The 53,677-nt window shown below is 54.2% G+C and carries 30 protein-coding genes and 4 pseudogenes; 12 read left to right on the top strand and 22 right to left on the bottom strand.

Translation table 11 applies throughout. The annotated features are described in order from the left end of the window. Positions 1–66: 66 nt before the first annotated feature. Positions 67–516: pseudogene (locus tag AC2FH6_RS21140) on the top strand (IS6 family transposase); the annotation flags it as partial. 104 nt (positions 517–620) lie between these two features. Here AC2FH6_RS21140 and AC2FH6_RS21135 read toward each other — a convergent pair. Then, positions 621–1,979: pseudogene (locus AC2FH6_RS21135) on the bottom strand (ISKra4 family transposase). A 247-nt stretch (positions 1,980–2,226) separates the two neighbouring features. On the opposite strand from AC2FH6_RS21135, the gene AC2FH6_RS21130 reads away from it, so the two are divergent. Next, positions 2,227–3,291, top strand: coding sequence for a tyrosine-type recombinase/integrase (locus AC2FH6_RS21130; protein WP_496704140.1), 1,065 nt, complete (start codon positions 2,227–2,229; stop codon positions 3,289–3,291). A 56-nt stretch (positions 3,292–3,347) separates the two neighbouring features. On the opposite strand, the gene AC2FH6_RS21125 is transcribed toward AC2FH6_RS21130, so the two are convergent. Genes AC2FH6_RS21125 through AC2FH6_RS21115 form a run of 3 tightly spaced genes read right to left on the bottom strand, consistent with a single transcriptional unit; the run spans position 3,348 to position 4,201 of the window. Beyond that, positions 3,348–3,692, bottom strand: coding sequence for a type II toxin-antitoxin system RelE/ParE family toxin (locus AC2FH6_RS21125; RefSeq protein ID WP_496704139.1), 345 nt, complete (start codon positions 3,690–3,692; stop codon positions 3,348–3,350). Beyond that, positions 3,689–3,946 (bottom strand): type II toxin-antitoxin system ParD family antitoxin, encoded by a 258-nt coding sequence (locus AC2FH6_RS21120; RefSeq protein ID WP_108862330.1) that lies wholly within the window; start codon positions 3,944–3,946, stop codon positions 3,689–3,691. Before AC2FH6_RS21120 ends, AC2FH6_RS21125 begins: the two co-directional genes overlap by 4 nt. 3 nt (positions 3,947–3,949) lie before the next feature. Continuing rightward, positions 3,950–4,201, bottom strand: a complete 252-nt coding sequence (locus tag AC2FH6_RS21115) for a hypothetical protein (RefSeq protein ID WP_496704137.1) — start codon at positions 4,199–4,201, stop codon at positions 3,950–3,952. A gap of 846 nt (positions 4,202–5,047) precedes the next feature. On the opposite strand from AC2FH6_RS21115, the gene repA reads away from it, so the two are divergent. From repA to AC2FH6_RS21085, 6 genes and pseudogenes are all read left to right on the top strand, one after another. Next, positions 5,048–6,229, top strand: coding sequence for a plasmid partitioning protein RepA (repA, locus tag AC2FH6_RS21110; RefSeq protein WP_496704136.1), 1,182 nt, complete (start codon positions 5,048–5,050; stop codon positions 6,227–6,229). Position 6,230: 1 nt separating this feature from the next. After that, positions 6,231–7,214, top strand: a complete 984-nt coding sequence (repB, locus tag AC2FH6_RS21105; RefSeq protein ID WP_496704135.1) for a plasmid partitioning protein RepB — start codon at positions 6,231–6,233, stop codon at positions 7,212–7,214. Between the two features lie 194 nt (positions 7,215–7,408). Next, positions 7,409–8,503 carry a helix-turn-helix domain-containing protein gene (locus tag AC2FH6_RS21100; protein WP_496704134.1) on the top strand — a complete coding sequence of 365 codons (1,095 nt, stop codon included), beginning with the start codon at positions 7,409–7,411 and terminating at the stop codon, positions 8,501–8,503. A gap of 23 nt (positions 8,504–8,526) precedes the next feature. Beyond that, entirely contained in the window at positions 8,527–8,883 is a 357-nt protein-coding gene (locus AC2FH6_RS21095) for a CopG family ribbon-helix-helix protein (protein ID WP_496704133.1), read from the top strand. Beyond that, positions 8,880–9,161 carry a type II toxin-antitoxin system RelE/ParE family toxin gene (locus AC2FH6_RS21090; protein WP_496704132.1) on the top strand — a complete coding sequence of 94 codons (282 nt, stop codon included), beginning with the start codon at positions 8,880–8,882 and terminating at the stop codon, positions 9,159–9,161. Before AC2FH6_RS21095 ends, AC2FH6_RS21090 begins: the two co-directional genes overlap by 4 nt. Before the next feature lie 313 nt (positions 9,162–9,474). Then, positions 9,475–9,639, top strand: a pseudogene (locus AC2FH6_RS21085) (ISKra4 family transposase); the annotation flags it as partial. A gap of 252 nt (positions 9,640–9,891) precedes the next feature. Here the strand turns inward: AC2FH6_RS21085 and AC2FH6_RS21080 are convergent. Next, positions 9,892–10,449: a hypothetical protein gene (locus AC2FH6_RS21080; protein WP_496704131.1), complete on the bottom strand. Its 558-nt coding sequence runs from the start codon at positions 10,447–10,449 to the stop codon at positions 9,892–9,894. Positions 10,450–10,518: 69 nt separating this feature from the next. After that, positions 10,519–11,205 carry a hypothetical protein gene (locus tag AC2FH6_RS21075; protein ID WP_496704130.1) on the bottom strand — a complete coding sequence of 229 codons (687 nt, stop codon included), beginning with the start codon at positions 11,203–11,205 and terminating at the stop codon, positions 10,519–10,521. Positions 11,206–11,458: 253 nt separating this feature from the next. Between AC2FH6_RS21075 and AC2FH6_RS21070 the strand changes: the two are divergent. Further along, positions 11,459–12,484: pseudogene (locus AC2FH6_RS21070) on the top strand (IS110 family RNA-guided transposase). Between the two features lie 261 nt (positions 12,485–12,745). On the opposite strand, the gene AC2FH6_RS21065 reads toward AC2FH6_RS21070, so the two are convergent. The 15 genes from AC2FH6_RS21065 to AC2FH6_RS20995 form a co-directional block, all read right to left on the bottom strand. After that, entirely contained in the window at positions 12,746–13,411 is a 666-nt protein-coding gene (locus AC2FH6_RS21065) for a L,D-transpeptidase (protein WP_496704129.1), read from the bottom strand. A gap of 250 nt (positions 13,412–13,661) precedes the next feature. Further along, positions 13,662–13,970 carry a hypothetical protein gene (locus AC2FH6_RS21060; RefSeq protein ID WP_496704128.1) on the bottom strand — a complete coding sequence of 103 codons (309 nt, stop codon included), beginning with the start codon at positions 13,968–13,970 and terminating at the stop codon, positions 13,662–13,664. A gap of 11 nt (positions 13,971–13,981) precedes the next feature. Next, positions 13,982–19,948 carry a hypothetical protein gene (locus AC2FH6_RS21055; protein ID WP_496704127.1) on the bottom strand — a complete coding sequence of 1,989 codons (5,967 nt, stop codon included), beginning with the start codon at positions 19,946–19,948 and terminating at the stop codon, positions 13,982–13,984. After that, positions 19,948–29,817 (bottom strand): hypothetical protein, encoded by a 9,870-nt coding sequence (locus tag AC2FH6_RS21050; protein ID WP_496704126.1) that lies wholly within the window; start codon positions 29,815–29,817, stop codon positions 19,948–19,950. The genes AC2FH6_RS21055 and AC2FH6_RS21050 overlap by 1 nt, the downstream gene beginning before the upstream one ends. Before the next feature lie 157 nt (positions 29,818–29,974). Continuing rightward, positions 29,975–31,768: an ABC transporter substrate-binding protein gene (locus tag AC2FH6_RS21045; protein WP_496704125.1), complete on the bottom strand. Its 1,794-nt coding sequence runs from the start codon at positions 31,766–31,768 to the stop codon at positions 29,975–29,977. Positions 31,769–32,085: 317 nt separating this feature from the next. Further along, positions 32,086–32,765, bottom strand: a protein-coding gene (locus AC2FH6_RS21040) for an IS6 family transposase (RefSeq protein WP_496704141.1) whose coding sequence is annotated in 2 segments (ribosomal slippage) — positions 32,086–32,381 and positions 32,381–32,765 — 681 coding nt in all. Because the reading frame shifts where the segments join, the coding sequence is not laid out codon by codon here. Positions 32,766–32,799: 34 nt separating this feature from the next. After that, entirely contained in the window at positions 32,800–33,417 is a 618-nt protein-coding gene (locus tag AC2FH6_RS21035; protein ID WP_496704124.1) for a nucleotidyl transferase AbiEii/AbiGii toxin family protein, read from the bottom strand. A 2-nt stretch (positions 33,418–33,419) separates the two neighbouring features. Further along, positions 33,420–34,016, bottom strand: a complete 597-nt coding sequence (locus AC2FH6_RS21030; protein ID WP_496704123.1) for a DUF6088 family protein — start codon at positions 34,014–34,016, stop codon at positions 33,420–33,422. A 193-nt stretch (positions 34,017–34,209) separates the two neighbouring features. Next, positions 34,210–38,535 (bottom strand): NACHT domain-containing protein, encoded by a 4,326-nt coding sequence (locus AC2FH6_RS21025; RefSeq protein ID WP_496704122.1) that lies wholly within the window; start codon positions 38,533–38,535, stop codon positions 34,210–34,212. Further along, positions 38,532–38,987: a hypothetical protein gene (locus tag AC2FH6_RS21020; RefSeq protein ID WP_496704121.1), complete on the bottom strand. Its 456-nt coding sequence runs from the start codon at positions 38,985–38,987 to the stop codon at positions 38,532–38,534. Before AC2FH6_RS21020 ends, AC2FH6_RS21025 begins: the two co-directional genes overlap by 4 nt. A 239-nt stretch (positions 38,988–39,226) precedes the next feature. Beyond that, the gene (locus AC2FH6_RS21015; protein WP_496704120.1) at positions 39,227–40,171 is read right to left on the bottom strand and encodes a toll/interleukin-1 receptor domain-containing protein; all 945 of its coding nucleotides are present in this window, start codon (positions 40,169–40,171) and stop codon (positions 39,227–39,229) included. Between the two features lie 590 nt (positions 40,172–40,761). After that, a complete protein-coding gene (locus tag AC2FH6_RS21010) occupies positions 40,762–43,215 on the bottom strand; it encodes an SIR2 family protein (RefSeq protein WP_496704119.1) in 2,454 nt (817 codons plus the stop codon). 714 nt (positions 43,216–43,929) lie between these two features. After that, a complete protein-coding gene (locus AC2FH6_RS21005) occupies positions 43,930–45,345 on the bottom strand; it encodes an FAD-binding oxidoreductase (RefSeq protein WP_496694405.1) in 1,416 nt (471 codons plus the stop codon). A 119-nt stretch (positions 45,346–45,464) separates the two neighbouring features. Further along, entirely contained in the window at positions 45,465–45,722 is a 258-nt protein-coding gene (locus AC2FH6_RS21000; RefSeq protein ID WP_058274660.1) for a DUF4242 domain-containing protein, read from the bottom strand. Positions 45,723–45,749: 27 nt separating this feature from the next. After that, positions 45,750–49,349, bottom strand: coding sequence for an adenylate/guanylate cyclase domain-containing protein (locus tag AC2FH6_RS20995; protein WP_496704118.1), 3,600 nt, complete (start codon positions 49,347–49,349; stop codon positions 45,750–45,752). A 443-nt stretch (positions 49,350–49,792) separates the two neighbouring features. Here AC2FH6_RS20995 and AC2FH6_RS20990 point away from each other — a divergent pair, with 443 nt between their 5' ends. Beyond that, positions 49,793–50,410 (top strand): GNAT family N-acetyltransferase, encoded by a 618-nt coding sequence (locus AC2FH6_RS20990; protein ID WP_480596544.1) that lies wholly within the window; start codon positions 49,793–49,795, stop codon positions 50,408–50,410. A gap of 338 nt (positions 50,411–50,748) precedes the next feature. Here the strand turns inward: AC2FH6_RS20990 and AC2FH6_RS20985 are convergent, their stop codons facing one another. Further along, positions 50,749–51,759, bottom strand: a complete 1,011-nt coding sequence (locus AC2FH6_RS20985; protein ID WP_496704117.1) for a helix-turn-helix transcriptional regulator — start codon at positions 51,757–51,759, stop codon at positions 50,749–50,751. Positions 51,760–51,947: 188 nt separating this feature from the next. Between AC2FH6_RS20985 and AC2FH6_RS20980 the strand changes: the two genes are divergently transcribed. Together AC2FH6_RS20980 and AC2FH6_RS20975 are read left to right on the top strand one after the other, a co-directional pair. After that, complete coding sequence (locus AC2FH6_RS20980) at positions 51,948–52,772, top strand: sterol desaturase family protein (RefSeq protein WP_496704116.1); 825 nt, start codon at positions 51,948–51,950, stop codon at positions 52,770–52,772. Positions 52,773–52,795: 23 nt separating this feature from the next. Next, the gene (locus AC2FH6_RS20975; protein ID WP_496704115.1) at positions 52,796–53,446 is read left to right on the top strand and encodes a class I SAM-dependent methyltransferase; all 651 of its coding nucleotides are present in this window, start codon (positions 52,796–52,798) and stop codon (positions 53,444–53,446) included. Positions 53,447–53,677 lie beyond the last annotated feature (231 nt).

Genomic DNA, 53,677 nt, shown 5'->3' with positions numbered 1-53,677 from the left:
CGGAAAGAACCTTGCAGGTGGTCGATACCGGACTAATCTCACCGAGAGCTGCTGCTCAATTAAAGAACGTATATCAAAGTCCGTGGCGAATGGGTGTATCTGTATCGTGCGGTAGATCGCGACGGGCAAACCCTTGATTTCATGCTTTCTGAGAAGCGAGACACGAAGGCTGCAAAGAAATTCTTCGCCAATGCTCTGTACAACAATGGCATCCCGAAACGGATCACCATTGACAAAAGCAGAAGCAATGCAGCAGGGATCAAAGAGGTCAACAAGATCTTCAAGCGGCTGCAGATACCTGTGAAGATCGACACCGTCAGATCAAAGTATCTCAACAACATGATAGAACAGGATCACCGCTTCATCAAAAGGCTTACGAGACCGATGTTGGGGTTCAAAAGTTTCGCCTCCGCTGCAGCGACACTTGCCGGGATCGAGGCCGCCAACATGATCCGCAAGGGGCAGCTTGGCCAGCTGAAGTGTGGCTTTCGTCAGTTTGCTGAGCTCGTGGGATAAATCCGTCCAGACAGATCGGGCGCTGTCACTGTACCCTAATAAATCAGAATTTGCGGATTCACGGCGTTCTGGATCGTTTTTGGGGAGTGGAAAAGCTTTGGGGATTATGCCGCCCTAAGTAGCCCTAGTGAAAGCCTTCCATCCAAGACGGCAGCCCTGACAACCGCAACACGGTGCGCGCCTCTTGGGGACCATCTCATGCGTTGTTTCTTTCCCATGCGCACATTGGCGATCTCATTTACGAGGCCTTCTGCCCTTGACGTTGAGACTGCTTTCCCTTGCCGACGTCGACGCCCGTAGTTCGCGATGGCTGACAGGTTGTGGCTCAAGTATGTTCTCAGATCCATTGCGCGTGAGGCGACCGAGAGCGCCGCATCGTTTGACTGACCATGGGTGTGTTCGCGCACGCGCATCGCGAAGCGGAACAAGACATCAAGCGTATCGCGTGCTCGGTCTGTCTGGCCATGCCACATACGCCAGCGAAGTGTCTCAACAAGGGCAGCAATCTCTGCGCTACTTTCGGTTCCGATGTGTGATGCCAGCGTTTGAAATGTTGTCTCCACATGTCGGATGCGCGCCGATATATGCCACCAATCTAGTATGTGACGAACATCGGCACCTGTTGCGTTTCTGACCAAGCGAGGCAGCGCGGGATCCCCATCAGAAAGAACAGTGACTGCAACGCCATCCTCCCAACCAGCTGCTTTCAGGCTGGAGCGCAGGTGTTCAATCGGGTGATCGGCACCCATCTGGCTCAATCCAAACCGCCGTTTTTTAGCTGTTTCGCTTTCAATCGACCCCACAATGACTTCGAAATTTCGCCTTTGATATTCGAGACGTGAACGAACATATGCGCTGTCCAGAAAGACCGTCACCTCGGTAGGTTTTGCTTGAATGGCCGTATCCGTCGGTTCCTCGCAACAGCGATCTTCCAGGGCCTTGGCAACCGACGCAAGCCTGTTCCGGATCGTTGCGTGGTTCTGGGTGGCGCAAGGTGTGAGCTCGTTCAACAGACGCGCGGCTTCCCGAAAACTATGCCGGGCACCCAGTTCGGCTTGAAGTCTCCTAAATTCGGGTGTGGCATTGTCTTTCAAAATCCGCGTGAGCGGAGAATACGCTGCCTTGAACGCAGGAAAGCCCGGAAAGCCGCACATACACATCCGGACCCGAAGCGCTTCGACAGTCACACGACCGAAATGAGTATCGACACGTCACTTACGACGATCATGCACAGGCAAATACGAATGGCAGTGACGGCATACCCGCGCGACTTCGCTGATTTCTTCCACTTGATCCTGGAGAACAGCACGCTGGACTGCTTTCAAAATCGATTTGCCCTCAGCGAGGCTGATACCAAGGCCGTCTTCCGACGGATCGATAGAACACCGCTCAATGACGCCAATCTCATGGGTCCGGCACTCGCCCCACCCAAACTCTGTTTCAATCCTGATCCGAACTTTCACACCAAATCCTCCTGCAACAAAGCCAACAGGATAGACCGAGATCAATTTACGTCCCCAAGGTTTTTCCACTCCCCAGTGACATTTGGAGCGGACCCTCCTGTTTTCATTGTGGCGTAACCCCCTACCCCCTTTACACGCAAAAAAGGCGACTTTTGCTCGTTACATTTGAGGCATGTCCAAACTACCATCACATACGATAAGTATCGCTTATCATGGCTGATTGATTTTTCCCAGAAATGGGCTCAGAATGGACCGTATGAAGCAACCTGCCCCATATCTCCCCGCCGCTGCCCCTGCCCTCTCTGACACGGATCAGGAGGCGCTCACCGACCTCTATGTGCGCGGCACACCGGAGAACACTTTACGAGCCTATGAGCGCGATCTGTTGTATATCACCGCCTGGAAATCCGCGCGGTTCACAGCGACGCTGGACTGGCCGGAATCCGAAGCCACTGCGCTGGCCTTCATTCTCGATCACGCGCGCGATCTGAATGACGCGCGGAAGGACGATATCGCACGAGAGACGGCAGAGGCGTTGATCGCGCAAGGGCTGCGCAAGTCGCTGGCCTGCCCGGCCCCGTCTACTCTGGATCGACGCATAGCATCCTGGCTGGCCTTCCACCGGATGAAGAACCTCGCCAGCCCCTTTAGCGCGCCACAGGTGAAACAGGCCCGCGCCAAGGCCCGCCGCGCCGCAGCCCGGGCCCCTGCCCCGAAGTCACAACATCCAATCACCCGCGACGTCCTCGAACAGTTGCTGGCCACCTGTCGGGGGTCCCGGCGGGATTGCCGCGACCGCGCCATCCTGATGCTGGGCTGGGCCAGCGGTGGTCGGCGCCGGTCAGAGATCACCGGGCTGATGCGCGAGGATGTCTCGCTGAAAGAGTTTGACACCAAGGGGGTGGTTTGGATTTCTCTGCTTGAGACCAAGACCACCGCCAAGGGCGAGACGCCACGACTGGTGCTCAAGGGCCGCGCCGCACAGGCGCTGGTGCATTGGATCGAGGTCGGGCAGATCACGGATGGAGCGCTGTTTCGACCGGTCTCAAAAGCCGATCGAGCGTTGAAGCGCCGCCTGTCACCGGATGCGATCTACCAGATCATCAGACACCGATTGAAACTGGCGGGCCTGCCAGAGGATTTTGCGTCGCCGCATGGGCTGCGATCCGGTTTTCTGACCCAGGCGGCCCTGGACGGTGCCCCAATCCAAGCCGCCATGCGCCTCTCGTTGCACCGCTCGATGGCCCAGGCGCAAAAATATTACGACGATGTGGACATCGCGGATAACCCGGCGACTGATCTATTGGGGTGAGCACATACTGACTACTTAAAGAATTCCCAGCTTGAGGGAAACTCCGGCTGCTGTGCCTATGTCTTGTTTCCTGTCGCATCCGTTAACGTGGCCAGCGCGGAAACATGTCGCGGCAGGTCGCAGCGGGAATGCAGGATATCAACAATGATCACCGCGTCCGGCTGATCCAGGTAAACTAGGAAGTGCTCTCCCGCCCGTACATATCTGAGATCAACTGCCTCCTCTACCAATATAGAACAGCTGCGGCTGGCCGCCCTGCCCTCCGTGATGGCCAGACAGCGCGCTATCAGTTCTTGTTCATAAAGATCGGCTTGATGCCGTCCAAACTTGTCGATGGTCCATCGGGCAATTTCCACCAGGCTGGCTTCAGCACGGCGTGTCAGTCGAAAGGGTTTGGTCACGCTTTGGTTCGTGCCCTTACAAAGGCACGACGGATCGCATCCGTACCGCCGCCTTCTGCCAGATCTCCTGCCTGAGCCTGGGCTACGCCCTCCTGCAGGCCTTGCCTGAGAGACACCAGTCCCGCCTCTTCCCGCTCCAGAAGACGAAGACCAGCGCGCAACGCTTCACTGGCGTTCTGATAGCGACCGGACGCAACCAGGTCCTGCACTAGTTGATCCTGCGTTTCTGTAAGTACGACATTGCGGGTTACCATGGCTTAAGCCTCCTGATTGGCAATATATGCCAACGAAGGTACTTGTTCAACAATTGAAGTTTCCACACCCGGTAGTTTAATCAAGCCGTTCTTATTGCCGGCCTGACAGAGCAAATAAGTGCTCACCGCCGTGGCAGGGTTAACCATCGCCCCTACGCTTTCGCAAATTCCAAACACAGGGCCGACCTCCTTGCCCCGAACACCGCCCATCCGATTACCTTTGATATTCTCGAACAGCAGATGGTCAACATTCAAGGTTCGTGCCGGGACAACCGTGACCGGATCATCCTGTTACTGGGCTGACCTCGGGTAGATGGCAGCGTTCGGTGATCGGCGGGATCTTTTTGGGGGATGTGTCGCTGAAGGAATTCAACGAGAATTACATAATTTAATTGTCGCTGCTGGTAGTTGAGACCACCCAAAAAGACAAGACTCCACGGTTGGTGCGCAAGGGCCGCGCAGCGAAGCCGTTGGTGCATTGGATCAAAGTGGGTCGGATCGAGGACAACCCCCTGTCTCACTCGGTCTCGAAATCTGGCTGGATGCGGAAACGCCGCCTCAACCTGGACGCCATCGCCCAGATCGTCAAACACCGACTGAAGGTGACAGGACTACGAAGGATTATACCTCACCGCATTGGCTGCGTTAGGGTTTCCTGACCCAAGCCGCGCTGGACGGCGCCCCGCCCTGGCAAGTCAGTGAACTTGCCGGCACCTATCAAGAATCCCCACCAATTCGGTTTTTGAGCGGCGTGAGGCTCAACACTCATTTGATTTAGTCATCTGCAACTTGAGCAAACTGAGCGCATTGCAGTATTTCTGACAGGATTTCGCTTGGCTATAAGGACAAAGTGGTCGACGTCAGGAAACCCTCTGAACTGGAACTTCGAAGCCAAACTTTTACTGCAACCATGCAACCTCCAAGCGCCTCTTAAGTACCCAATGGAGACGTGAGTTAACAGCTGTTAACTTCAGAACGCTTGTGCAGGCTTCGTAGCGACCCACAAGTTATTGATTTTTCTCTTGACATGAATCGGAATACGAGTGCCTAAATGTACTCAAGTTGCGCAACCAAACAAAAATGAGCAGGAAAACTGCAACTATGCTACAGACCACACCAATTGCTGCGACGACGCAGTCTCACGTTACACGTGAAATCTCTGATCGTCTACAAGTTGCACTGACGACCCACTTAACTCAGGCGTATTCTCCTGAACTGTCAAAGACCCTCAGACTCTTCAGCGCGACAGAGGTTGCCGACCTGTTTGGCACAACCGGACAGTTCTTGCGAAAGGGCCATGCTGAGGGCTCTCTTCCGGAGCCGGAAGTCAACAAGAACGGCCGTCGTTTTTACTCCGGAGCCGAAATCAAAGCGATGCGCCAGATCCTTGAAGGCAGTTCCAGAAAGCCCGGAAAATACCTTCCCGGCCGTCGCGATGCCGACCAGCTTCAGGTTATTCAACTCATGAACTTCAAGGGTGGCAGTGCAAAATCCACTTCAGCCATTCACCTTTGCCACTATCTTGCGCTTCAAGGTTATCGCGTTCTGGCTATCGACCTTGACCCACAAGGCAGCTTGACCGGATTCTGCGGAATTCAGCCAGAAATCGAGTTTGAGGGGAATTCGATCTATGATGCTCTGCGCTACGAGGACCCGGTCCCGATGTCCGAGTGCATCCGGACCACTTACTTCCCTGGCTTGGATCTTTCCCCCGCTCAGTTGATCCTGTCAGAGTTTGAAACGGAAACCGCTGTCTACGCCCGAAAAGGCGTTCCCTTCTATAATCGACTTGCCAGCGCAATCGAAGAAGTCGAAGCAAACTATGATGTAATCATTATCGATAGCCCTCCTTCATTGGGTTTCTTGACGCTAGCAGGATTGTTTGCGGCAACATCCGTGATCGTGCCGCTGACACCGAGCATGTTGGACGTGGCCTCCACGCAGCAGTTTCTTGAAATGACTTCGGCATACTTGGAAGAGTTTGAGAACTCCGGGATTCCGATTGTCCATGACAATTTCCGGTTCCTCATAACACGGGACGACCCCTCGGATACCCCATCACAGCAAATTGTAAGTCTGATGCGGGCGCTGTTTCAGGATCGGGTGATCGGAGCAACTGCGCTGCGAAGCACGGCGATTGCCGATGCCGCGATGCTGAAAATGACAATGTACGAAGTTGTTCGATCAGAAATGACACGGTCAACCTATGACCGCGCCCGATCAAGCATGGATGCCGTTGGGCACGAAGTCTCAAACATGATTCAAACCGCGTGGGGCCGTTGAAATGGCACTTAAACAAAACAAAACCAGCATGGCTGCAGCGATTGCGGCGGCAGCCGGAAACCCGCCCATTCCGCCTACGAAAACCGAGCGTGCCAATGCCGCGCTTCCACGAGGCACCATAGCTTCCGTCCGTGTTGGCGCCGGCGGAATCCAAGAAATCGATACCTCGCTCATATTGCCTTGGGGTCCAAAGGACAGGCTTGGAGTGGAGTTAACACCGGTTAACTCAAAAGCCGAGCCGAACGTCGATGCAGCTGTTCTAGAACTAGCCAAAAGCATCAATGAAGCAGGCGGCCAACAGGTTCCGGTCCTCTTGCGCCCTTCCGAAGAGGTAGATGGTCACTTCGAGGTTATTTACGGCCGCCGTCGCATCCTGGCCTGTCAGCATCTAAACCAGCCTGTACGCGCGCTGGTACGGGCTCTCGATGACAAAGAGGCGCTTCAGGCGAAAGGTCTGGAGAACTCTTCCCGTGTTGATCTCAGTTATTATGAGAGGGCTCGGTTCGCCCGCGAAATTCTCAACCAGGGATATGACCGTTCGGAAGCGATCACAGCACTTGCGATATCCAAGAATACACTGTCGCAATTGGAACGGATCACCAACGACATTCCTGACGATCTCGGGGATATGATTGGGCCGGCGCCAAAGTCTGGCCGCCCGAAATGGACTGCTCTCGCTGAAGCATTGCGAAAGAAGGCAATAACAACGGTTAGTGCAAAGAAAATTCTGGAAAAGCTCAACGCATCTGATTCCGACGATCGATTGAACGGGCTCTTAGGTAGCTTGACCCCTAAGAAAGAAGCACAAGAAGTCCGACCGGCACCAGACGTTGTCATCAAGACCAGCAATTCCACAGTGAACATGACGATCAAAAGATCAGGGGAGAATGAAGCCTATGCGCGTTGGCTTGAGGAAAACCTTGGTCAATTTATTCAGGAATCCTACGAGCGTTTCAAAGAAGGCGCCGGGGAAAAAGCGAGTTAACAACTGTTAACTCTACATGAGGCAACGAGCAAAAGGAGGAAGCAAAAAGAAACCCCCGAAACCTAAGGCTCCGAGGGCTGAAAACCAACTAGTGGTTATAGATTTGACACCTAAACCCTAACAGCCCGCGAATCACGAAACAACAAAAAACGCCTCTGGGTGAACAGGTTTTCTTTGTCTGCTGACAAAAACTAATGAAAACACTACAAACATTGGCTCCAAATGGAGCAACCTTGTCGGGAACGGCCGGGCAGGGGACTTATACGCCCAAGAAATGGATTCTTCTTCGAGCCGTTGAAGAGGCAAGGGAGCCGCTTGGGCTGAAATCCACTTCTCTCAACGTCCTAAGAGCAATGATTTCCTTTTTGCGAGGAGATCAGATTTCAGTCGATCAGGATGATGAGCATATCTGCTTCGCATCCAATGCCGCGATTGCCAAACGAGCCCATGTCAGCGTTCAGACTGTAGAACGTCATATCTCGACTCTGGCCAAGCTTGGGATTGTCCGACGCGTAATGAGCTCAAATGGTAAACGTTGGGCACGCCGAGACCGACAGGGCAGGGTGGTCACAGCGACCGGTCTTTCCCTGATACCATTGTCTGAAAGGCATGCTGAGTTCCTCCAGGAAGCCCAGAAGCATGCTGACCGCGTTCTCGAATTCACGGTACTCCGCGATAAGGTATCGGCCGCTCTGACTCGTCTGAAAGAGCTTGTAGCAGACGATGGCTCTATCACAGGTTTGATGGCCACTGTGCGCAATGCGCTGCGCCGCAAGCCGGATGCGCGTGTCCTCCGGAAACTTCTGGCTGAAATCTCTGTGGAAATCTCAGAGATAACACCGGCTCATACCGAAAAAATGAGGGCCAATGACCATGAATTTGAGGGGCACAAAGAGGACTCTTTGAATCCAGTAGTTAAGAAAGAAAAACACTCTCAGGTCCAAGTTTCTCCAGATCAAATGGAGCGCAGCTTTCCACGTTTGTGTTCAGAACTTCGCTTTGCCCGGGATCAGTCACATTGTGACCGGCTAATGGACGATATCGCCGAGTACCTACGACTTGGTCAGACCTGGTATGCTATGAAATCGACATATGGCCCAGCTCTCCGGTTCATGGTGCTCGGATATATTTTTCAACGAGCTGAGAACATAAAATCTCACCAAGCCTATTTGATCTCACTAATCTCGAAAATCGATCGGGGAGATATGCAACCAACCGCATTGTTGACGCATAGTTCAAAAATCCGCGGAAGTGCAGGCCATGCCTATGATATCTCCGCACGCTCATGAGCTCAGAGCAATAGGTGCAGTACATGCCATCGGTCTATTGTGAATTGAATGCCGATGTATTACATTGTACTACAATACGGAAACAGGTGATTGCGATGAGTACCAGCCCATATTCAATCCGTCTCGACGAAGACCTGAGAAAGACCCTGGAACGGGAAGCTGCGATCGAAGATCGACCGCCTGCACAACTCGCCGTACGGGCAATTAGAATGATGTTGGAATCCAAAGCCGCTAAACGTGCAGCCATTGATGCGGCTGTTGTAAAAGCAGACCAAGGCAAGTTCATCACGGCAGACGAAATGAATGCCTGGATAGACAGCTGGGATACCGAGAATGAACTTTCGGCTCCGGCAGCAAGCGGGCAATCCAATAGCCAATGAAGATTGTATTTCTCGAAGATATGGCCCGGGACATTCAGTGGTTCCGTTACTACTTCACGTCAGTTTTTCCTGAAGGCAGCGAAAGGGCACGAGCTCAGCTCAAAGCCATTCAGCTTACTCTTGCAGCCAACCCTTATGCAGGTCACCCAAGTGACACACGCCGAGACATACGGGAGCTTTCAGTGCCGCGAACCCCATTCACGCTGATCTATCGTGTAATGCCCACCCAGATAGAAATTCTGCGTCTATGGGATACCCGGCAGGGCGCGGATTACTAAAACTAGGCGTTTAAATTGGTGGCATCAGGAGGGCAGGGTAGGGGCGAGCAGCCCAGGATCCAGACTTCGATCCGTCCGATGACAGCGTCGATCTTGCCCAATAAGCGGAATGGAGCGGCTGTACCGTTTTCCATGGTGTCCCCCTTTTTGAAAGCCTCACGCGCGGGACGCGTGAGGAAGCTTTTCCGTGAGTGGTTGTGAGGGATTAGTTGCCCGACAATTCTGCCTGAAGCGCGTCCAGCAACTCCTGCCCGCGAGGGCCGACGGTTCCGACGTAAGCCGCAGAGGTGCCGGTGCTGCGTTCGCGGAACCAGTCTCGACATCTCGAGCTGAAGGCTTGGTAAATGATATTGCTAACGCTCGCATGGGGAAGAAACGTCGAATGCGCTGGTCCCCGAAAGGTGCACATCGGGTAGCAACGGTCCGAGCCGCGGTCCTGGATGGAAGGCTTGGCGAAGGTCAACTCCAAGCGGCTTGATCCCCACACTCTTTCCACTCCCCAGTCCGACAATTAAGGATACAGTCCAGAAATTAAAGGCACAATCAAGCACTGATTTTGCTCAATTTTTTAAGCCAGCATCCAGTAATTTAGGACACAGTGATAGCAGCACACAGTCGCAGGCGTTCGTCATTTCTGTCTTCGTGTCTTTGTCCATTGCCTCAACGCAGATCAAACAGAATAACCACAAGATGAAGGGGCTCGCCCAGCAATTGTTCCGGACACCTTAGCCTAAGTCGAAACCACTAGAGCTTCACCAAGCAGAGTGAGCAGCATGGAAAGTTCAGACGACGCTCTCATGAGGCCCATGAGATCATCTGGTCTTTCCTCGCGGTTTTGAATGCGTGTCGCAGCGTCTTTGGCCGCAACTGCTCGCTGCTCCATTGCCAGCAAGATGTCCTTGACTTCTTCTGGTGGACTGTCGAATAGATGTTGCATTGTATCGAGGCCAGGGGTGCTCGGGTCCAATTTCATTCCATCAAAGGCCGAGCTTTCACGCAAGCTCTGCAAACGCCCTGCCGCTGCACCGTACTGTTGGATAACGCCTCCCAACTGCTCCCTGGCAGCGTCGGAATTATTTGCCAGCGCGTTGGAAATAACCAAATTTGCGTTGCAAGCACCCTCAGCAATTTCTTTCGACACCTCCGGCAATTGCTTGTCCGGATCATAGGGCTCGAGATTAAGTTTGCCCACACTGTCCAAACCGGCCTGACTTGACCCGGCGACAAGCGCGAGCAGCGCTGCAAAGATGAGCGTTCGAAGAGTGCCACGATGGATTTCTTTAGCCATAGTATCTTGTACCTCCTCAATTGGTGTTCTTTGGCTTCAAGCCCTTCGGTATAATCTTGGGTTGAATTCCTACCGAGCCCAGTCACCCGCAGCTAAAGCCCGTTCGCACATCGCTTTGAAGGATTTGAACAAATCTTCTGCCCGGTCGTGGTAATTGGCCGCGTCCATCGGCTTACAAAGTGCTGAAACAGTTGTAGTCCAATCGCTACCAACAATGATTCCGGCACTATTCAGCAGGTCAAGCAACTGTACCTGTGTGTCGAGATCTTCGGCATAAATCTCTGCCATTGCGCTAAGTCTCGCACGCTCGACCGGGTCTTCGGTTTTAGCGGCATTTGCCGACGCGATGCGAGAGTCCACAATCCGCCCTGAGATAGTCGAAAGCACTTCGTAATTACTGCGCGCTGACATGGCTTCTTCAGAAGCTTCCATCGACAGAAAGGCCACAATAGCTGCTGCCGCAGCAGCCACTGCAGTGATGCCGGTCAGGAAAGATGCCCCGAGCCCGGTTGTCAACTTACCAACCGCTTCCTCGACCCTAGCAAGTCCAGCCGCAAGGGGGTTCTGGCGCTGATTGAGTCCGCGCGCGGCAATAACCTTTTCAAGCGCTGCTCGGTCAAACGTCACCGTCGCCGGGCTCCCGTTTGTTTCAGCAACTTCATTCCGGTCAATGTCAAAATCTCTGACCGTTTCTTCTATCTGTTCGAGGCTATAAGGAAGCTCGGAAGCAGCCGCCGTCGCCGTAATTCGTGGCATAATCTCAAATCCTAACTGCATAACTAAATTTCTTATCAACGATCAAAGTGTGCGGCGGATCGTCTTTAAAGTCAAAGTTAAGCGGTGATGGTTCTGAAGGTGTAGACGCCCCCGTTGGCGTCTACATGGGGTAATCGCGGGAGCGAGTCGCCCCGAAGGTCAGCCTTAACCTTGGAGAGTGGCTGTTCCCCGATAGGATGAAAGTACGGGCTCACGACTGCACGCCAGGCCCAAGCATCATAGGAGAACAGCCATGAAAGAGTATATCGGTCTTGATGTGTCACTGAAAGAGACGGCGGTTTCAATCCGACGTGGCGGCAGACGTGTCTAGCGCGGGAAATGCGCCTCTGATCCAAAGACCATTGTCGATCTTATCCGGAAGCGTGCGCCAGCTGCGGAACGCGTAGTGTTCGAAACAGGCCCCCTGTCGGTTTGGTTCTTCCATGCACTGACAGAAATGGGGCTTCCAGCGGTCTGCATTGATGCCCGTCATGCCAAAGCGGCGCTCGACATGGCAGCCAACAAGACTGACGCGAATGACGCTGACGGTCTGGCGCATCTAGCAGAAGTCGGGTTCTTTCGCGAGGTGCGAGTAAAAGGGTTCGGTAGCATGCTGACCCGCACGCTTGTGGCGGTGCGCACCCGGTTGGTCCGGATTGCTGTTGAGCTTTCGAACCAGATCCGGGGCATCATGAAGACATTTGGGTTGATCGTTCGCGCGGGAAAGGGAAGCCGCTTCGAAAACAATGTCAGGGAGCTTCTTTCAGATCAGGACCAACTCGCTGCCATTGTTGTTCCAATGCTGGAGACCTGGAGCAGTGTGCGCATCCGTGTCGCGGAACTCACCCGACGGCTGGCTGCTATAGCGCGCCAAAGCCAGGCCTGTCGAATTCTCATGTCGATCCCTGGCGTCGGCACCATCACGGCGACCTCCTTCACCGCCGCTATAGAAGAGCCGAGTAACTTTCAAAGGTCACGCTCGGTCGGCGCATGGCTTGGGTTAACACCTAGGCGTTACCAATCCGGAGAAGTCGACTATGAGGGTCACATATCACGACGCGGCGACCGTCATTTGCGAGGGCTTCTATATGAGGCTGCCACCGTTATCCTGACCCGCAGCTCAGCCGATTGTGACCTGCGAGCGTGGGGTCTCAAACTCCGTGAAAAGATCGGTTTCAAGCGCGCGGCTGTTGCCGTCGCGCGGAAGCTGGCCGTCATAATGCATGCCATGCTCAAAACCGGCAGGCTCTTCGAACAAAATGCTGAAGCGGCCGCGTGACAGTATCACGGCTCGCGTTTAGTACTTTGAGTACACTTTAACGTCCTCGCCGGGACGTGAGCAGAGCCATTCCGCTGAAGGTGTTGCACCGCTGGATCAGCTCAGTGCGTCGTCTACATTTGGAAGGCTCCCCTCGCGAAGCTCCATCATGCGGCGACCGATGTCGACCGCGAAGACAACCATGCACCCGGCAACCGGTCTTCAAAGTGCAAGAAAAACTTGATCCGAGCCGTGCGATTAGACAACACCTTCAAAGCCATCTCAAGGTAACAAGACGTCTCCAGGATCTAAAATGGCATCAACCCCTGGAGGTGGATCACTCTCGTCATCACCCGCACCCTCGGACATCGGGTTCCCGACAATGACCGCGGTTTTCACCACTTCACATCGGTTGAATACCGGGTTGTCCCCGGCTCTGCGAATAACCTCAAAGATTTCTCGCATATTGGCCTCCGAAACCCGAAGACACCCATGCGTGACACGCAGTTTCCCATCGCGCATCGCGCCAGAATGGATCAACAAACCCGTACGTCCATTTTGTTTAGCTGTAAGAGCTTCACCGCCAATTGGATCAAGGACCAGCGCCCCTGCTCCTCCATAGCTGTGTTGTGAATAAATCGTCCCATCCCCAGTGGATATCGCTCTCGGGACAGCATATTCTCCTTCCGGGGTGTCACCATAAGGCAAGGTGGGTTGCCGGGTCGGATTACCTTCTGCAGCGGCCCTTTGGTTGTCTGATTTTCCCACCACGTCCACATCTGATAGCAGCAATTGTCCAGACGTGGTACTGACACTCAAAGTTCCGGTTTCCGTTCGATCCAAAGGCAAGTTCACCTTGATGATCAACTCATTTTGCTGTGCAAACGCGCGCGCACCGAACAGGCCTGCCAACATCGCTAAAATTGAAGATCTTCGTGTTAGTGTCATAACATCACCATTTTGTCGGTTAACTTTTGAAGCTACTCTAAGTCGCCCAAAGCAAATGCCACAAAGAACGTCAGGCCTGATTTAACTCGACCGCGGCCTTTGTTAACGGCGGCTACTATAAGCAGCCGCCCTGGGTACCTTACGGGAATAAAATACTCGATTTTTCCACCAGAAATTTCTGTTCCTCTCAAAGGCTTATTTCAAGGCGTCGATTTTGTCGCCACACGCGAATATGAACGGTCCTAGCAATTTACTTGCTATCCAGCACCCAGGTGAAGTCGACAGCCGTTTCATGTTGTTTGCCATTCCCAGTGTCACCCTTTTCCGATGTCCCCGTTAGTCCATCTAACACAGCCACAACCGTGCTTCCCGTCTTTGGCACCAGGGTCGTGCCGATTGTGGGGATGACGTGATGGTCGTATTTGCCGAGTTTGGTCTTGAAGAGACGCGCCGCAGCGGGGCCGCCCACCGTCCAGGTATCATTGTCAGTATCCAAAGTGAGCCCAAAGTTCTTGGGCGAACCCGACTTCGCCGTACATAAAACCGTCCAGAATGCCATGATGAATTCTCCTATTCCGTCAACAATCCAACCATCTTTTTCAGATCCAGCCGCGTCGAGAACCGCGGCCCCGTTTTTTGCCAATACTCTTTTTTGAAATCCTCGAGCCGCTTCTTCGTCAGCGGTTCCTCGTCAAATTCTGCTGGCAAAAAATACTCGACCTCTTCAACCAGAAGGTTCAGATCGGACGATACAAGCGACATTGGAACCTCGGAGCGCCATACTCCTTGCCCAAATGGATCGACTTTAGCGTTTACCTCAATACTGAAAGATCCATCTGCGCCGAGCGGCACCGTGTCACGTGTCGCGACCCCGGCCCGGTTTTTACCCTCTGTAAACGCGGTGATCCGCATGACAGGAGCGATGCGACTGGCTTCACGTTGAATTTCGGCATATTTTTCAATGCCTTCACCTTCGATTGCGCGCCCTTTTGACGCCGGGCCCGTAACCGTCAAAACCGCTGTCTCGCCTCCAGGGGTAACGGCCAATTCGACCTTCCGCTCCGGCAGGGTTTGCGCCCATTGCGTCACCGGTTGTGAGCATCTCAGATCGGGGCGTGTATGCGGCTGGTAGCGAACCAACCCGAACCGTACAAAGGGATCGGACGATTTTCCGGGCTGCAACAAGAGGTCGGCGTACCATTCTTCGCGTTCCGGATCGAAACGCGGACGATAAGTAACAAGGGCGACCGACAGAGGCGGTGTTGCCGCCTCATCAACTTCCCCCGGTAAAGTGTTTTCCGTCTTGGCAAGGGGCATCTCGGCATGCGGTACGAATTCCGCCCGACCTGCAGCCCCTTCTGGCAGCCAAAGGTCCGAAAAGGTTTCCTTGGAAAGAAACACCTGCGTTTCATCGGCAAACGGTGTCTCACCCCGACGCACAGGGTCGCCACCCCGCCGGGTAACAAATGCGCCCCCCGGTCCAAGATCTTCGTCCGAAAATTGCGGGAGGTCCACGATGCGTGTCGGCGATTCCGCCTGCCCGGGCTTGCCGAGCTCGCTCACTGCCACAAAGCCACCTGGATTCACGACAGGACCACATGCATCGCGGTCACGCAATGGCACTCGATTGATCGCCAGCCAGGCTTTGTCGGCGAGCATCTGGTCGGGCGGCCAAAGTACGACGCCTAGACGCTCGTCCTCGCCGCTTGAATACCAGCCGCGCCCAAGTGGAATGCGCGTGCGTGCGCGTCGCACTGATGTCAGAATGACATGGTCACCGCGTCTTTCCAGCTTCTGCTCAGTCTCGAAGACAGGCACGGGTGCGCGCGCGTCCGGCACCGCTGGCCGTACTGTAGCGGGCAGGATGACCTCGACCACGTTACTCAGACGGCGCATCGCCGCTGGGTTAAGGGGTTCTGACGGGATAAGCTCACCATTTTCATAGACGACACCGGAACCGCCCGCCCAAGGATCGCCTCTCTTCATCTCGCGTGCGGCGGATTTCATCTCTTCCGCTGTCCGTGCCATGCCGTTGACCCAAACCTGCATTCGCCGCGCCTTGCCATCGGGGAACGCGTGCCGTCGAGAGGTCACGCCTTCATCATGTGCCCGGCCGGTAACACTATTGTCCCCGAAAGCTTCCAGGAAGTAATCGTCCAGCAGAAAGTCCGATGCCCCTGACGTTTCCGGATAGGGCAAACCGTCAATTCGAAGCAGCGATACGGTCGCCTTTGGCAGTTCCGTTGTTCCATCGCGATTCACTTTGAACCCAAAGATATCGGACGCCTTCCGGAAGGCGCCTGTATCACTGCCGGTCTGTTTGGGCCATGTACCAGCAATTCGATGAGCAAGGCTGCGCCCGCGTCTGAGATCATCGAAACGGTCCGAATCCGGCGACACGGTTCGCGCCATGATCTCAAGTGTGTCGATCCGCTCGCGATTTATCCTCACAGCGCCTTTCATCGCAAATAGCGTCGAACCCTCTGAAATAGCCTTCTGGTCTGAATAGTTGAATATCGGCTCCCCGAGCTCCGCTGGGCGGGCTGCGCGCAGAACCGCCAGGTCCTCAGGCACTATGCAAGCCGGATCGGGAAACGGTTCCTGGTTTTTGTCCAGAGCACGGATTTTAGGTTTGTTTGCCCTGGCCGGTACATTGACCGCGTGCGTCGCCGCAAGCGTACGCATCCCGGAAATCTCGGCAACCGGGTGCTCCAGCATGAACTTGTGAAGCGCATCGGCTACCGCGCGCAAGAACCCAGTGTCGGGTATATGCGCGCCCTGGAGACCGATATACTTCACGCCGGTATTTGCCCCGCCATTCAATGTTTCGGCCAGATAGGCGGCGAAGGCATCCGGTAGACCGGTTCGATCCACCGCGTCAGCAACCTCAGCCGGTGTCGTCGGACGCCCGAAACGCGTCAATCTTGCAGCCAGTGACTGCACCGCTGCAAAATCATGGGCAAGGCGCCAGCCCGACGGAACATACCAGCATTCAATTTCAAACTGGTCCCCCGGTTCGAGATGAAGCTCGACGTTATGGGCCTGCACACGTTTGTGTTCATCGACAATGATGTCTTGCGTGGATCTAGTATTCAGAAATCGGACACCATCATTTTTGATGATTTGCTCTTGTTGGGGTGCCACGCCACCGGATCGCGTACTACGATTGCGCAAGGTGAAAAGAACATTTGTTGCATTGGGATAAACGGATCCCACATCAATTTGGATGGGTTTTCCTGGCAAGATCGCCCGTGTTTTGTCATCGCTGGCGCGACGTGCCCGGATAATCAGCTTGTCCGCCGCTGGATCGGGATAATAGGTGTAAATCTTGGTCTGCGTTCCTCTTATGCGCTTGAACACCAGATCAGAAAGCGACTCGCCCTGCCGTGTTTCGCGCTCGTTCGCAGTGGCGACAATTTTCCTCGAAACCAGATGCGCCTCGCCGTTGAACCCGGGTCTCGTTCGCGTTTTGACTGCCGGAAAACCCAATTCGTTGTCGTAAACCAGCAGCCGGTGTGCGCCTTTCGGTGGACCATCCTCCGTACAATCGTCGAAGACCGCCTTGCTGCTTCGGGGCCCAACAAGGTGGCGCGCCGCCAATGCCTGGGGCAGGTTTGGCACCATCAGAATGCGTTGAGCAATCGTCGGCAGCGCCCGCGATGTATCTCGATCGTCTTCACTTTCACCGTTCTTCAGATCGGGAGTACGCCATGACCTGACAACCATCTTGCCAGCATGCTCATACCCCATCGGGCCATTTTTTCTTTTCGAGTGCCCCTCGGGGAGCATCACCGAGGGAGCGCCGATCCGAGATTGCCGCAGCGCGCGGAAATAGGGCTTGGCCGGTTCCTCGTTGTCTTTGCCCTTCGCTAATCGCGCCGACGGATAATAGAGCCTTTCGCGAATCCCTACATTATCGGATGCGTTGTTTGTCGGTATAGGGTCCGGCGGCAACGCACCGGGAGCCAGCGAATGACCACCCGCGTAAGCTACCGACATGGCAATGCGATAGGGCAATCCGTTTCTGAGGGGGAACACCTTGTAGCGCGAGGATCCCGTCGGCACGCGGTTGATCCGACCAAACGGCATTATGTCTTCCATATCCTGACTTTGGCCGCGTACCGCCGTGCAGTCCACACCGCCAGGCGACCCGTCCCAGATACCCACGGTTTCGTCAACGATGGTTTCAATATTGTCGCCTGTGTCATTCGGATCAGGGGCCTTCAAATCGCGTGTTGGCAATGCCTGAAATGCACTTTCCAAAGCGATACGCGGGTCGCTGCCGTTCTTTCCCACCGCGCTGCGCAGCACCCGCTCAATCGTCGGCCCGCCTATGCCTGAGCCGCCGTATTTCACAGAACGAGCCGTCAGCGGTCGCCAGTTGGTTTGCCAGGCCGACCCGGTGTTGCCCCCCTTCGGCATTCCGATCATCAGGCGGAACCCGAGGCTTAGGTCTTCGGCGTCGTGAATCACATATGTGCTCCCGTCGCCGCCGCATTCTTTGACGCAGCTTCCATTGACGCCGCATTTGGCATCGACCGCAGCAAGCCGCCGGATAGCATCGGACTGCGCGGATCGGCACAAAAGCGCAAGACCCAACGACTGGAAATCCGGTCCCGTTTCAACGCTCTCACGTTGAATAGCCTTCGTCGTCCTACTCTCCTCGCTTCCCACGCCCTCGGTCTGCATCGCGCGCAACCGCTGATCTTCAGCCTCAAGCGCCGCGCGGACATCCATCGTCGTCAGTTCATAACGCGGAGCAACACCGACGCGGTCCCCATCCTTGAACACTCCGTCATTGTCGGCCCCCATAACGTACAGGCCGTCAAATTGACCGATGCAATGTTGGCTCTCCGGTGGCAGTTCGCCTTGGGCCTTATCCGCCAATACGTACTCGGCCAGGGTCACAGGCCAGCCGAACGGGTCCCCGTCAGCACCGGTCCTTAACTTGGTCAGCGACCAGGGCCTCGGCAACCCATTGGCAGAGTCGCTCAATTCGGCCGAAAGGATGCCATAACGTGCATTGGCAGGCAGATCTTCAATCTCAAGATAGATGTCAGCTGCCAATCCAAAGGCACGCGCCAGTGTGGGATTTCCTTCAATGCTGAAATACGCCTGCGCCGCACAGTCCAAAAGACCCTGTTCCGGAGCGATTTCTTCGCGAATACCGTTTTCGGTATGCTGCGGCCAATGCCCGTATTCGGAAGCGTCAGTTGCCCGCTGAATCTGCTCGGTCTGCGCTGCGTCCCGCTCAAGCTCACCTTCTTCATAGGCTCGGTACCGACACACGACCGTTGCATCACCTTTTGCAAGCGAGGTCTTGGCCAATTCAAAGGTTTCGACGGCATCCTCTCGTTGATCCATGAGTTTCACGGTCGATAGCGTTTTATGTCGCTTGACCTTCGTGGCTCTCCGAACTTGCCCAAGGTTGCCTTTACGGGCGTAACTCAACTCTTCGGCAAACAAATCTCGATACTTTTTGAGCGAATGAGACGCCTTCGTATCGGCCAAATCGATCTTCTTTTCTTCGTCCAACGCGGCCTCAAGGGTCGCATTGCCGTATTTCCACAGAACGACCCGGTCGAACGCGCGGGTTTGTTTGTTTTCCTCGCTCTCACCGTCGGAATCTTCAGATACCGGAAACGAGCCTTGCATGTTGGGCGGTTCAGGCACGGTCACCTGCGTCGCTGCAAACCCGGTGAACTGCCCAATATAGGCAAACTGTTTTTCAACAGTATCAAGGCTCTGAAATTCAGCCTCGGCGCCAATAGCCGCGCCGGTCTTTTCCTCCACTATGACGTCTTCGAAAGGCGAGTCCGGCAAAGAAGGCAACTCTTTCTCTCCACCCAACGCCTTCTTGATCGACCCAATAAGAGCGTTCGTGCGCCGCTGATCCAGTGCGATCGCAGTGTCTGCATAGGGCACGGACAAAATGGAATCGACGGTTCGCGTATCTTTTGCCGGGCCTTTCACAAATTGGCCTGACTTGCCAAAGTTGTCGTCTTCGAGCGGCGTGGCTGTCGGGTCACCGTCGATCTTACCAACCTTCGAGCGGTCGCCGTCTAGGCTGTTGCGGATGCAAACCAAAAGTGCGTTCCAGACCTGCGTCTTTTGGGTATCCGTAACCTTGGTACCCTGCCAGAATTCAGGGATCAGCGCCTTCTTCCAGTACCCTGTCAAGGCAGCTGCCTGACCCTCAAAAACGTCGGGGAAATCTTTCTCTGCGCCAAGCTGCGCGGATGTGAACGTGATTTCGGTGCCGTTTTCTGGACCGACACACTCGCCACTATCATCACCATGGGCCACAAGTCGAAACTTCAGCTTTTCACCGCTGAAAATTCCGGACACATTCGCCGGCCAATTCGACAAACGCAGTTGCGACGTCCCAGATGGATCGGGGATTAGCGAAAACAAAAGTGAGGCCCTCAATTCCAGCTTGCCATTTTTCAGACGCCGGATCCCTGCCGGTACAAGCCGCAAATAGGGGACAATCGGCGTTTCCGGATCATTCCCGTTCAAGTCGAAATTCAGCGCCATCAGATGTAGTCCTCCGGCAAAGTGATGTCAGTGAAATATGTATTGTAGGTTGCGCAGTCCTCGCTTTGGCAAACCGCGTCGACCTTGATCCGCGCATCCTTCAAGGTGCGCTGCGAAAGACTGTCCTCACGCTGTAGGAAAGCAAAGCGGCGAAGGCCTTCCGGCCCCATGATGTTTGCCTGGCTTTGGCCGTTGAATCCTTTTTCTTCCTGCTTCCAGATATCGACGCTGTACTCAAAATCAGCAAGGCCCATCGAGAACGAGAAGCTGAATGTGGCCTGACCCGACATGTTGCCATCTACCATGCCAAGATTGACCAAAAGCGAGGCCGCGAAATGGAAGATCCAGATTGATGCTGATCCGCCTGCAAAGAAGGTCATCGAAATTTCGGTGACCTTCATTTGGCCCATTTTGAACTGACGGACATACACGCCCGACATCAAGCGCCCCTTCCCTGATAGCGGGCCAAATGCGAAGACGGCAGAGCCACCGAATTCAAACAGCGCTTCAAATCCAATGATCCCGCTTCCGGGTGTGGCTAATATGGCGAAAAAGCCCGACCCACCGTAGGGAGCATAGGTCAGCGTGAACGGGCTGGCGCGGCTTGAAAGGCTTGCACGGAACACAGCTTCTTGGTCCGAGAACGGCAAAACCGCCGATGTCTCTAGCCCGACGTTGGAGAAGGCCAAAGCGCCAACCGAGAAATCACCAAGTTGCAACCGGTATCCCGCTTCGACCCCCGGCTGTGACGGGTCAAATCGAACGAAAGCGCCCGACCCTTCCTTGGGCGAAAGGAAGGATTGCAGGTCTTCAAGGAAATCGAGCTCGGGCCCGATTTCATAGTCAAGATACTCGATATCAAAGCGTGGCTTCTGCTCTGATTTCGACTCGAACCGTGCCGAGGCGAATTTAAGCGTGAGCGCGTCGAACATGTCGCCCACCAGTTTGATATCAAAAGGCCCGAGTGTCCCGACCGACGCATAGTCGATGCTGGCGGACCCATCATCGAGGTTCAGCGCGACATTGATGTTCATTGCTACGTTCAATGCGGTGCCGGGCCCCGGCGTGAAAATCCCGCGCGTCGCCGAAGCAACTTCGCTGCCCAGTTCGATATCGAAATCGTAGCCCATACGGATGCTGGTCGGAACAAGCGATAGCAGGTAATCTTCGAACTCTTCACGCAATCGGTTGAAGTCGATCGCGCGGAAAAACTCGCCCTTCAATACGTCTTCGATTACATCCTGCAGGTTGAGCAGAATGCGAACCGGTGTAGCCTCTCCGTTGACCCACTCCGTCACAAAAGCGCTGAGAAAGACAAAGCGCTGTGGGTCCGTCAGCGGGCCATGCGGGCCAGGTGCCTCGTTGATGGGTGTGTCCTGCGCAACCGTCGAAAGCCACGCGACGTCGCCCGCCAGTTGGTCGTCATCAGGTCCCGCATGATCATCGTTGCCGGTTGATTTGAAAGGTACATAAACCGGTCGGGATTGGTCATTTCCTGGTCTTGCGGCGTTCGGTGCAATGAAAATCTTGCCTTTCTCCTCATCCAGGAACGGAATGCCGTCCAATTGCTCACCCAAGGCGTCGCGGCCGTTCTTAAGTCTTTGGTACAAATCCGCCAGCGTATCGTCTGCCGCCTCAAGAAGCTGCAACGCATATGGATCAAGCACTACAATTACGCCATCGCGCGGTCCCTTCTCGGCAATTGGTCGTAAAACGGATGTCACGGGTGAGAGAGTTTGGGTGACGCCGCGAACGCCATCGGCCACGCGCGAGAACGCACCATCGGGCGCACCTATGTAATCCAGACCACTGTCATTGCCGATCTTGATGTCGGCCAATGCACCGATTGTCGGGAACTCGGGCGGGTCGGTTGGCGGGCAATATTTGTCGCGTAATTCGATGATCCGCACGACGTCGTCCCCAATCGCGCCGATCTGACGCAAAAGCTGCTCGGTTTCAACGTTCTTGGAAAGGAAATCTGCAATCTGTTCTGAGTAATTCCCGGATTGCTGCAAAGTGCTCAGCAGGTCTTGAAACCGGTCGAGGTGAACCTGCAAATCGTCAAGAACTGCCGCGTAACTGCAGACGGTCTTGGCGTATTGTGTCAGCATTTCGGTTATCTGAGCACCCGCATCGCGGATCTCCTCGAAGTACCCTTTGACCTCGTCAGCCACATCCGACAAACCGGCATCGACCGTGATCATGTTGTCTTGGGCCACAGTTCCCAGCCCGAGATCCTCGATGAACGGTTTCAAACCAACCACAATCGGGATGCCGCGCCAGCACCCGCTATCGTCCTGAAGCATATGGACAATCTCGACAAAGAAGCTGTTGATCCGTTTCAACACGCGTTCGCGCGCATCCAGGAACGCTTCAAAGTCGCGCGGCAAATTAGACAGAGCCTTTATCTGATCGAATGCCTCTTGGACGTCTTCAAAGTCATCCATAGCGCAGAAGTCGATGCTTGACGCAGCCTTCAGATCCCGAGCCAGCGTATTCAATCTCGCTGTATCGGCCTGAATATCGCAATAAACGGCCTCACTGCGCGCTCGGATCAAACCCAGGCATCTGCTGGCTTCATCCATGTCTCGAAGGGCCGCGTTGATGCGCCGCAATGCTTCCTGGTGTTTAGGCGTCGCTGGCGGCAGATCCCTTAACTCATTGCGCAAATCTATCAGCTTTGGCTTAGCCTCCTGATCGAGAACCCCGCGCAACTCATGTGCACTGGTTGCAAAGCGCAGTGCCTCGGTACACAGACTGACATCCTCGGCAGGAAGGGCGATCGTCCCATCGGCAAGATTTTCGTAGATCTCATCGCTGAGAGGGCAACTCGGAAGTGTTGAGCTTTCCAGGCAAAGGGCGCCTCCCTCAGCCACCGCGCTCAGCTCGGACATGAACGTTCGGGCGACCTCCCATGTCGGGCAGAAATAGGCCTTGAAGGCTTCAAGATTGATATTAGCAGTCGGCAGATTTATCGGCGATCCGATCTGTTTCAGGAACTCCCTGATCGCCGAGAGGAACCGACCGACATCAATGTCCGGGATCAGCGAGGCCTGCACCTCTCCGATCGCTCCAAGCAAACGTCCAAGAGGGTCGAATAGCCGTGATAGATCGGGTAGGAAATCGCTCCAGAAATCCGTCGGACTGGCCACAAGCCGCGGAAGAAACTTCAATAGATCAATCCGGAATTGCCGTAACTCGATCGGCTGCAGAGAGCCAACCTTGTCAGAGGCATCAGGGAAGGCGATGATCAGACAAACAATGTAATGATTACGGATCCGTTCGCCGACTGTACCCTGATTCAGAACCTCAGATCCCGCATCGCCAACCGATATCTCGTCTAAGGCGCTGGACACGTCATCAATGATGCGTTCGACATCCGCCTCAAGCGCGCCACCCAAACCCCAGCCGGAGGATGCAGCTTTGATCTCATCCAAACGGTCCTTCAAGTCCTGCGTGAGTGCTTCGGCTGCTCCAGTCTTGTAGGCCACGTCCAATTGAACATGTTTGTCGCGAATGCAGGACAAATAGCCACTTAAATTGTCCGGGGTCAGAGGGCAATCCTGTGGCGGTTCAACGGGTTCAAAGCTCAGAAACTGCCCAACCAAGGCGTCAAGATTCGGCACCTGACCTGTCGACAAAACCTCGGTTGCGGTGAAGGCGACAAAAGCCTCAACCGTTTTCTTGACCAGCTCTTCGCTAGGTAACAGCAAGTCAAGGCATTCCAACAGAGTGTCATCTTTGTCCGGATCGAAAGTACCGTCGCTTGCATACCAATAGGACCCGCGCGGCAAGGCAATGATCTCGCGACGACGATGCAGGCCGGTCCCGGCGATTAACTCTGGAAGTTCGGCCAGAAGATAGTCCTCAATGAGGTTTTTGCGGGCATTTTCCAGACTGTTTTCAAGTTCTAGTTTTTCCAGCAATGCCGCCAGCACATCGACCCGTCCAGACAGGGCACCTTGGAACAGGCCCAGTAGTTGACCGAATTGCGCACTAAAGGCCGCTTCGATCCGCTCACCCGGGTTCGCGGCAGCGCGCTGTATTTCGGTCAGGAAACGTTGACCGGCCGTATAGCAGACACTCAACTCGAAACCGAATTCTATTGGGTCGGTGGTGGCCTCAGCGCGCGTCAGGGCTAGGGAAAGATTGGTCAGCGCCTTATCCAGCTCTGGAAACACGTCGCGGATCTGAATCGAGGAATCGACACCGACCTGAGATTGTGCGACCCGAATGGTTTCTTCGATCCGGTCCCACCCACTGCGCACCTCGCGCGCACCCGCAGCCAGAGGCGAGATGACTTCCTCGCGAACAGTATTTGCAATGTCCGTTGCGCCCTCCGCAACATTTGCTCCAAATTCCTGAGCTTCTGACAAAGCGGGCAACCCTTCGCCCGGTGAAGACAGCGCTTGATCTTTGATCAGTTCGATCAAATCCCGCATTTTCACAATGCCCAGTATTTTGGCATCTCCGCTGAAGAAGTTGCGATAGATTGCACGGACCTTGTCGATCAGTTCCTGGGTATTTTGATCATTGTCTTGGGAAACACTTGCAACCTCACCGGCGCTCACACCAAGTGTCTTGTATGCCTCTTCGTCGAACGCAAAAAGTGACGACATTCCATAGAGGACATCGTTGTCGTGTCTTGGCAACTGCATGTCGACGTTTTCAGTCAGCGTCATCAGACCCTTTTTGCGAGACAGCGCTACGACATGGCCGGAGGGCCGATAAACCCCGCCCGACTGATCACCCTTCTGGCCCATGTCCAACCGACGTTGATCGCGCACCGCCAGGAAGATCTCATTGGGGTTGATCGTGTCCAGAGGTTCGGCCACCGCGTTTTCGGAGGGTTCCAAGCCGTGAAGAACATATCGCGCATCAAAGTGCACACGCACAGGCCCCAAGGGTCTGGCCGCCAAACGCTCTGCCTGAGTCAGTCGGATTCGCGCAGTTTCAATCGCCGGATAAAAAGGTGGCTGGTCGGCCCCTGTGCGTATTGGGCCAAAGACGAAATCATGGTTCAAAACACTCAGCTTTTCGCGCAGGTTGATTTCGGCAGCCATGCTTGGACCATCAACTTCCCGCGTCACGTCACCGTAGCCATCCGGCCCACCAGTCGCCCGCAAGGTCCAGTGATAAGTCTGAAACGTCGCACTGCCCGCTTCCAATTCCGGCGCATAGCGACGGTTCTCACCCCGGAAATTGATCGTCCGCAGATGCCGAACGGGGTTCAGCTGTTTCAACTCCTTGAGCCGCTCATGCCATTCTGTCAGTTGCTCTGCGTCGTTGTCGGGCGAAGGTATGCCTGCGCCTGAAACACCGGGCATTTCCGGATCCAGGTTGTAGTAATCAATCAGTTCGCGCAGCGTGTCCTGATCGTTCACAGCCGTGTTGTCGACGAAAATCAATGGCAGGTCCGTTTTGACACCGTCGATTTCCAGCTCGAAACGAATGTTGCCCTCGGGTGCCTGCACGAACCGCGGCCAAAAGGCCAACCCGGTTGCAGTCGCAGTATCGATCCGGCCGTTTGCGACAACACGCGTTTCCTTTACCGTGGCACGCGCTGGTGACTGAGGGTCCACGATATCCGGCGTTGTCGTCGTCAGCACCCGAAGCCGGTCCACCGGGAACCGCCGACCCGCATGTGGGTGTTTGATGCCAGGATAGCTTCGCTCGGGGTTGGCAACGCGGATGAACATCCGCTGGCGCAAAGTGGCCGTGATAGCACCGGTGCCCTGCTCGATCAGGAACGTACGTTCTGTGACCTGAACAAGCGACGCCCGGATACCCAGAGGGAACAGATAGCCCTTGAAAACGATCTCGGTGTGGATGTCGCGGCCAAGATTTGTCCATTGCTGCCAGCGCTCAATCGCAAGCGCATCGAAAAGCGACTTGTTGTCCAACCAGAACAACGCGCCAGCCGGCGGCTCAAAGCCGGTGTCGTGGTGCAGGATACCACCAAGTGACGATAGCCCCAATTCACTCACGTCCATGGTACGCGGCCGGTACATCGCCGTACCCGGCATGACATCGGTCAACTTGTGGCGTTCGTCCGGCTCAAACTGGCTGGCGCGATCCTGATAATCACCGTTTTCGTTCGTCGCCCCAACGACGGGCAATCCCCAGGCTGAGCTCAGCAACACCAGTTCGTGCCGCATATAAGCATCCAACCCGCTTCTAAAGCCGGTGGGCATGCCGCTGCCCGGCGTGTTAAGTTTGAATATCCGACACAGATCAGCAACGATCTTTGGATAGCGTTTTTGCACAATCGGATCGCTCAACAGACCTTCGCAGGTGGTCGTTGTCTTGTATTTCAACAACGCATCTGCCTGTTTGATTGCGTCCTCGCCACTCATCAATGGTCGTTGAGTTTCAAGCCGCGACATCAGCCAAGGGGCAACCGGGCCGCGGACGGGTGCTCCATTGCCGGGACTTCGCTGACCTTCTGACAAACTAAGCCGTTGCAACAGCGCCTCAGGGCGCAAGTCGGGCGAATGTACCGCGCGCAGGCCGGGATCCATGCCGACATCGTTCTTGTTTGTCAAAAACGACGTCACCCAAAGCCGCGAAGCACCTTGCTTTTCAGGAGCCGTGATACCCGGCACGTGGTCGTCATAGATTGTTGCTTCAATTTGGCCCGGCGTCAGAACAATCGCGTCCTGATGCGGGGAGAGAGTCAACCGCGACGGGATCTCGATTGCGGTCTCAAATGGGGTCGGAGGAACCAGAGATACCGCTACTTCGGCAAGCCGCCGCGCGGCCGTCACACCAGGCCCGGACGTGAACCCCAGATGGTCTAGCATTGCGCCGGGCCGTCGATCGGGAACCCTCGGGTGGCGTGTGTCGATCAAGCCCAACCGTCCGCCGTCGTAAACTGTTTCCGCGCGTGCGGTCACGGCCAGCTCATAATCCTTGAAATTCGTCAATTCCCCAAGGCTGAATTCCAGAACCTTGCGCGGGAAGCGCGCGCCGACATCGTCATCAAGGTCGAGATCTTCCCTGAGCAGGATCTCCGCCTCATCTATCCCGTCGGGACAATTGATCCGGAACGCAAGCCGAGACGGTTTTGCCAGACGGCCTCGCAGCGGCCCGACACCCTCATCCCGCCCTCGCAGCTCGCTTGGAAACAGCGCTTCGACGGCTTCAGCACGCCTTTTCAGAATATCGCGCCTGCCAGTTGCAACCCAAACAGGGCCCGCGCGACGGCTGGCTTCGAAGAATTCAATCTCCTCGGGTTCAAGGCTTTCGGCGGCCCGGACATTGATTGAATTCGGGTCGAAGTAGGATGCAATCATCACTTCGCGATAGAATGTTCGGAATAGCTGATAAGTCGGAATCGCGCTCTCAAGACGGCGTTCTTGGCGAAGGGCGTCCTGCATGTTGTCCGGTGGTGTCGCGCTACGATGGCGCGCTACAGCCATGAACATGTCAGCGGCGAGACCTTTTAGGATGTCGTCGAAATTCGCCTCGTGTACAAGGCGCACGGCCTGCATCGCATCGGCATCTAGCGCAAAAGGCCCAATGTAGGAGTGCTGGTCCTTGGGCAGTTTGGATGTTTTGCCCAACTTTTCGAGAGCCTTCTTCGCGGTATTCTTGCGACCTGGGCCCTCGACAAAATCTTTCAGTTCCCGGCGTTTTCGAAGGGCGAATGCCTGATCCTCAGGCGGTGGGTTTGGTACCCAGCTTTTCAACTTGTAAAGAGCATCGCGAAGCGTCGTTCGCCCATCCTCATCTAGCAGTGCCAACGCCTCGACAACATGCACACGGTTGTTGGCATCCAGCGTAATTCTATCCCCGGTGACGGTGAAGCCGGGCTGATCCTTGATCCCGTCCTCCATCCCGTCATAGTCACTCAGAATTGCATCAGTCTCGTAGAGAAACTGCCTGACGACCGAGCCTTCCACCCGTTTGATCTCCAATCCAACCGGAATTTTCACATCCGCCATCGGCGGTGGGTTTGGCAGAAAACGCGCTTCTTCGAACAGGTGCTGCCCAGGGTATTCGACCACGACGACGGGCCGAGTGTCATGAGGTAGCAAATGACCCGTCGCATCCGGTCGTGTGCTCAGATCACACAGCGCGTTCAGCTTTATGATCGTGGTTTTTCCACGGCTGAACGACAATGCAAGATCGGAAAACCGGAAAGTCAGCGACACAAGGTCGTGTGACCTGCTGGCTTTTAACGTCGCGCGAGACAGATCAAATCGCGCCATTTCGCCTGCGGCCGGTGCAGAAAGATCAATGTAGCTTCCCAAAGGTGGCGAGGCCAATCCATCTTTTTCATAGAAAAACCGCAGTTCCGAAGGCTCAAAGAAAAGACGACTGAAGTCAGCTTCGCCTAGCTCAACACCTGATTCCAGCATGGCGACGCGGGCGTCAATCCAGCGTGTCACAGGGGCCCCACGTGTCCCAGCGCTGTTGCGCGCCCAACTGAAAAGCGCTTTGACCGGCCAGCCCACACGCTCGGGGAAATCCGGATGGCGCTCTGCAAGGACCTTTTGTTTCTCCGGTGTCACGGCGGTTGCCACGATCTTGCCGACGACCGTTGCCATTGAAACTGGAGCAAATGCGGTTTCGGAATCGCCGCTGTCGCGATAACCGTAGCTGCCCTGAAAACTGATTGTGCCTGCTCGGTCACTGTAGTTCGTACCGTTCAACGATACGGGCGCTTCGACACGCTCCAAGATTGCGCCATAGAGCCGGGGAAACGGTCCGGTCGCACTGCCCGCGCCTGTTCCAGACAGGTTTAGATTGGTGAACGCGCCGGATAAGACAGCTTCGGCCCGCACCCGTCCTGTGGGTTGGTCCTCCTTGCCTCGCAGTCGCTGCATCCGCAGCTTTACGGTTCTATCTTCACCCTCTGGCCCTGGAAGGCGGCTAACCGACAATCCCGGCCCGTTCCGCCCGCCGATGCGATATGTTCGTTCGGGTGCATTCTCTTCGGGTCGACAGATGCCGAGCAGCGGGGTTTCTCCATCTGCATCGCCTTCGCCGCCGCTCTGAGGTGGTTGCCAGTACGCTTCCAGCGATGTAATCGCGTCGCGCCCACCAAACACTGTGAACGGCTCGGTCGAACTGTCATTGACCGGCTCGACTGTCCACTTGCCGTCACGATCAAAGCGAACCCACACCTTTCGCCGACTTTGGCCGGGGCCAAGCCCCAATAGTCCGTTGAACATCAACTTGTAGGTGTTCGTTACCGACCTCGCCGTCGTATCGCGAGCCAAAGCTCTTGCGCCTGACCCAAATTGCCGCAAATCGAGCGACGCCCGGGGACTACCCGGATTACCGTTTGGTGTCTCATCCTCAAGGGTGAACTTGTGGGTAACAGTTGTCCTGGCTGCCGTGCTCCAAACATCGTCCTGCAAGGCTATGCCGTAAAAAAAGAACGGTTCGACCCGTTGTTTCTTGCGTGTTAGGCGATAGAATTTGAATGTCAGTTCACGGTCGCGCGCCCTGCCATAACTGACATTGGACAGACGTAATTCGTGATTATGCCGCCCCACCGGTTTGTAGGTGACAATAGTGTCCGGACCAAAGGTTTCGGGTCGTAACCTCCAAACTGCCTCGCGTCTTTCAACCCTGTCTTGCCTGGTCTCGCGACGTAAGCTCCGAGAGTCGGCCCCTGCCGGGTCCGACAGCGCCTCTTTCCGCGTCCCCACAACAGCAACAACCGTCAGATAACGCCCAAATTCGTCGTCGCTCCAGACAAATTCAAGCGCCAGATCGTCTTTCTCGTCGGACCCTTGTGCAAGCGCTCCCGAAGCTGTCGCTGCAATTGCCGCAGCGCTGCCAAGGAACTCGCGACGGTTTATAAGAAAGTCATTATGAGCCGCGGGTAATTCTTCGTCTTCATCAAATGGAACCATGCTCTCCCTCAAAAGCTTGGTTCACAGATCAGTCAATCTGAACGCGCGTTTGCCTGCCTGGATGGCCGGATAAAGTTCGTTTCAAATGCACTTACTGCGAAAAAATCGTACAACGTAATCATTAGGTTGGAGTATCGAAAAGCGTTCTGTCAAGAAATTACTGCCGCGCCGATCGCACTGTTGGCCAAACCCGCTGCATGTTCTGTGATCGCAATTCGGGTGCATATCCACCGACAAGACCAGCCCATTCCAAAGCCCCCATCGGCACGATCCACTGCTCTTGTGCAACCGGTGTCATAGGAATTTCCGCCATAACCTGACCATAAGCTTCGACAAGAAATCCTTCGTGCTCCGGGCTAAGCGTGGGCTCGCTCGCGGCTGCCTCTAGCTCGTCGGCAAATGCTTCGGCAGCAGCCCCCGACCATTGACCAGCTCCGTTCTGCAGGTACGCAAGATGCGGAACAACGGAAACGACATGATCGCAAGAGGGCACCGCCAAATGAGCGGAAAACTCACCCTTCATAATTCGACCCGAAATCTTTTCCGGCGCTTCGCTATCAACCTTCGAAAAGATACCAGCCTGGCAAAGCTGCAGACTGATCGTGCGTGCTGCCAGAACCGCGCGCGGGTTCATCTCGTTCACCAAAATGGGAATTTCCAGAATTTCCGGTGTATCGCCGAAACTGCACTGATAAAGCGGGATTTGTTTCATCCCATAAAGTCCGCCACACACCGGCATTTCAGCGTCACGACAAGTGGCAAGTGGCACATTCTCACATGACTGATCTTCAACCGCGCACTGCAGTGCACTGACACAAGACTGGTTCGCGCCTACCGGGACTTCGACACACCCGGCATCCTCAAGTATCGCGCGAGCCGCAGCTATGTCGCCCGCCAAAGGTGCAGCCAGCCCACGTAACGCCGCCGCCAGGCTCTGGTTTTTCGGATGCGTCCGGAACAGGTGCCCAGAGGCAAGATCAGGATCAGAGAAAAGGGAATGTGACACCGCCTGCCGATGAGTCGCCTGATGTACGGCAAGACGCGCGGCAAGCGATACTGGCGAGGCTTCTCCGAGATCGAATTCAAGGGTAAGAGGACATGCTCCTGTCGCACTTTCTACCGGCTCGGCCATCGACCACAAAAAGAGATCTGGGCGGGCAGCAACGACACCGTGAAATGCCGCGCGACTGATCGGCGCGGACGCATCCAACGCTCCGCTGGCAAGGTGCGTCAGGCGCTCTTCTTCCGTGCCCACCGGAACCCAACTCAGACGCTTAGGGCGGCTGAGGTTGACACGATGCCAACGCAGGTTTCGCATCCAGACCGTCTTTTCCCCGGGTACGAGCTTGTATGGTCCAGTACCGATTGGAGACGGGTTGTCGAAATCAACAGGGTCCACAGCGCTCCAGACATGTTCAGGCACAATCGAAAAGGAACCTCCGTCCGACGCTGCGAAAGCCTCGAGGATCAGGTTGGGGTCGGGCTTGTTCAGTATCAATTTGACGGAATACAGATTTACCCACTCAACCTCCTTAATCGAATGGCGCAGCCGTTTTACATACTTCCCGTCAAGATCAGTGTTTGAAATCGCCGTTTGGATGCTAAACACCACGTCGTAAGCATCAAACCGTCGATTGTCAGACCAACGTACCCCGCGTTTCAACTTAATCGTTATGGCATCCCCTGCAGGGGAATACTCATAACTATCGGCCAACCAAGGGGCGACAGTACGACTCTCGGCCTGCCACATGAATAGCGGCTCCAACATTGCCTGGTATGCGCCACGATTGAAGTCGGCCCCCGTACGGAACCAATTGAAATGGTTATGTGTTGCCGCCGGCGCCTCGATCACCAGCGTATCGGAACGTTCTTCAGCATTGAGTTCGAGTGCATTTGCCGTGCTAAAGGTGACGGTCAGAATAAGTATCGAAAAAAAATTGCGAAACTGCATGGCTTCTCCCACCACTAATGTCAGAATCGTAGCTTACAAATAAGGATCTGCCAATTCTGGTATTTTCTATGGCGCTCAGCACGCCGCCAACGATCCAAATTTTCCGGGCGGCAATTCTCAAAGATCAAGAAGGATATGGCTCCAATCCAATTCGCTAGGGCGTGTTGACAAAAGGGATTCACACTGGCGCTCTGCCGTGATTCAAGCTGGTATCTGCTATGGAGACCCGCTTGCCCCGAGACCTGATGAGCGACGACGAATGGGGTTTTGTTGCAAAGATTTGAGCGCGTTGATTTGTTTCAGAAATCGCTTGTAAGTCAGGTGGCGAGCTCAGCGAACTGCTGAAATGGGCAGAGTCCGGGCGTGAGTTGCCCCTTGCGGATCATGTTCGCGACTTCGATTCCGGCCAGCGTTGCCGCTGTTGAAGCGAAGGCCTTGAACCCCAGCATTGGCCGCGTACTCCGCTTGATGAAACGGTGGTCCTGTTCCACAATATTGTTCAAGTATTTCCGCCTCACCATCTCAATTGGGATCGGGCAGCCAAAGCCTTTGAGCATTTTGTTGATGGCCTTGATGTCTGCGGTGTTGGCGCCGCTCTTGTCGATCACAACTTTCTGGGCAATCCATTTGTCTCCAACATCCTGGCGAAGAACTTGGTGGCGGCTGGTTTGTTTCGACGTCGTGAAAGCATGAAATCAAGGGTGTTGCCGTGTTTGTCGACAGCTCGATAGAGGTAGACCCAAGCGCCTTTAACTTTGATGTAAGTTTCGTCCATTCTCCACGAACGATCACATGGCCCTTTGCGGCGCCGTGCTGCCTCAGCGATTGCACCAGAATATCGTGTTACCCATCGGTTTAGCGTGGTGTGGTCCACTGAAACACCGCGCTCGGCCATGATTTCTTCCAGATCCCGGTATGAAACACCGTATCGGACATAGAAAAACACCGCGAACAGGATCACATCCTTCGGATATTGCGCGCCTTTGAAGGAAATCATGAACTGACTTTCGACTGATTTTACCGAAAGCCATTCACCCGCAGCATCTGACCTCGTCAACAGCCAAAAATTTGCAACAGATCCCATAAGGTGAAATCCTGCGAGACTCTGCTGGAAGGTGAACTCCACGGGCGCCAAATTCGAACCGCACCGCCGGTTGGATGTAGCCACTGGTCGCATTTGTCTTGGATGGGTAGGCGAAGAGCAGGGTTTGTTGATCATCAGGATCGACCGACAGGGAAAAGTCCTGGTCCAGCGCGGCGCCAAACTTGATTTTAGTTTCTTTCAGAAGCGGACCAGCGACTACTTTGGTGGCCGTATCCTGAAGCTCCTGCAACAATTGCTTTTGTTTTTTGCCGGAAAGGGCAGGGTGCTCGGGGTCACGTTCGCCCTCGAACCCAAGTTGCGCCCGGTCGAGGGACAGATCCACGTCTTCCGAGAACCGATGGATGATGTCGTAGGCCTTGGATAACGATGTCCCGCCTTTGAAGATCAAGTGAGCGCCATAAGAGGGCAGGGCGAATAGATGTTTCAGTGACCAGCAGACCCAGAAATCCTTCTCGACGATTGCTTTGGACAGGCCAAGCTGGGCGGCCGTTTCCTGAAACGCTTCTTCTCGGTTCTTTGGAGTATCGTTGGCAAACTGGTCCACGATCAGTTCCGCGCCACAATTTGCCGCACTACAGGGTGCATCCAGGCCGGCACATACCTGCTTTGTTTTACGAGCAATGCCCGGTCCTTGCTATCCAGATTGCGCGCCAGCGTGTCGACAACCCGGCTATCCACCCGGTTTTTGCCGACATAGCGCAACGCTTGAAATACGGTGCCGGTTTTCTGACCCGCACCAACTAGCGTTTTGGATGATGCGTTCCGGAACTGGATGACTTGTCGACCAACTGTCTTGGTGCGGGTCGGGCCGTCGGTCATATAAATAGGCTTGGATGGCACCTGGGTTGACAGCCCCAACTGGTTAGCTGCCATGGCAGGGGAGGGCTGTAGAACCTGATTATCCTTACGTGCAATCGCTTTGGCAATGTCATCGGCAGACGGAGACAACAACCCTAAATGGGCGCTCTTTCTCGGATAGTCGTAAAGCCCACGCGTCAACCGCCGGATCACCCCTTGATCCGCCAAACGCGACAATGCCTGATCCACGCTTGCGCGGGAACCGATATCCAGAAAGTCCAGTGGCGCAAAGATTGCCCCCCGGCCTTTTCCGATGATGCGTTGTCTGATCGATGAAGTAATCATAACTTTCTCCTCGTCAGAAAATATAGTACTTTTTTCTGACTTTCAAGCTATGCGAAAACCGAGGTGATTTTGTAAGTAGGGCGGAAAGTGTGAATTCGCCGCTCTGCAGCGGAGACACTCGGGAAGCTCCAAAGCGGACTTTGATCATCAAAATCGTGGATACATCAAATCGCGCCTCGATCGGCGCAGATATCTACTCGTTCGCAGTAACTGAGTAATTGATCCCTTTCACCGAAAGCAGCAGTTCTGAACGTTCTTCCATGATGGTGTTGGCAATGCTCTGCAACCAGGCGACCGTCGTTTCCAAATCCATTCTTTCGCCGGTGTCTGGATGCTCCCATTGCCGCGGTTCGCGCATACAGATTAAGAGGCAGCCAACTCGACATCGCTCATGGTTCAGATAACGCCCCACGAGTTGGTCGATCAAAGCATTTCTCAGTTGGCTTCCGCTCCATCGATGTCTTGCGTCATCCAACTTCGCTTCTACAGAAGCGTATCGGTCCAAACCGGCTGCGTGCAATCGGATGTCTGTTCGCTTTTCAGCAATTGCGACGGCTTCTTGTGTGACACTGTATGCACTTCGAGCGTTTTGGGTCAGCCAGTAGGAAAGGAATTGACGTAACTCTGTTTCGCCTTCCACCTTTCGCAAAGTCGCTACAGTTGTCTGCTCGTCGTTAAGCAGGTGGTGTTCAAAGTCAGCTAGCCTGTGATTCATGACCGCAAATAGCGACGGGTCATCATAGGCACGGTAGTTTCGCTCTTGGTCGAATATTCGGAATGCCGAGGCATTCATGGCCTCGGGTTCCGATATGTTCGCCGCCAACTCTGTAGCCATCTGTTTCAAACGGTCAGTTAGATGCGCGAATTCGGGCATCGCGGATAATTCGTAAAGCACCAACAGCGTTCTCGGCGACTTCGTGTAAGTAAGGGTGCTCAAAAGGTAACCGCGTGCTTCCTCAGCGTGGTCGCGAGTGTTCGGTGTAAAGGTGCCTTCATGGTGCTGATCCTCTTGCGGGCGCACCGTTTGGTAGGCTCTTATGACCAGCTGGGTCAACAAATCGAGGCGACGGCCATTCTCCACCCCATCAAAACTCGGTTGCCCGCCCCAGTGGCGATCACCGAAGATCGCGGCAAGTATTGAAATTGCAGCTTCTCGGGACTCTTGCGTTGATAAGTCAGCGGTCGCTGCCAGCACCGCTTCGCACCCTTGCTCTAGGCTCAGTTGGGTCAACATTTTCAGCCAGAAACGCTGGCTTTCAGCAGTCATTTGGTTGGATGTGTCGATATGATTTTGGATCGCTCCAGCGGCATTCGAAATGGCCTCATCCGTGCCATGGCCAGCAATCAGTTCGAAGGCGTATTTGAGGTCGGTCTGGATATTCTGCCCCAGCGCATTCTCAAATGCCGGTAGGCTATCTGTAGCCGCTGCGGCTGCGATGTCGCGCATGAATGGTGTGCCATGGTGGAGTGCGTCATGCAAAATGGGTGCACGTCCTACCTCCATAAGGTTTGCGAGCTGTCGGTTGATTTCAGTACCGATGACTTCTTTGATGGCGTGCGGGTGGGCCGCTTCCAGCTGCGGCAGGAAGGCTCCGAAACCGTTCAGCTCCAATGTTGAAATGCGCGTCGCCCTTACTGCTTCATCATGCGAAAGCACTTCGGCCCAATTCGCGGTCTCAGCCTCACATTTGAGCGCAGCAAGTGCCATAAGGCTGGCGGCTGAATAGCTATTCCGATCTTCTTCTGCGCGCTCACTGAACAGCGATACGTCGGTGCGTCGCCAGAAATCAGAGAGACCTTCTCTTACACCGGTGAGAAATTCCGGAGAAAACGCCGTCGCAACAAACTGTGCATCCCAATACCCCCACGTATTGTGGTCGCGTTCCGTATGCTGCATGACATTGTGCAAGTTATATAGCGTGTTTTCCCGGTATGCTTCCCCGAGCATTAGATCTTCAGCAGCAAGAACCTCCTGCCGCCATTGTATCCAACCATCCTGCCGCTCAGCTTCTTCGATCTCACGTTCACGCTGCCAATTTTGGTGTTCAATTTCGTGCTCGTCGGGTTCTTGAGGTGGAGGATTCAAAATCCGCTCAAGTTCTTCTTGGAGGTCCTCTCGATCGGAGATTAGCTCTGCTATTTCGACCGCAAGTTGGGCGTTTTCGCCGCCTCGGACGAACATGCTCAGCGTATAGAACGCTACGCCGCGACGGTCCTCTATTGCGCCATTCGCAAGTGCGCGAAGAAGCCAAGGGAAATCCAACTCAGTAAAAGGTCGTAGGATCCGCCCATAATCGGATCGTACAAATCGATGCCAATCGTTCTCGGGCTTTTCGAGAGCTTCTGCCAAGTCGAAGCACGCCCAAAAGTAACCTTCCCGCAAAGCAACACTCTCGGACAATGCCTCTTGCAACCTTTTGGTTTCCTCTTTGGCGATTATGCTGTCGCGGCGCTCTCCAAAGTGAAAGGCCACTGCAACACTCCATGCCCAACGTGGGATTTCTTTGGTGGACTGAGGTGGAGTCTGATCGCAAGCCGCTATCACGGGATCGACGAAGTGATCATAGCTTGAATGCGCTTGGTAGACGCGACTTTCTTCGGTGCGGTTCACCCAAATTGCGTCGACCAGGTCGTCCCTGATTTGGACCCTTTGCTCTGCGCTCATGGCATCCGACTTGATCGCCTGAAGTAGTGCATAGCCCAAGCCATGAACGGAACGCGGTACTTCGTTCAGCGATCTTGCAAGAGCCAGAAACTCTGCCAGTTCAATCGCTTCAGGAAGCAGATCAGGCAGCGCATTGCGCACAACCCGTTCAGGCCAATTGCCCGCCACCATGCTAGTCCCGATCTCGCGTTTCTGTTGACTGCTTCCACATCTAAGAACTGCCCAGACAGCGTATGTCCGATGGTGGAAATCCAAGCTCTCGTCGAAGGCCGCTTGAAACGCCAAATCGGCGCAATCAGCCATTGGCGTCAGGTACACCATTTCGAGAAGCAGCTCTCGCGTGTCGTGACCTGTATAGGCTTGGCCCCACAACTCTTGCACCAGCGGCGCCAGCTCCGGTGTCGACACGCGCTTCAGCTCGGTGTGCCCAACGCCGACCCTGCGCCAGTCGCTGCCAGAATATTGCTCAACGAACCTGCGTAACAGTTCCGCACGCAGTTCGAGGCTCAGAATCGCGGGGATTCCCTGGCGGAACAGTAAGAGAGGGTTCCGCTCCTTCACATCAGTCAGTACGTCGGGGTTCCACAGTGCCAACCATGCCACCACAGGTTCCATACTTGGGACTATCACTCGCTCTTGTCCGACGCTCGCGAACAACAGGTGATGGAGGTCGCTTGTCGCAAGACCTTGCTCACGCAGCTTCTGAAGGCGTTGTGCGGCCAAGAACTCCTGCGTAGATCGATGATGAAAGCGCACAGCACCGACGCCTGTGGGGTCAAACAAGGACTTGCCAAGCAACTCGACCTGCTCATCGTGCGACCAGTCCGGCAGGATGTCGGCTACACTGACTCCCTCTGCGTCACCGCCAGGCGCTGCAAAGTAGATTGACCTGCGCTTCATTAGAAATAGCGCGAGCGCAATCCGCTCCGCCCCTTCCATGCCTTTTTTTACGCTCAGATCGTTGCGCTTTTTGTCAGAGGTTTCGCGAAGCCGTTGGCCAATGCCAAAGACCAATTGTTCCTGAAGGTTGCCGAGTTGTCCTTCCGTCGCCAACTGGTCAAGCGCAGCCATGATGTCGGCAGGCAATTGGTAGAGATGCCAGAGCTCTTTTTCCTCCAGGTGCTGGGCAAAGACATCAGCGTGATCTGCTGCGTAAAGACGTGCAAATTCAACGATCTCATTTCTAGATAACGGCAAAAGCGCGAAAACCTTTACAGGTTCCTCCCTGCCGCTGGCCTCCTCCTCCCCATCACTAGGGGGTGGGCCGCCATCTCGTGCAATCACTGCCGTGAAGACTTCTTCACCTGCTGGAGCTTCAGTAACCTCGGCGGCTCTTTCTCTCGGCGCAACCAAAGCGCTCACAACCTGAAAATCCAGCTCGTCAGCCCAATCATTTGGTCGACATGAAATGAAGAAGCGCGCCCGGTGTGTCTGCGCTCCGATAGCAGCCTGAATTTTTCGCAATGCACGCCGCAGCGTGCCCTTACGCAACTTCAACTCGTCAACCGCGTCCAAAAAAAACACTGCCTCTGCGTCAGATGCCTCTAACCAGTGCTGAAATTCTTGCTCTTCTTCCGCGGTGATTGAGTCCAAAAACTCTCCGTCTTGAAGCAATTCAAGTGGGACGAAGAACGCAGCTTGTCCCTGATCCTGGAGCGCTTGTTTTTGCTTTTTGAATTCATGGGTCTTACCGCACTTCCCCTCACCCAAGACGACGACACAGCGGTGAGCATAGAGGTCGCTCCAACGTAGGGACCCGTGCTCATAACTGCCCCAGATAGACATGTAGTCTGGGTCGCGCAGTCGCTCTTCTGATGGCAGTGCAAAACGACGTTCAAATGGAACGTGGATCATGTCGCAGTCCACAAGACACGCTTGTCTTGACCCTCCCCAAGAACAATCTGCCAATTCGCAAACTTAGCCTCGGCCTCTCCCGATGAAACCAGCCCTTCGTGCAAGGTGATTTGGATTTGACGGCCGAACGATCTTTCTGCTTTCGCCGCCACAACAAGTTTTGTGTCGGTCCTAGTCACTGAAAGCATGGGCGCTTCAGAAGAGTACTCGTCAACGAAGCTAGCCTCATCGATCTCGATTCGTACAGATGGAATAATCAGTCCACCCCAGCTTTCGTTGCCTTCGGCCTCGAAGAACATCGATTTATGCTGCCCTGAAAGAAAAACCGCCGTCGGCACGTCGTTGAGTTGTCCAACCAGTAACGTTTCCTCGTACTTCGAGGTCGGCAGAATCAAGCTGAGCGGCTTTGCGGTACCGACTTTTCCGACTGTGAATTCACTTGGCGACAGCATTTCTTTCTCTCAGAATAATGGCCCATGGGCGACAACTGGGATGATCATGAATGGCCCTGCAGTTTCGATTTTTGCATTTCCGCTAGTCCCAACCCTTTCGAATGTCGGTTCGGCGGCACTCGGGACAATGTACAGCTTTGGTCGGGCGATTGTCGCGGCGAGCTTCGCGTTGTTCGTCCTTGCTAAGCACCGCGGTTTCGAAACGGTGACCGCAATTGTTGCAGCGAAAGCGAGCAAGTTTAGGCATGACCAATGCCTGCTTGCTCAATAAACTGGTTCCATAAGTACTCTGCAGCTTGCTCAGGAATTAGCCGGTTAGGCTCATTTCCGAACATTGACATAGTCACAACTAGGAATTGTTCGTATTCGTCGGACGAGACGTTGAAACCGCCGTTTGCCGTATTGTCTGCTGCGTTCTCATTGAATGAAAAATAGATGTCACCCAACGCGAACCCCGCGTTTCGGCAGTGCACTGTGATATGCGCCGTTCCATGCTGCCGGCCACGATTGACAACGGTGCTGCCAAAGGAGTTCGCGCCTCGATCTACAAATCTGCCCCGCAGCCCCTCGACCGCGTCTATCTCACTAATCGCCAGCTTGAAATAGTCCTTGATCGCAGTGAACGCCGCGTCGCGATATTCACTGCGGTCGATTTCGTCGAAGTCGCGTTGAACGCGATAGCGAGGGGCGGCTTGTGGTGTTGTCGCTGGCTGTTTTTCATCAGTAGTTGAATCGAGTGCATTCGACACACCCGCATCGATTATCCGGCGAATTTCCTGTATGACATCTAGGTACGCAGTATTCGCGTTCGTCCATTCCGAGATCGGCAGACCGTCCTTCGGCACTGCTTTCAAACGTCGGAGCTGAGGCATTGCAGCCCAGTCGCATGGTTCGACGATGATAGGGACAACCCGTGCCGCGCCCGTTTCGTGCCGCTCCAAGGCTCGTTGCATCTCTCGTTCGACACAATAGTTGGACGCTATGAAGTCGGGGCTAACCATCAACAGAAAAAGCTCAGCCGCCTCTAGTTCTTCGCTGATTTCATCGTCCAATACCTCACCCGCAAAGATTTCGCGGTCGAACCATGTTTCGATCCGACCTTCCCGCTGAAGGTTCGCAAGATGAACATGCAGGCGGTCAAGTGCGTCTGCATCTCGATGGGAATAAGAAATGAAAGTTCTCATGTGTCTGCTCGAAATGTTTGTATTTTGTTCTAATTTATCCAAGCGCGTCTAGGTCGGCAACTAAGATTTGCGAGTTACTGCCCAATTCGCACGTGGGGTATCACTTCCCAACCAATGTCTGCTCTAGTGATGCTGCAGTGCAGCGCGAGTTATCAAAGCCAAGGGCAGGTCTGGGCCGTCCTTCAAACCTTACCTTTAAGAATAGCACTGAGATGCCGCGCGCTCACCAATGGCCGCGAAGAGCCCGTTGCAGCCCCAGTGAGACAACCTTAATGCTGCAAGCGCATTCGACCGCACTCAGCCCAAAGCGGACATGGTCTTTCGAAAACAAGGGCGGGAAATGGACCTTCGTTGTAGGGTGTGCAAAGGCCCGTTCGACGGGACAAAGTTTCGTTCTGCGCTGACATGAGAGATTCGGGTCAGGCGCAACGATCTCCGACCCGAAAAGCTGACGGTGGCCGGACTTGTAGAGCATCCTAGTGTCAAGCCGTTAAGAGAATCAAAAAGGCTGTACAAGGCCAACAACTTCGGGTTCTCTCCTTGGGTATCATCGAGGCATTTCCATATGTTTTCACCACACACCTAATTGCTCATGAAGTCTCATATTTACTGACGAGACGGTCAAGCAAGTTAACCGTTTTAGTGGCACCGTCCCGGCGCTCCCATCGTTCGACTTTAGTCCTAATAAATGTTCCGTACTTTTTGCACTGCGCAACAGCTGTCATCAATTGTGAGTTGTCAAAAAGCGGGAAGTACTTGTCACAATAGTCTCCTAACTGATTGTGCCACGAAAACGCCTGTCCAGAGCCATTTGAACGTTCGTCGCCAGCCTGAGCCAGCAATAAGGGTATACATTCCATAAAATCATTAAGAGCAGAAACTGCGTCAATAGATTCCTGTATCCCGGCCTCCAAAATACAAACTATTAGCTGGTTTTGAGCATGATACGGGACATAATTGGGTCCCCGATTGGCGGCGAGGGAGATGCTGTTGTAGAGGTGTTTTCTTGCCTGAGGGTATCTAAGCCTAGCCCTTTCACACATACCGAACGCATTCCAAAATAGGTCATCATGATTGATCTCAGGTATTGCGGATAATTCATCATAAAAGTCGAAAGTTCGATCGAAGTTTTGATCTCTGCAGAGACTCTTCAAATAATTAAAACGCATTAGGTCAGCCAGAAGCCGGGTATAGTCTGTTGAAATATCTGCGGACGTCGCAAGTCGCACAACAGTTTCTTTGATGACAGTTATTACATCGTCAGGATTGCAAATCTCTTCCAGGGCAAACTTGGAGAAAACACTGCTGCTATACCGTATCCCCCTACCATCTGGAATAAGAAAAACTCGAAGTAATTCACTGGTATCTGGCCGTTTCAAGAATTCCAATAAATCGTTCCCGAACCCCTCCTTCAGAAGGGTTGTATCCGGTTCATTGTTTGCAAACTCAAGATAAATCGTCAACAGTACGCCATCATAACATTCACGGGAAATCTCTTTAAGTATACTCAACTCCTTCAATAGGCGAGCAACTATGTCAGTAGACTTCATTAACCCTACTAAAATATCTGCAAAGTTGTTCTGATATCCATGTTTCGACATATTCCTGATTTTGTTCAACTTTTCCGCGTCGCTCAATGCGGCGTCCTGTTGCCAGAGGCCCGCTTGGGTTACCAAAGGCACAAGCGACTTCCCCTCGGCCACGCTCAATTCACCCAATCTAAGTACTTCAGGGTTATGATCGACAAATTTCTCGTATATCTCATTTTCTCTCGCAGAAAAAACATTTACACGAGCGGTGGCAATCACTCTAATGTTTTCTCCGCCAATATTCGCAAGTTGTTGCCAGCGGTTAGAGTAGCGGAAAAAGTCGTCAAAAACGACAATGGGGTGCTCATACTCCTGAACAATATCAGCTAGCTCTCTATGAAATTCATCATGATTGCGTTTCGCGACAAACACCGGAAGCCCGCGCGCTTTGAGGGTTGATGCTAGATTTTTGGAAAAGATTGTTTTTCCATAGCCTAAAGGGGCAAATACAGAAATAAAGTCGGCGCCATCTTTTATCCGATCAGCCACAGTTCTAATTAGGTCACGATTTATGATATATTTTTGCGTCCCATCTATTAAATCGCGCTGTGATTTTTTCCAATCAAATTCACCAAACATAAACAGGTTAGTAAGATCGCTTTGTGTAACTAGCGAGTCGGTTGGATTCCCGTCAGGAACGGTATCAAAGCAAACATAACTCTCGCGTAAATTTTTCCCGGCCTGTTTTTGAGCAGATGAAAGTAATTTTGCAAATCCATCTCGTTCAATATTTTTTGGTGTTCCGAAGCCTTTTTGAATGTACTCAAGTTCCGGATTGGGGCGTGAAGAGTTGATGAAAAATATTTTTCCCTTTGTATGCTCTGCTGATCTAATAAGTTTGGCAATTTCCGGATCATATAATGAATACCCAACAAATACTACGACGTCCGCAGTCGATATGTCGCTGCGAAGGCGTTCGGCCCAATGCCCATTGTATACCCGGTTGGCTACATTAGAATTATAATCTAATATGCAATCCTTCCCAACATTTTCCACATCAAATCGCTCAATGTAGCCGTGAAGGTGCACTATTTGCAGGTTTTTTTCTGGCTGTGCATCTGGCGAGTCTTTAGGGACTAGCGCGCGACATTGTTTTCCTGCTTTGTGCGCAGCTATCTCTAACGAATTGTCATAATTTGTTGTGTAAACACGGTTCCAATCGTAACGTAGAAGATCAACAAGATCATCTGGAACAGTTTTAACAAAAAAGGTGTCATTTAGCAGATTGAGATACTCTGGACCGCTTTTTTCTAACAACATTGAAGCTGCTACATCTAAGCGGGACACTTGGATCGGAAGGCGCTCGTTGATACGGGAGAGAAGAGGATTTACCGTCGGTAAGGTTTTGTTTTCATAGCTCAGGCAATCTATTGAGCAACCAGACCCGGCGAACAGTATTGCCTTTCCTTTTGATCCTAGCTTCAGTTTTGACTTGAAATCTTCAGAAGAGGTCATTTCTTGGTATCTTTCTAGATTGCTTAGCCTAAAATTTTTCTTGCGGACCACGTTGGAAGAGCTATCCCAATCATCAGGTCAGTGAAAGTGACTAATTTTGAAAAACTGCTCTTCAATGACCCAGCCAAGGGTCGCATCCACGCTATGTTCGCTGGCCATCATCATGCTAAATGCTACGCTGACCAGCTAATTTCTGCTTCCGAGAAGCTGCAGCGTGGCATGCGATACTCAAGTCAAGGTCAACTAAGTTCCCTTGTGAAACTTTGCAAAGGTCGCAACCTGCGCGTATCAGCCGTGCCGGGCGGTTCACAATGCACCCGCAGCGAACAGCCGGAAAGTCCCGCGATGTGTGAGTTCGACGACGCCCGGATTTCGCGCTTGCAGCGAATGACTGCTAAGCGGGCTGCGATTGCAGCAACTTGACCAGTAGGTCAACGGCAGGTCTGGGCCGCTCACACCTGAGCGAGGTCAGGCAGTCGAAAAGATGCCACGATAGCTCCGGCGTTAGCATCGAGCCCAAAGCGGCTAATTGGTCAACAAATCCCTGCCGTCGCAGCGGAACACGGAATTCGCCTGACAGTGGAAAAGACAGTGTCGACATTTTTGACGCGAAAAATATTTGGTGGTCTTAACGCGTAACAGAATACTCGTTGTCAAATATCAAGCATAAGCTCTAAGCGTCCGAATAGATCGGCCTTTCCAAATCGGATGGCCCTACTCAGGCACTATGTTGTGATTAATCCTGAACAGGTTCTTTGGATCATAGCTGCCCTTTATTTTCGAAAGCTTCCCGCTGTTTAGGCCGTATGCACCAGCCATATGATCCGCTTCGTCTTCGGGCATAAAGTTTACATACGCGCTACCGGTCGCATGAGGCCGCATCTGATTATAAAGTCCCCGCGCCCACGCAATGCACTCATCATCCTTGCTCGGGTCTTCCCAACGTGTGTGAACATTCATTATGAAGTGTGCTGATCGTTGCGGATAAGCTGTTGAGTGGGGTTCAATGCGTGCCATTGCGCCACCTACATGCGCAATAAATACTTCGCAAGCAGGGTCGGGAAGGCTGGAAACCGCCTCGAGAAGACCTGTGATTGCTTCCGAGGAAAGCGCTTCGAAATCATGGCTTTTCCAATAATTCCGAGCGCCCGGTGTAAGCAAAGGGTCGAATGCTGCTTGCCAGTCTACAAACTTGTGAGGTGAGATGACATCGGCAATCGGTTCTCCTAGCGCGCGCAAACCCGACAAGGCTTTTTCACCATCGTCTATAGGACCACTGTAGCAAGCCGCAAAAATCAGCACCTCTCTCCCATGCCACTCTTCTGGTAGGAACGGGAGAGGAGGAGCTTTTCGCATCACGCTCCAGACGGTCAGTTCATCGGGTGAGTCATCTGCAATGGCTGCGAATTCTGCAAGCAGCTTTGGCGCCTTTTCGATCGGGTGAACGATCAGACCCGACAAAACATCGGGCCCAAGATCATGCAACTGGAACTCGAATGAGGTCACGACGCCGAAATTGCCGCCTCCACCGCGGATGGCCCAGAAAAGCTCCGGATGGCTTGTGGGCGAGGCGCAGACAATCGTCCCATCTGCCGTCACAACTTCTGCCGACAGAAGATTGTCGATCGTCATTCCGAATTTCCGCGTCGTCCACCCAAAGCCGCCGCCAAGGGTCAGACCAGCGATACCAGTTGTCGAATTGATGCCGACAGGGACAGCAAGCCCATGAGCCTGAGTTTCGCGATCTACATCGCCAAGCAATGCACCCGGTGCAACCCGAGCAGTCTTGTTGACAGGGTCTACGTGTACCGATTGCATCTGGGACAGATCGAGTAATACCGTCTCGTCTGCAACAGCGTGACCTGCAATTTGATGCCCACCTGATCGGACCGACATTATGAGGCTGGCGTCTCTAACAAAGTTTACAGCTTTCTGTACGTCGCTCGCCCCCATCGCGCGGATCACGAACCCAGGGTGACGTTCGAACATGCTGTTCCATGTTGTTCTTGCGCCTTCATATTCCGGAGTGCCCTGAAAGTAGACGCCGCCGCGAAGCGAGGAATTAAGCACATCCAAAGCGTCTTGACTCACAGTTGCCGTGATTCCGTCGAGTGTTTTTATGTCGTACATGCATAGGCCTCCCTGTTTTCAGGTCAGGCTTCTTGCGCGGCTGCCTCATGTAGTTGTGACTTCCGATGCGTTGTCCCGCAGATAAATCGCCTCGGATTAGGTTTTTGAACTGCGATTATTCAGGCGAAAATTCCGGGATCTATCTGATCCACGGGTGTAATGACATCGGCTGGGATGTTAAGGCGCTCGGCCGCCTTTCTAAGACTTTCCTCGTCGGGGGCCTCATACAGGCAGTATGTTTTGCGCTTGTCTGCGCTGAGGAACGAGAAAATCCACTCGACCCCGACTTCGTCATTGATCTCTTTGATGTGAATTTTGTCGTCGTCGCTGACGTTCAGCTGCTCGGCAAAATTTCTCTCAATTATGTACCTTGGCATAATGCTCCCCCAAGCATGTAAATGACTTTAAACAGCTACTCCCTCGAGCTTTGACCTAAGGAAAACCATACTCAATTGCTGTGAAATTGCCAACGCTTCCCCTTCTAGTTGAAACGCTAGTTTCAAATCATTCGTGCGGCCCCGTTGCCTTAGCGCGGATGCATACGCTGCCTTGCTGTGCGCAATCCACGGTGGGCACTTCATGCGCGTGTCTATTTCGATGGCCTTATGGAACATCCTCTCAGCGGCGTCCCAGTTTTTTAGCACCGCTGCCAGATTGCCTAGACGTCTTGCTGCCGCCCCGGCGCAAACTGTTGTTGCCCCAGCGGTGATCGTCAGCTCTTCGTATGGGGTCAGCATGTCATAGAGGGTCTCAGCATGTCCCAGATGCTCGACTGCGACACAAATGTCAGCGAGATAAGACAAAGTAGTTGAAAACATAGCATCAAGCGGAAGATCGAAGCCATTCTCTGCCATTTCATTCAGTATGCGTTCAGCTGGTTCCTTGTATCCCAACTCGGCGGCAATAAGGCCAAATCCTGGTTTCCAAGAAATGTCTTCCGGGCTATCTGTCATCAGCTTCTTGATCACCGGTGCAACTTCGTGCAGCCGGTTTTGTTCGCGGCGGATGGTAAACATCTGAACACCGAAGACGCCCTCAACATGTTCTCCATGTGTCTGACGACCGATTTTCACCGCTTCGTTGGCATGCATCTCCGCTTGCTCAAAATCGCCATCCATAATTGCAACCATGGCGCGTGCGTGCTTTTGCACCCAGTAGAGTTGCAGATGATTGTCCTTTTCCGAAATCTCCGTCAGCAATTCGAGTGAATGATCCATCAAGTCGCGGTCGGCCATTTCGGCCCCGACAAAAAGACTGAGTGTCCGGTCCCGACCCTGATCAATACTCCCTAGGTTTTCGGCCACTCGATGCATCGCATCAAGATTTTCACGCCAATGACGTACCTCTCTTCCTTTGCGCGCGACGAATGGCGCCCCAAAATGCATCATCATCACCGAGAATTGGGATTTATAGTCCCCTAGTTTCGCGGCCAGTTCCATTGATTGCTGACCATAGCGAGCGCCTTCAGAAAACTGGCCGACAAACATATGTGCCCGTGCAAGTTGGCTCATCAATCTGCACTGCCGTACTTCGTCATCGTCGGGGAGGTCGTTCAGAGCTCTATCACAAAGTTCAATGGCCTCGCCGTGTCTCTTACTCGACATCATACACGAGTCCGCAAAATGGTTCGCAGCATCAGCGGCGAGCGCCACATCGTGTATTCCACGGGCGGCGTCCGAGGCATCTTTCAAGGCCGCTATCCCCTCCGGCAACTGACCCAGGCTGTCATGGCTGCGACCAATAAGGATTTTGGCTTTGATCGTTTCGACACCGTTATCAGATCCAAGATTTTCGGCCGCTTTGAGTGTTTCCCTGGCGTTGACCATCGCCTCTTGGCTGGCGGATCGCGCCAATGCCATTTCAGTTGCCGTCTGCCATTTGTCGAACGCAGCACGCCATTCTTCGGCCTCTGAAAGATGGCGGGCAACCAACTCGGGCCGACGTTCAATCTCAGCTGACCGCAACTGCATCAAAGCACGGGCCACGTTTGCATGTTGTTGTCTGCGGGTTGAGCCAAGCATGGATTGATAGGCGGTATCGCGAATAAGGGCATGACGGAAAACGAAATACCCTCGATTGTGCCCGCTTTCAAAGATCAAACCCGTTCGAGACAGCTCTTCTATACGAGATTGAATTTCCGCACTCGCAAGACCTATTGCGGAAGCCAGCAAGCTAGGCTCGAACTCCCGTCCAATGACGGCTCCTGTTAACGCGACTTGTTTAGCCTCTGGCGAGACCGCGTCAAGACGTGCCATCAGTGTGCCCTTCAAAGACGCGGGTATGTGGACTTGCCCGTGTCCACCCGCCTCAACAATCGCCCGGGCCAGTTCCTCGACGAACAAAGGCACGCCGTCCGTCTTCTCAATGATTGTGGCAATCAGAGCATCGTCGGGTGCTTTTCCGGTAACATGGCGAACTAGGTTCGAGACATGGGTCGTATCAAACCGACGCAGCTGGAGCGTATGTACGTGCGCTTCCCCGTCATCATGGGCAAGTTCCCAGCCGGGCCTGTGGGTAATCAAAATCATCAAAGGCAGATCTGCGCAAATTGCTTTGAAGCGATCCAAAAGAGCTTGGGTGGAAGGATCAATCCAATGCGCGTCCTCAACACAAAGAATAACAGGACGCGTGCTTGCGCGCACCTGAACCGTGTGGATTAACGTCTGAATCGTGAGGTCACGTTGCTCCTGCGGTGACATATCGAGAACGCTTCGGGCAAGAGCACTGTGAGGCGCAACCAGCGCGGCAAAGACGGGCAGAACCTTTTCCCATTCCAAGCCCTCTCGGCTTTCCAACATTTTTTTGACAAGGTCGAGAATTTGGTCGTCATCAAAATCTGTCCCCACACCAGCATCCTGAGAAATCCTCTGGGCGACAGGGTGGAACGGGCTACTGATAAGGTAAGGAGAGCAGTTCAGCCTGATAATATCAGCTTCGCTAGTCGCTACAGCATTAGCGAGAAACTCTTCCGCCAATCGCGATTTACCGATCCCTGCTTCACCGGCAAGCAGAACAACCTCTCCCTGACTGTTCTGCGCACGCAGCCATGATTGTAAAAGGATACCTTTTTCGTAGTCGCGACCAATCATGACGCTGCCACTTTCGTCCCTATAAGATGCTCGAAACCGGCTTTCCGCGCTGTGTTCTGATACGACAGTCAAAAGGGTCCGTGGTTCTTTGAAACCTTTCAGCTCGGTTTGTCCAAGAGACCTAAACTCAAATAGCCGATGCAAAGTTTCTTCGGTCTCCTCAGCAGATAAAACAACTGAGTTCGGTGCTGCGTGTTCCTGAAGCCGCGCTGCCAGATTGACAATTGGCCCCGTCATGGCTCCTTCTTCGTAGGTGTTTTCACCGATCGTATCGCCAACTACCACGTCGCCACTCGCGATACCTAACCTGGCCGACAAACGCTCACCGTCAGGTGCTTTAAGATCTCTGACCCGCCGAACGGCCTCAAGACCAGCCTTTAAAGCGCGAACTGCATGATCTTCATAGGCTGTAGGCCAGCCAAAAAACACCAGGAGACCGTCGCCCAAATACTTCGAGACGTAGCCGCCATACCTGCTAACTGCACCTGCAACCGCATCCTGGTAACTCTGCAGCAGTTCGCGCATGTCTTCGGGATCAAACCGGTTAGTCAACTCAGTCGAGGCGACGAGATCAGCAAACAAAACTGTTAAGTGACGCCTCTCTGCGATCGCTAATGAAGCAGGCTTCCTTGCGGATAAGGTCACGCCTTGCGATTCATCCGAAATGGGGACCGGGCCGACTTCGTCTGCATCCACGTCTACGGCCTGCGGCGATTGAGACGAGTGCTTTTGACCAGTCAATTCCTGAACCGCTGCCAGGATGATTTTTCGATGGCCCAGACTAACCCCAAGCTCTTTAAGGTCGTCGTTTGACAGTAGTGGCAGTACGCGCGCGTCGATATCATGCTGTGCAAAAGCGTCTGAGTATTGACCCAGTTCGAGATCGTTCAGCCATTTGTCGATTTCAACCGCCATAACGGGATCATGCTTAGATACGGGACGCTAATCAAGAAAACGCTGTAACCACAGGCTGATTTTTGGCGGTCAAACGTCCGCATTGCTTTTCACAGAAATGACACCTACTTATGCAACTTTTTTCAGAATGCAGAGGTTTTTTGCAGGCAGATCTCCCTCAGCGAGCACTTGCTGCGCTGCCGCGATAGGCAGCTTTGTCCGCGATGTGTGCGTTCGGCGAGCCGAGGGTTCGCGCTCGCGGTGAAGGTCGGCAATGCGGGCTGCGACCGCAGCATATTTACCCATTGGCCAACGGCCGGTATGGGCCGGTCTTCATCCAAGTGAAATGCGCCCGACCTCCGAATGTTGTATTGCCCCCACACGCCTCAGCCCAATTCAGTCATCCATCGTTGCTTGAGCACGACAATAAATTGCGCATTTGACAACAAGTATTTGCGGCCCACATGCTGAAACGTGAAAATCGAGGTGGAACGACCAAAGGTAATTTCATGTTTAGATCATCAACCCGAAGTGAAGCAGAAAGCTTGTTAAGCGGACTTGCTCTAGGATTTTCTGCCGACCCATTCATGCGCTGGTTGTATCCTGAACCTGCCGATTTCCTTACCCACTTCCCGCGAGTAATGGACTTCTTTGGAGGGCGTGCATTTGAACAGGGCAGCGCGTTTCGAAACGATGATTTTACTGCTGGCGCACTTTGGCTTCCGCCAAGCATTCACCCTGACGAAGAACGGCTTGTCGCCTGTTTTGAGCAGACGGTCTCATCAGAAAAGCATGATGCGTTGTTCGAAACCTTCGGGCAGATGGACAATTATCATCCCGATGAGGACTGCTGGCATTTAGCTTTTATTGCGGTCGATCCAATTCGCCAAGGAAAAGGGTTGGGGTCCGCGTTGCTTGAATGCTGCCTCAAACGTTGTGACGAAGATGGAAGACCTGCTTACTTAGAGTCGACAAACCCTACAAATCTATCGCTGTATAAGCGCTATGGTTTCCAAGAGATGGGTCTAATCAAAGCCGACCAAGCCCCACCCCTGTTTCCGATGTTTCGAGCCGCCCAATAGCGGTAGATCAAACGGCTGCATTGTCCGCAACCTGTGAGTTTGTGCAGCGCCAAAATTTGCACTTGCAGCGAATGACCGGAACGCGGGCGAGGTCGCAGTGTCTCGACCAACCGGTGAAAGGCAGCTGTGTGGCCGTGTGCAGCGTGGGTTCAGGGTCGCTTTGGTTGGGATGCTGCGCTGCCTCCGAGGTCGGCTGTGAGCCCTGAGCTTTGGATGCAGCGATCCTGAAGAAGGTGTGCGAGTTCGTCAGGGTTGCCCCTCGGTTTTCTAGTTCATGCAGGCTCTCCGGGTGCAATATGGCAATTGCGGTGGTCGAGCGTGATCAAGGGCCATCCGCGCTATCTGTTCGATGCAACGCGTGCGTTTCGATATTCGGAAGGGGATTGTCGGTGCCTTTCTCGAAACGCACGGTTGAAAGGTCCGAGGGAGGCGAACCCGACGTCGTAAGCGATGGACAAGACCGGTGTGTCGGCTTGCGCGGGATCGGATAGCACTTCGCAGGCCGCCACGATCCGGCGTTCATTTATGAATTGGGCAAAGTTGCGATACCTGAGCCCGTTATTGATCGCGCGGCGAACCCTGTGATCAGGCGCATCCACGGCATCGGCGAGTTGCGCAATCGTCAGCCCTTCCTTGCGCCAGATGCCTTCAGCCATCGCCGCCTCGACCCGGAGCAGCACGGCAGCATCGGCGTCTGACAGAGCCGGTTCGGAGCGCGGTCGAGATTTTTCCCCTGTGGGCCAGAGATCGGGCGCAACCCGCGCGCCCCAAATCAGAAAGAGCAGCGTCAGGAACAAAAAGCCCGCAGCATGAAGTGGATAGATAAAACGCGGCAGATCGGCATCGAGCTTCAACAATTCCACCACCGAGATCCCCAGACCGGTCAAGGCCATGAGCGCCACGAACCCCCTGCGGAAGCGGCGGCGTGTTTCGACCAGATCGCCCGAGGCGGAGGACAAGACGATATAGAGCAACCCGGCATAGAGCAAAACGACAAGGATGCCGCGGAGGGTCGTCAAGACCGGCAAGTACGGAGCCAGCCATGCCGCCGCGATAACGAGGCCCGCCAGGACTCCATGCAGGGGCCGGTAGACCGGGCGGTCGAGAAAGATTTCGGCTCCGGCCCATATGGCAAAAACCGGAGCCATGCCGGCAAGGAGGACGAGACCGGCTTCGGCCCAGGTTCCGGCAATCCCCAGATTCGGCGACGACACGAGCAAATAGGCGCAAAGACCAATGCACAGGCTCGGCACTGACAAGCCGCGCGCACCCGGTGCGCGGTCGGCCAGAAAGATCAGCGCGCATGCGGCTAATGCGGTTACCGCGCCGCCCCGCAACAAGAGATCCATTCTGACAGCCAAGTCTTCCATGGACAGAGCGAAGCCCAAACCAAAGCAACGGTCAACCAGGGCAGGTGCGCCGATTCCGGAGAAGCGGCGCCGATTCCTCAAATCCCGCGGCACATTTCAAATCCGGCGCGCCGCGCAATGCGCCTTCGCCTTATGTGGTCAGGAACACTCGCAACCAGGAGACCATGATGACCGAACAATGTTTTACCAGCCATCTCGCCGAGATATTCTCAGGCGTTCTTGTCGCGGATTTTCTGCGATACGCGGTCGGTGCAGGCGGTGTCTATCTGATCGTGAACTTACTGTTGGCCGTTCGTCTCCGCGCGCGGAAAATCCGGGCCGACGACCCGCCGCAAGGGCAGATCCGTCGCGAAATCCTGGCGAGCCTGCGCACCGTGCTTGTCTTTGCGCTGAATGGCACGCTGATCGTCCTTGGCGCGGAGATGGGGATCATCCCGATCTATACCGATGCCGCCGATTACGGTTGGATCTACCTGATCTTCAGCATTGCGATTCTGATCGTTGTCCACGACACCTGGTTTTACTGGTCCCACCGGTTGTTGCATTATTCGCCATTGTTCCGGCGCTTTCACCGCCTGCATCACCGGTCGCACAACCCGACCCCCTTCACGTCCTATAGTTTCGACCTGGGCGAGGCGGTTGCCAATGCGGTCTACCTGCCGCTGATCCTGCTGATCCTGCCGGCGCATCCGGCGGCAATTCTTGTTTTCGTCACGCACATGATGCTCAGAAACGCGGTCGGGCATTCCGGCTACGAAATCTTTCCGGCCGATCGCGACGGCAAACCGCTTTTTGACTGGATGACGACGGTGACACATCACGATCTGCACCATGCCCATGCCGGGTACAACCTCGGCCTCTATTTCACCTGGTGGGACCGGCTGATGGGCACCGAGTATCCTGACTATCACGAAACCTTCCGCAGGGTTGCCAGACATGACCTGCGGCGGCCCGTTCGCGAACCTCGACGCATCAAGGAAATCGCCCGGTGAGACCCAATTTTGGAGTGATTGATATGAAGAAGCCCGAATTCATCGCCCGCCAGAGCCGCCGTCCCACGGGCCTGCTCGGTGCAATCGTCGCCCGCATCATGGCCAGAGAAACGCGCCCCGAAAACCTACATGCCCTGCGCCTGCTTGATCTTGTGGACGGTGACAGCCTGATCGATGTCGGCTGCGGTCATGGCGAAACGCTGTTCGAAGCGGATTCGATGGTGCAACTTTCAGGAAGTGCCGGCGTGGACTTTTCCGAAGCCATGTTAAGCCGCGCGCGCACCAGGAACCTGGAAGCGGTCCGGGACATGCGGTTGACGTTGCGATGTGCGGACACGGTCGCACTGCCATTTCCAGACCAGCATTTTAGCAAAGCCCTTTCCGTGCATACGATTTACTTCTGGTCGGACCCAGCGGCGCACCTTGCCGAAGCGTTCCGTGTGCTACGAGCAGGCGGGCGGTTCGTTCTGTGTTACCGATCGACGGAAGACAGCCGGGCGGTGAGCGAGTTTCCAAACACCGTCTACCGTTTCCCGCAAGTCTGTGAGGTTGAAATGATGCTGTCCCAAATCGGGTTTTCCAGGCTCGAAACACGCTCTGAAGACATCTCAGGGCGTTTGACGCATTGGAGCATTGCGATGAAGCCCAAGGCGAAAGACTGCAAAGCAGGGTAACGCCGACAAGTAAGTCTGAGCATCAAACGGCGCCTCTGTCCGCGTAGTGTGAGTTCAATTGGGTTTGGATTTGGCGGCCGCAGCGAATGGCGGCCAATCGGGCTGCGATCGCAGCATCTTGACCGGTTGGTGAACGGCAGGAATGGGCCGTCCTTTCGAACGGCCCTTTAGTCTAGATTTCAATGGCTTCGGCAATGGCCAATGCATCCTCAAGTTCGACACCAAGGTATC

It is taken from the genome of Ruegeria sp. CDSC045 (assembly GCF_059610725.1).
Note: the sequence above shows the minus strand (reverse complement) of the source record. Positions and strands in the feature narration are given on the sequence as shown.

What these genes read in the sequence shown, in the direction of transcription:
- AC2FH6_RS21055 (WP_496704127.1), bottom strand. Translation starts at nt 19,948, where the DNA reads ATGGCGCTGAATTTCGACTTGAACGGGAATGATCCGGAAACGCCGATT.
- AC2FH6_RS21060 (WP_496704128.1), bottom strand. Translation starts at nt 13,970, where the DNA reads ATGGCATTCTGGACGGTTTTATGTACGGCGAAGTCGGGTTCGCCCAAG.
- AC2FH6_RS21120 (WP_108862330.1), bottom strand. Translation starts at nt 3,946, where the DNA reads ATGGTAACCCGCAATGTCGTACTTACAGAAACGCAGGATCAACTAGTG.
- AC2FH6_RS21030 (WP_496704123.1), bottom strand. Translation starts at nt 34,016, where the DNA reads ATGATTACTTCATCGATCAGACAACGCATCATCGGAAAAGGCCGGGGG.
- AC2FH6_RS21010 (WP_496704119.1), bottom strand. Translation starts at nt 43,215, where the DNA reads ATGACCTCTTCTGAAGATTTCAAGTCAAAACTGAAGCTAGGATCAAAA.
- AC2FH6_RS20990 (WP_480596544.1), top strand. Translation starts at nt 49,793, where the DNA reads ATGCTGAAACGTGAAAATCGAGGTGGAACGACCAAAGGTAATTTCATG.
- repB (WP_496704135.1), top strand. Translation starts at nt 6,231, where the DNA reads ATGGCACTTAAACAAAACAAAACCAGCATGGCTGCAGCGATTGCGGCG.
- AC2FH6_RS21000 (WP_058274660.1), bottom strand. Translation starts at nt 45,722, where the DNA reads ATGCCAAGGTACATAATTGAGAGAAATTTTGCCGAGCAGCTGAACGTC.
- AC2FH6_RS21090 (WP_496704132.1), top strand. Translation starts at nt 8,880, where the DNA reads ATGAAGATTGTATTTCTCGAAGATATGGCCCGGGACATTCAGTGGTTC.
- AC2FH6_RS21080 (WP_496704131.1), bottom strand. Translation starts at nt 10,449, where the DNA reads ATGGCTAAAGAAATCCATCGTGGCACTCTTCGAACGCTCATCTTTGCA.
- AC2FH6_RS21015 (WP_496704120.1), bottom strand. Translation starts at nt 40,171, where the DNA reads ATGAGAACTTTCATTTCTTATTCCCATCGAGATGCAGACGCACTTGAC.
- repA (WP_496704136.1), top strand. Translation starts at nt 5,048, where the DNA reads ATGCTACAGACCACACCAATTGCTGCGACGACGCAGTCTCACGTTACA.
- AC2FH6_RS20980 (WP_496704116.1), top strand. Translation starts at nt 51,948, where the DNA reads ATGACCGAACAATGTTTTACCAGCCATCTCGCCGAGATATTCTCAGGC.
- AC2FH6_RS21065 (WP_496704129.1), bottom strand. Translation starts at nt 13,411, where the DNA reads ATGACACTAACACGAAGATCTTCAATTTTAGCGATGTTGGCAGGCCTG.
- AC2FH6_RS21075 (WP_496704130.1), bottom strand. Translation starts at nt 11,205, where the DNA reads ATGCCACGAATTACGGCGACGGCGGCTGCTTCCGAGCTTCCTTATAGC.
- AC2FH6_RS21045 (WP_496704125.1), bottom strand. Translation starts at nt 31,768, where the DNA reads ATGCAGTTTCGCAATTTTTTTTCGATACTTATTCTGACCGTCACCTTT.
- AC2FH6_RS21095 (WP_496704133.1), top strand. Translation starts at nt 8,527, where the DNA reads ATGCCATCGGTCTATTGTGAATTGAATGCCGATGTATTACATTGTACT.
- AC2FH6_RS21020 (WP_496704121.1), bottom strand. Translation starts at nt 38,987, where the DNA reads ATGCTGTCGCCAAGTGAATTCACAGTCGGAAAAGTCGGTACCGCAAAG.
- AC2FH6_RS21050 (WP_496704126.1), bottom strand. Translation starts at nt 29,817, where the DNA reads ATGGTTCCATTTGATGAAGACGAAGAATTACCCGCGGCTCATAATGAC.
- AC2FH6_RS20995 (WP_496704118.1), bottom strand. Translation starts at nt 49,349, where the DNA reads ATGGCGGTTGAAATCGACAAATGGCTGAACGATCTCGAACTGGGTCAA.
- AC2FH6_RS20975 (WP_496704115.1), top strand. Translation starts at nt 52,796, where the DNA reads ATGAAGAAGCCCGAATTCATCGCCCGCCAGAGCCGCCGTCCCACGGGC.
- AC2FH6_RS20985 (WP_496704117.1), bottom strand. Translation starts at nt 51,759, where the DNA reads ATGGATCTCTTGTTGCGGGGCGGCGCGGTAACCGCATTAGCCGCATGC.
- AC2FH6_RS21100 (WP_496704134.1), top strand. Translation starts at nt 7,409, where the DNA reads ATGAAAACACTACAAACATTGGCTCCAAATGGAGCAACCTTGTCGGGA.
- AC2FH6_RS21025 (WP_496704122.1), bottom strand. Translation starts at nt 38,535, where the DNA reads ATGATCCACGTTCCATTTGAACGTCGTTTTGCACTGCCATCAGAAGAG.
- AC2FH6_RS21005 (WP_496694405.1), bottom strand. Translation starts at nt 45,345, where the DNA reads ATGTACGACATAAAAACACTCGACGGAATCACGGCAACTGTGAGTCAA.
- AC2FH6_RS21130 (WP_496704140.1), top strand. Translation starts at nt 2,227, where the DNA reads ATGGACCGTATGAAGCAACCTGCCCCATATCTCCCCGCCGCTGCCCCT.